The organism is Streptomyces sp. P3, from assembly GCF_003032475.1.
GTDB lineage: Bacteria > Actinomycetota > Actinomycetes > Streptomycetales > Streptomycetaceae > Streptomyces.
Genome location: NZ_CP028369.1, coordinates 7,676,667 through 7,732,284, shown reverse-complemented (window position 1 = coordinate 7,732,284; position 55,618 = coordinate 7,676,667). Strand labels below are relative to the sequence as shown.

At 72.0% G+C, this 55,618-nt stretch carries 58 protein-coding genes (2 of these 58 only partly in view); 31 read left to right on the top strand and 27 right to left on the bottom strand.

The window, feature by feature from the left end:
• The 3 genes in view from C6376_RS34190 to C6376_RS34180 are tightly spaced (at most 11 nt apart) and all read right to left on the bottom strand, a layout consistent with a single transcriptional unit that may run on beyond the window.
• A protein-coding gene (locus C6376_RS34190) for a FadD3 family acyl-CoA ligase (protein ID WP_107446941.1) crosses the window boundary here: on the bottom strand, window positions 1-851 show its 5' portion. It extends 592 nt beyond the left edge of the window; the window shows 851 of its 1,443 coding nt (coding positions 1-851); the start codon lies at window positions 849-851; the stop codon falls past the left edge of the window.
• A complete protein-coding gene (locus C6376_RS34185) occupies window positions 848-2,026 on the bottom strand; it encodes an amidohydrolase family protein (protein ID WP_107446940.1) in 1,179 nt (392 codons plus the stop codon). The genes C6376_RS34190 and C6376_RS34185 overlap by 4 nt, the downstream gene beginning before the upstream one ends.
• Before the next feature lie 11 nt (window positions 2,027-2,037).
• Window positions 2,038-3,624: an AMP-binding protein gene (locus tag C6376_RS34180; protein WP_216825641.1), complete on the bottom strand. Its 1,587-nt coding sequence runs from the start codon at window positions 3,622-3,624 to the stop codon at window positions 2,038-2,040.
• Between the two features lie 64 nt (window positions 3,625-3,688).
• Between C6376_RS34180 and C6376_RS34175 the strand changes: the two genes are divergently transcribed.
• The 3 genes from C6376_RS34175 to C6376_RS34165 are packed head-to-tail and all read left to right on the top strand — an operon-like array spanning window position 3,689 to window position 6,167.
• Window positions 3,689-4,681: a ferredoxin--NADP reductase gene (locus C6376_RS34175; RefSeq protein ID WP_107446939.1), complete on the top strand. Its 993-nt coding sequence runs from the start codon at window positions 3,689-3,691 to the stop codon at window positions 4,679-4,681.
• A 42-nt stretch (window positions 4,682-4,723) separates the two neighbouring features.
• Window positions 4,724-5,443, top strand: coding sequence for an enoyl-CoA hydratase/isomerase family protein (locus tag C6376_RS34170; RefSeq protein ID WP_107446938.1), 720 nt, complete (start codon window positions 4,724-4,726; stop codon window positions 5,441-5,443).
• On the top strand, window positions 5,433-6,167 hold the full coding sequence (locus tag C6376_RS34165; RefSeq protein WP_107446937.1) for an alpha/beta hydrolase fold domain-containing protein: 735 nt from the start codon (window positions 5,433-5,435) through the stop codon (window positions 6,165-6,167). Before C6376_RS34170 ends, C6376_RS34165 begins: the two co-directional genes overlap by 11 nt.
• On the opposite strand, the gene C6376_RS46575 is transcribed toward C6376_RS34165, so the two are convergent.
• From C6376_RS46575 to C6376_RS34145, 4 genes are all read right to left on the bottom strand, one after another.
• Window positions 6,148-6,249, bottom strand: a complete 102-nt coding sequence (locus C6376_RS46575; RefSeq protein ID WP_367881066.1) for a hypothetical protein — start codon at window positions 6,247-6,249, stop codon at window positions 6,148-6,150. The two genes, C6376_RS34165 and C6376_RS46575, sit on opposite strands and share 20 nt — an antisense overlap.
• 350 nt (window positions 6,250-6,599) lie before the next feature.
• Window positions 6,600-7,883 (bottom strand): amidohydrolase family protein, encoded by a 1,284-nt coding sequence (locus C6376_RS34155; RefSeq protein ID WP_107446935.1) that lies wholly within the window; start codon window positions 7,881-7,883, stop codon window positions 6,600-6,602.
• On the bottom strand, window positions 7,883-8,212 hold the full coding sequence (locus C6376_RS34150; protein WP_107446934.1) for a hypothetical protein: 330 nt from the start codon (window positions 8,210-8,212) through the stop codon (window positions 7,883-7,885). Before C6376_RS34150 ends, C6376_RS34155 begins: the two co-directional genes overlap by 1 nt.
• A gap of 50 nt (window positions 8,213-8,262) precedes the next feature.
• Window positions 8,263-9,546: an aromatic ring-hydroxylating dioxygenase subunit alpha gene (locus tag C6376_RS34145; RefSeq protein WP_107446933.1), complete on the bottom strand. Its 1,284-nt coding sequence runs from the start codon at window positions 9,544-9,546 to the stop codon at window positions 8,263-8,265.
• A gap of 235 nt (window positions 9,547-9,781) precedes the next feature.
• On the opposite strand from C6376_RS34145, the gene C6376_RS44840 reads away from it, so the two are divergent.
• Window positions 9,782-10,018: a hypothetical protein gene (locus C6376_RS44840; protein WP_107446932.1), complete on the top strand. Its 237-nt coding sequence runs from the start codon at window positions 9,782-9,784 to the stop codon at window positions 10,016-10,018.
• Window positions 10,011-12,230 (top strand): glycoside hydrolase family 3 protein, encoded by a 2,220-nt coding sequence (locus C6376_RS34135; RefSeq protein ID WP_107446931.1) that lies wholly within the window; start codon window positions 10,011-10,013, stop codon window positions 12,228-12,230. Before C6376_RS44840 ends, C6376_RS34135 begins: the two co-directional genes overlap by 8 nt.
• Before the next feature lie 391 nt (window positions 12,231-12,621).
• On the opposite strand, the gene C6376_RS34130 is transcribed toward C6376_RS34135, so the two are convergent.
• From C6376_RS34130 to C6376_RS34080, 11 genes are all read right to left on the bottom strand, one after another.
• The gene (locus C6376_RS34130; protein WP_254076179.1) at window positions 12,622-13,218 is read right to left on the bottom strand and encodes a TetR/AcrR family transcriptional regulator; all 597 of its coding nucleotides are present in this window, start codon (window positions 13,216-13,218) and stop codon (window positions 12,622-12,624) included.
• Between the two features lie 89 nt (window positions 13,219-13,307).
• A complete protein-coding gene (locus tag C6376_RS34125) occupies window positions 13,308-14,138 on the bottom strand; it encodes an NAD(P)-dependent oxidoreductase (protein WP_107446929.1) in 831 nt (276 codons plus the stop codon).
• Window positions 14,135-14,635: a DoxX family protein gene (locus tag C6376_RS34120; protein WP_107446928.1), complete on the bottom strand. Its 501-nt coding sequence runs from the start codon at window positions 14,633-14,635 to the stop codon at window positions 14,135-14,137. Before C6376_RS34120 ends, C6376_RS34125 begins: the two co-directional genes overlap by 4 nt.
• Window positions 14,628-15,542 (bottom strand): alpha/beta fold hydrolase, encoded by a 915-nt coding sequence (locus C6376_RS34115; protein WP_107446927.1) that lies wholly within the window; start codon window positions 15,540-15,542, stop codon window positions 14,628-14,630. Before C6376_RS34115 ends, C6376_RS34120 begins: the two co-directional genes overlap by 8 nt.
• A 46-nt stretch (window positions 15,543-15,588) precedes the next feature.
• On the bottom strand, window positions 15,589-17,244 hold the full coding sequence (locus C6376_RS34110; RefSeq protein ID WP_107446926.1) for an OB-fold domain-containing protein: 1,656 nt from the start codon (window positions 17,242-17,244) through the stop codon (window positions 15,589-15,591).
• A complete protein-coding gene (locus C6376_RS34105) occupies window positions 17,241-18,608 on the bottom strand; it encodes a cytochrome P450 (protein ID WP_107446925.1) in 1,368 nt (455 codons plus the stop codon). The genes C6376_RS34110 and C6376_RS34105 overlap by 4 nt, the downstream gene beginning before the upstream one ends.
• A 34-nt stretch (window positions 18,609-18,642) precedes the next feature.
• On the bottom strand, window positions 18,643-18,843 hold the full coding sequence (locus C6376_RS34100) for a ferredoxin (RefSeq protein WP_254076178.1): 201 nt from the start codon (window positions 18,841-18,843) through the stop codon (window positions 18,643-18,645).
• 7 nt (window positions 18,844-18,850) lie between these two features.
• Window positions 18,851-20,224 carry an ABC transporter substrate-binding protein gene (locus C6376_RS34095; RefSeq protein ID WP_107446923.1) on the bottom strand — a complete coding sequence of 458 codons (1,374 nt, stop codon included), beginning with the start codon at window positions 20,222-20,224 and terminating at the stop codon, window positions 18,851-18,853.
• 89 nt (window positions 20,225-20,313) lie between these two features.
• Window positions 20,314-21,519: a CaiB/BaiF CoA-transferase family protein gene (locus C6376_RS34090; protein ID WP_107446922.1), complete on the bottom strand. Its 1,206-nt coding sequence runs from the start codon at window positions 21,517-21,519 to the stop codon at window positions 20,314-20,316.
• Complete coding sequence (locus C6376_RS34085) at window positions 21,516-22,982, bottom strand: aldehyde dehydrogenase family protein (protein ID WP_254076177.1); 1,467 nt, start codon at window positions 22,980-22,982, stop codon at window positions 21,516-21,518. Before C6376_RS34085 ends, C6376_RS34090 begins: the two co-directional genes overlap by 4 nt.
• A complete protein-coding gene (locus tag C6376_RS34080; protein ID WP_107446921.1) occupies window positions 22,979-23,710 on the bottom strand; it encodes an SDR family oxidoreductase in 732 nt (243 codons plus the stop codon). Before C6376_RS34080 ends, C6376_RS34085 begins: the two co-directional genes overlap by 4 nt.
• Window positions 23,711-23,891: 181 nt before the next feature.
• Between C6376_RS34080 and C6376_RS34075 the strand changes: the two genes are divergently transcribed.
• The 4 genes from C6376_RS34075 to C6376_RS34060 are packed head-to-tail and all read left to right on the top strand — an operon-like array spanning window position 23,892 to window position 27,023.
• On the top strand, window positions 23,892-24,698 hold the full coding sequence (locus tag C6376_RS34075) for a TauD/TfdA family dioxygenase (protein ID WP_107446920.1): 807 nt from the start codon (window positions 23,892-23,894) through the stop codon (window positions 24,696-24,698).
• Complete coding sequence (locus tag C6376_RS34070) at window positions 24,695-25,414, top strand: SDR family NAD(P)-dependent oxidoreductase (RefSeq protein ID WP_107446919.1); 720 nt, start codon at window positions 24,695-24,697, stop codon at window positions 25,412-25,414. Before C6376_RS34075 ends, C6376_RS34070 begins: the two co-directional genes overlap by 4 nt.
• Window positions 25,411-25,947 (top strand): carboxymuconolactone decarboxylase family protein, encoded by a 537-nt coding sequence (locus C6376_RS34065; protein WP_107446918.1) that lies wholly within the window; start codon window positions 25,411-25,413, stop codon window positions 25,945-25,947. The genes C6376_RS34070 and C6376_RS34065 overlap by 4 nt, the downstream gene beginning before the upstream one ends.
• The gene (locus C6376_RS34060) at window positions 25,944-27,023 is read left to right on the top strand and encodes a dihydrodipicolinate reductase (RefSeq protein ID WP_107446917.1); all 1,080 of its coding nucleotides are present in this window, start codon (window positions 25,944-25,946) and stop codon (window positions 27,021-27,023) included. Before C6376_RS34065 ends, C6376_RS34060 begins: the two co-directional genes overlap by 4 nt.
• A gap of 20 nt (window positions 27,024-27,043) precedes the next feature.
• On the opposite strand, the gene C6376_RS34055 is transcribed toward C6376_RS34060, so the two are convergent.
• From C6376_RS34055 to C6376_RS34045, 3 genes are read right to left on the bottom strand one after another with little or no spacing between them, the layout of a single operon-like run.
• The gene (locus C6376_RS34055) at window positions 27,044-27,835 is read right to left on the bottom strand and encodes an enoyl-CoA hydratase (RefSeq protein WP_107446916.1); all 792 of its coding nucleotides are present in this window, start codon (window positions 27,833-27,835) and stop codon (window positions 27,044-27,046) included.
• 24 nt (window positions 27,836-27,859) lie between these two features.
• On the bottom strand, window positions 27,860-29,017 hold the full coding sequence (locus C6376_RS34050; RefSeq protein WP_107446915.1) for an acyl-CoA dehydrogenase family protein: 1,158 nt from the start codon (window positions 29,015-29,017) through the stop codon (window positions 27,860-27,862).
• On the bottom strand, window positions 29,017-29,868 hold the full coding sequence (locus C6376_RS34045; RefSeq protein ID WP_107446914.1) for an acyl-CoA dehydrogenase family protein: 852 nt from the start codon (window positions 29,866-29,868) through the stop codon (window positions 29,017-29,019). The genes C6376_RS34050 and C6376_RS34045 overlap by 1 nt, the downstream gene beginning before the upstream one ends.
• Before the next feature lie 167 nt (window positions 29,869-30,035).
• On the opposite strand from C6376_RS34045, the gene C6376_RS34040 reads away from it, so the two are divergent.
• The 13 genes from C6376_RS34040 to C6376_RS33980 all read left to right on the top strand — a co-directional run bounded on the left by C6376_RS34040 (window position 30,036) and on the right by C6376_RS33980 (window position 43,544).
• Window positions 30,036-30,950: a TetR/AcrR family transcriptional regulator gene (locus tag C6376_RS34040; protein ID WP_107446913.1), complete on the top strand. Its 915-nt coding sequence runs from the start codon at window positions 30,036-30,038 to the stop codon at window positions 30,948-30,950.
• 153 nt (window positions 30,951-31,103) lie between these two features.
• Window positions 31,104-32,270: an acyl-CoA dehydrogenase family protein gene (locus C6376_RS34035; protein WP_107446912.1), complete on the top strand. Its 1,167-nt coding sequence runs from the start codon at window positions 31,104-31,106 to the stop codon at window positions 32,268-32,270.
• A gap of 9 nt (window positions 32,271-32,279) precedes the next feature.
• Window positions 32,280-33,047, top strand: coding sequence for an SDR family NAD(P)-dependent oxidoreductase (locus C6376_RS34030; RefSeq protein WP_107446911.1), 768 nt, complete (start codon window positions 32,280-32,282; stop codon window positions 33,045-33,047).
• Window positions 33,048-33,109: 62 nt separating this feature from the next.
• The gene (locus C6376_RS34025; RefSeq protein ID WP_254076176.1) at window positions 33,110-33,877 is read left to right on the top strand and encodes a FadR/GntR family transcriptional regulator; all 768 of its coding nucleotides are present in this window, start codon (window positions 33,110-33,112) and stop codon (window positions 33,875-33,877) included.
• A gap of 87 nt (window positions 33,878-33,964) precedes the next feature.
• Window positions 33,965-34,774, top strand: coding sequence for an enoyl-CoA hydratase/isomerase family protein (locus tag C6376_RS34020; RefSeq protein ID WP_107446909.1), 810 nt, complete (start codon window positions 33,965-33,967; stop codon window positions 34,772-34,774).
• 2 nt (window positions 34,775-34,776) lie between these two features.
• Window positions 34,777-35,757, top strand: a complete 981-nt coding sequence (locus C6376_RS34015; RefSeq protein ID WP_107446908.1) for an acyl-CoA dehydrogenase family protein — start codon at window positions 34,777-34,779, stop codon at window positions 35,755-35,757.
• Window positions 35,754-36,911: an acyl-CoA dehydrogenase family protein gene (locus tag C6376_RS34010; RefSeq protein ID WP_107446907.1), complete on the top strand. Its 1,158-nt coding sequence runs from the start codon at window positions 35,754-35,756 to the stop codon at window positions 36,909-36,911. The genes C6376_RS34015 and C6376_RS34010 overlap by 4 nt, the downstream gene beginning before the upstream one ends.
• Window positions 36,912-36,925: 14 nt before the next feature.
• Complete coding sequence (locus C6376_RS34005) at window positions 36,926-38,500, top strand: FadD3 family acyl-CoA ligase (RefSeq protein ID WP_107446906.1); 1,575 nt, start codon at window positions 36,926-36,928, stop codon at window positions 38,498-38,500.
• 3 nt (window positions 38,501-38,503) lie between these two features.
• Window positions 38,504-39,682, top strand: coding sequence for a CaiB/BaiF CoA-transferase family protein (locus tag C6376_RS34000; protein WP_107446905.1), 1,179 nt, complete (start codon window positions 38,504-38,506; stop codon window positions 39,680-39,682).
• Window positions 39,679-40,482: an enoyl-CoA hydratase/isomerase family protein gene (locus tag C6376_RS33995; RefSeq protein WP_254076175.1), complete on the top strand. Its 804-nt coding sequence runs from the start codon at window positions 39,679-39,681 to the stop codon at window positions 40,480-40,482. Before C6376_RS34000 ends, C6376_RS33995 begins: the two co-directional genes overlap by 4 nt.
• Window positions 40,482-41,618: an acetyl-CoA C-acyltransferase gene (locus tag C6376_RS33990; RefSeq protein ID WP_107449350.1), complete on the top strand. Its 1,137-nt coding sequence runs from the start codon at window positions 40,482-40,484 to the stop codon at window positions 41,616-41,618. Before C6376_RS33995 ends, C6376_RS33990 begins: the two co-directional genes overlap by 1 nt.
• Before the next feature lie 15 nt (window positions 41,619-41,633).
• Complete coding sequence (locus tag C6376_RS33985) at window positions 41,634-42,782, top strand: acyl-CoA dehydrogenase family protein (RefSeq protein WP_107446904.1); 1,149 nt, start codon at window positions 41,634-41,636, stop codon at window positions 42,780-42,782.
• 3 nt (window positions 42,783-42,785) lie between these two features.
• The gene (locus tag C6376_RS33980; RefSeq protein ID WP_107446903.1) at window positions 42,786-43,544 is read left to right on the top strand and encodes an SDR family NAD(P)-dependent oxidoreductase; all 759 of its coding nucleotides are present in this window, start codon (window positions 42,786-42,788) and stop codon (window positions 43,542-43,544) included.
• Window positions 43,545-43,644: 100 nt separating this feature from the next.
• Here C6376_RS33980 and C6376_RS33975 read toward each other — a convergent pair whose 3' ends face one another.
• From C6376_RS33975 to C6376_RS33965, 3 genes are read right to left on the bottom strand one after another with little or no spacing between them, the layout of a single operon-like run.
• Window positions 43,645-44,178, bottom strand: a complete 534-nt coding sequence (locus C6376_RS33975) for a hypothetical protein (RefSeq protein ID WP_216825640.1) — start codon at window positions 44,176-44,178, stop codon at window positions 43,645-43,647.
• Window positions 44,175-45,455 (bottom strand): amidohydrolase family protein, encoded by a 1,281-nt coding sequence (locus C6376_RS33970; RefSeq protein ID WP_107446902.1) that lies wholly within the window; start codon window positions 45,453-45,455, stop codon window positions 44,175-44,177. The genes C6376_RS33975 and C6376_RS33970 overlap by 4 nt, the downstream gene beginning before the upstream one ends.
• Complete coding sequence (locus C6376_RS33965) at window positions 45,449-46,618, bottom strand: CoA transferase (protein ID WP_159083343.1); 1,170 nt, start codon at window positions 46,616-46,618, stop codon at window positions 45,449-45,451. The genes C6376_RS33970 and C6376_RS33965 overlap by 7 nt, the downstream gene beginning before the upstream one ends.
• Window positions 46,619-46,670: 52 nt before the next feature.
• Here C6376_RS33965 and C6376_RS33960 point away from each other — a divergent pair, with 52 nt between their 5' ends.
• The 3 genes from C6376_RS33960 (at window position 46,671) to C6376_RS33950 (ending at window position 49,184) form a co-directional block, all read left to right on the top strand.
• The gene (locus C6376_RS33960) at window positions 46,671-47,624 is read left to right on the top strand and encodes an enoyl-CoA hydratase/isomerase family protein (RefSeq protein ID WP_107449349.1); all 954 of its coding nucleotides are present in this window, start codon (window positions 46,671-46,673) and stop codon (window positions 47,622-47,624) included.
• 64 nt (window positions 47,625-47,688) lie between these two features.
• Window positions 47,689-48,999, top strand: coding sequence for a cytochrome P450 (locus C6376_RS33955; RefSeq protein ID WP_107446901.1), 1,311 nt, complete (start codon window positions 47,689-47,691; stop codon window positions 48,997-48,999).
• Complete coding sequence (locus C6376_RS33950; RefSeq protein WP_107446900.1) at window positions 48,996-49,184, top strand: ferredoxin; 189 nt, start codon at window positions 48,996-48,998, stop codon at window positions 49,182-49,184. Before C6376_RS33955 ends, C6376_RS33950 begins: the two co-directional genes overlap by 4 nt.
• A 6-nt stretch (window positions 49,185-49,190) precedes the next feature.
• On the opposite strand, the gene C6376_RS44835 is transcribed toward C6376_RS33950, so the two are convergent.
• Window positions 49,191-49,379, bottom strand: a complete 189-nt coding sequence (locus tag C6376_RS44835) for a DUF1330 domain-containing protein (protein ID WP_216825716.1) — start codon at window positions 49,377-49,379, stop codon at window positions 49,191-49,193.
• On the opposite strand from C6376_RS44835, the gene C6376_RS46570 reads away from it, so the two are divergent.
• Entirely contained in the window at window positions 49,293-49,487 is a 195-nt protein-coding gene (locus C6376_RS46570; RefSeq protein ID WP_216825639.1) for a hypothetical protein, read from the top strand. The two genes, C6376_RS44835 and C6376_RS46570, sit on opposite strands and share 87 nt — an antisense overlap.
• Window positions 49,488-49,595: 108 nt before the next feature.
• Here C6376_RS46570 and C6376_RS33935 read toward each other — a convergent pair whose 3' ends face one another.
• A complete protein-coding gene (locus tag C6376_RS33935; RefSeq protein WP_159083342.1) occupies window positions 49,596-51,158 on the bottom strand; it encodes a hypothetical protein in 1,563 nt (520 codons plus the stop codon).
• Between the two features lie 365 nt (window positions 51,159-51,523).
• Here C6376_RS33935 and C6376_RS33930 point away from each other — a divergent pair, with 365 nt between their 5' ends.
• From C6376_RS33930 to C6376_RS33915, 4 genes are all read left to right on the top strand, one after another.
• Window positions 51,524-51,787 carry a hypothetical protein gene (locus C6376_RS33930; protein ID WP_107446897.1) on the top strand — a complete coding sequence of 88 codons (264 nt, stop codon included), beginning with the start codon at window positions 51,524-51,526 and terminating at the stop codon, window positions 51,785-51,787.
• 140 nt (window positions 51,788-51,927) lie between these two features.
• Entirely contained in the window at window positions 51,928-52,995 is a 1,068-nt protein-coding gene (locus tag C6376_RS33925) for an aromatic ring-hydroxylating dioxygenase subunit alpha (protein WP_107446896.1), read from the top strand.
• Window positions 52,992-53,228: a hypothetical protein gene (locus C6376_RS33920; RefSeq protein WP_107446895.1), complete on the top strand. Its 237-nt coding sequence runs from the start codon at window positions 52,992-52,994 to the stop codon at window positions 53,226-53,228. Before C6376_RS33925 ends, C6376_RS33920 begins: the two co-directional genes overlap by 4 nt.
• Window positions 53,221-54,159 (top strand): PDR/VanB family oxidoreductase, encoded by a 939-nt coding sequence (locus tag C6376_RS33915; protein WP_107446894.1) that lies wholly within the window; start codon window positions 53,221-53,223, stop codon window positions 54,157-54,159. Before C6376_RS33920 ends, C6376_RS33915 begins: the two co-directional genes overlap by 8 nt.
• A gap of 28 nt (window positions 54,160-54,187) precedes the next feature.
• On the opposite strand, the gene C6376_RS33910 is transcribed toward C6376_RS33915, so the two are convergent.
• Window positions 54,188-54,856 carry a hypothetical protein gene (locus C6376_RS33910; RefSeq protein WP_107446893.1) on the bottom strand — a complete coding sequence of 223 codons (669 nt, stop codon included), beginning with the start codon at window positions 54,854-54,856 and terminating at the stop codon, window positions 54,188-54,190.
• 241 nt (window positions 54,857-55,097) lie between these two features.
• Here C6376_RS33910 and C6376_RS33905 point away from each other — a divergent pair, with 241 nt between their 5' ends.
• Window positions 55,098-55,618 carry the 5' portion of a helix-turn-helix transcriptional regulator gene (locus tag C6376_RS33905; RefSeq protein WP_107446892.1) on the top strand. 133 nt of this gene lie beyond the right edge of the window, so only the first 521 of its 654 coding nucleotides appear in the window; it begins with the start codon at window positions 55,098-55,100; its stop codon lies off the right edge, out of view.

Below are 55,618 nucleotides of genomic sequence, written 5' to 3'. Positions count from 1 at the left end.
AGCTCGGTGGTGATGCGCCGGACCAGCTCGACCGGGATGTCCGCCGCCCCGGTCACCGCGACCCGCAGCGAGGACAGGTCACGGTCCGCGCCGGCCTCCAGGAGGGAGTGGTACAGGGTCGGCGGTCCGGGCAGGACGGTCACCCGTTCCTTCTCCACCAGGTCCAGCACCCGGTCCACGTCGAAGACGGCGACCGGGAGGACGGTGGCGCCCCGGATCATCGACGCGACCAGGCCCGCCTTGTAGCCGAAGATGTGGAAGAAGGGGTTGACGATCAGGTACCGGTCGCCCTGCCGGAGCCGGGCCAGGTCGCACCACTCGGTGTACAGGCGCAGCGTCTGGCCGTGCGTGCTCATCACGCCCTTGGGGCGGCCTGTCGTGCCGGAGGTGAAGACGATGTCCGCCAGGTCGTCCTCGCTGCTCCTGGGTTCCGCCGGGTCACCGGAGGCGAGGAAGCCGGAGGTCTTCAGGTCGATGACGCGAACGCCGGGCGGACCGGTGAACTCCCGGTCCAGGAAGCCGTTCTGGACGAGCAGCGCCTTGGCGCCGCTGCGTACCACGATGTCGTGGGCCTCCTCGTCGAGGAAACGGGTGTTCACCGGCACCAGCACCCCGCCTGCCGTGAGCAGGCCGAACGCGGCGACGATCCACTCGGCGGAGTTGGGCGCCCACAGCGCCACCCGGTCGCCCGGGCCGACGCCCGCCGAGGCGAACGCCCCGGCGGTGCGGCGGACCCGGTCGGCCAGGTCGCGGAAGGTGAGGCGCACCTCGCCGTCCACGACGGCCTCGGCGTCGCCGAACCGTTCGGCCGAGCTCAGCACCAGTTCGGGAATGGTGCGGGCGGTGGTCATGCGTCGATCAGCCGGGCCAGATTGCCGCCCATGACCTTGGCCTTGTCCTCCTCGGACAGCTTCGGGAGGTGGTCGACGTAGGTGACGGGGTCGGCGAGGCCCTCGGGGTGGGGGTAGTCGGAGCCGAACAGGACCCGCTCGATGCCGATGAGGTTGCCGAGTTCCGCCATGTCCTCCTCCCAGAACGGGCTGATGTGGATGTGCCGCTTGAAGACGTCCACCGGGTTCTCCCGGAACTCGTGGGGCATCTTCTTGTGGACGTCGGCGAGCCTGCCCAGCAGGGGCTCCACCCACGAGGCGCCGTTCTCGATGACGGCGACCTTCAGCTCGGGGAAGCGGGACAGCGCGCCGTGGCAGATCAGCGAGGAGACGGCGTCCTCGATCGGCCGCCACTCGTTGACCTGCCGGAAGGCGTTGGGCTTGAAGGGCAGGAACTCGCGCCGCCGGCCCTCCCAGTCGTTGGCGTGGTTCGAGTAGCCGCTGTCGGAGGAGTGGAGGGCGACGAGCACGCCGGTCTCCACCACCCGCTTCCAGAACGGGTCGAACTCGGGCAGCGCGAAGGACCGGGTGCCGCCGAAGCCGGGGACCGGCGCGGGGCGGACGAGGATGGCGCGGGCGCCGCGCTCCACGACCCAGTTCAGCTCCTCGATCGCCTTGTCGACGATCGGGAGGGTGACGACGGGGACGGTGAAGATGCGGTCCTTGTAGGTGAAGCCCCACGTGTCGTGCAGCCACTGGTTGAGGGCATGGACGACGACGTGGATCAGCTCCGGGTCGTCCTTCATCCGTTCCTCGACGAGGCTCGCCAGCGTCGGGAACATCAGGCTGCGCTGGATGCCGAGCTCGTCCATCAGCTGCAGGCGCGGGGCCGGTTCGCGGAAGGCCGGGATGGAGCGCATGGGCTCGCCGAAGATCTCCCGGCGGGTCTTGCCGTCGGGATTGCCGATCCGGAAGTACTCCTCCATCGCGCCGGGGCGGGCGACGACCTCGAAGGTGGGGTTCGGGATGTACTCGCTGATCTGCCCGCGTATCGCGATCTTGGTGCGGCCGCCGACGTTCACGTACTGGATGGCGCCCCGGTACTCCTCGGGGAGGTACTTGGTGAGCGCTTCCTGCGTCTCGTAGAGGTGGTTGTCCGCGTCGAACAGCGGATACGCGAGTTCACGAGAGGGCATGAGATTCTCCTTCACCGTTTGCGAGAATCGTATTCTCGTATGGAGGGAGTGGCAATGTTCTCGCGAAGGACGAACTTCTTCACCTTGCCGCTCGGGGTGCGTGGGAAGTCCTCGACCTCGTGGACCGCCTCGGGCCACTTCTGCCGGGCCAGGCCGGCCCGGCCGAAGTGCAGGCGCACCTCGGCGAGACTCGGCGCCGACCGGCCGGGCAGCATGCGCAGGACGGCGGCGGCCCGCTCCCCCAGACGCTGGTCCGGCACGGCCACCACGGCCGCCTCCGCCACGCCGTCCAGTCCCAGCAGGACCTCCTCGACCTCCGGGGCGCTGATGTTCTCCCCGCCCCGGATGATGACGTCGGCCTTGCGGTCGGTGACGGTCAGCCAACCGTCGGCGTCGAGCACGCCGATGTCGCCGGTGCGGTACCAGCCGTCGGCGTCGAAGGCGGCGGCGGTGAGCTCCGGGTCGGTGTAGCCGAGGCAGAGGTCGGGACCGCGAGTGAGGATCTCACCGTCCTCGGCGAGCCGGACCTCCGCACCGGGCAGCGCGAGCCCGTCGGTGTGCAGGCGTTTGGCGGCAGGCCCGTCGTACGGGGTGCAGGTCACCGAAGGGTGCTCGGTGGAGCCGTAGGCCCGGAAGACGGTGACGCCGAGGGACTCCAGCCGGTTCGTCACGGCGGAAGCGATGGAGGCACCGCCCAGGCCGGCGTACTTCAGCCGCGCGACGTGCCCCTCGGTACAGTCCGGGTGGTCGAGCAGACTGGTCATGTAGTACGTCGCACCGCCGCCGACGGTGAGACCCTCGTCCCGCATGAGGGCGAGCGCCCGGGCCGGGTCCCAGGAGTCGCCGAGGTTGACCGGGGTGCCGTCGAGGACCGGGATGAGAAACGCGTTGATCATGCCGATGAAGTGGCCGACCGGCGCCACCGTGAACTGCCGTCCCCGGTCCGGGGGATAGCTCGCGGCCAGCTGCCGGGTCTCGAAGCCGAGGGTGCGGTGACTGTGAATGACCCCTTTGGGGTCGCGGGTGGTGCCCGAGGTGAAGGCGATGAGAGCAGCAGCGCCCGGGTCCACCGGCAGGACGCCGGCCAGCGGTTCGTCGGCGAGCAGCTCCTCGAAGTCCCGTCCGACGACCCCGACGACCGGCACCTCGGCGCACAACTCCGGCCGGAACTCGGCCCGCCCGAACCGCTCGGCGGCGAAGAACGCCTTCGGGCGGATGGCCTCGACGATGTAGCGGACCTCCTTGGGCCCGTAGAAGTGGACCACCGGGACGACGACGGCACCGAGGAAGGCCGAGGCCCAGAACACGGCCGCCGCCTCCATCCAGTTGGGCAGCTGCATGACCACCACGTCGCCCGGACCCACACCACGCGTCCGCAGGCCGGCGGCCAGCCGCCGCGCCGTACGCTCCACGTCGGCGAACGTGCCCCGCCAGGGCCGCACCGCGGAGTGCACGCGGAACTCCACGTCCCCGGACGCGCCCAGCCCGTGCGCCAGCATCTCGCCCAGGGTCTCGCCGGTCCACCAGCCCTCCAACTCGTAGCGCGCCACGAGCCCGGGCGGGATTGACCGCAGGGCACCGGGGGGAATCGTCGTCATGACAGATACTCCTCCCTCGTTTTGAGAATTGCACTCTCCCATAGCGAGAAGGTAAGTTCCACACATGGCACGGGACCATGGCTTCCATCCGGTGCGGATCACCCGGGTCGTCGACGAGACACCGGACACCCGCACCTTCGCCCTCGACGCGCGCTTCCCCTACCGGGCCGGGCAGTTCCTGACCTTCAAGGTGTGCGGGACGCTGCGCAGCTATTCGATGTCGTCCTCGCCCGACACGGACGGGGAGGTGTGCGTCACGGTCAAGCGCGTGCCGGGCGGGCTGGTCTCCGGCTGGTTGCACGAGCGGCTCAGGCCCGGCGACACGCTGGAGGCCACACTGCCCGGCGGTTCGTTCTGCCTGCGTGCGGACGCCGCCGACCGGCCGCTCGTCGCGTACGCCGGCGGCAGCGGCATCACTCCGGTGTTCTCCCTGGTCAAAAGCGCGCTGGCGACGACGCGCCGCGGCGTCAGGCTGCTGGCCGCGCACCGAAGCGCCGACGCCGCCATCTTCCGCGAGGCTCTGGACACGCTCGCCGCGCGCCACCCCGGCCGGCTCGACGTCCGGCACCACCTGGACGACCGGGACGGACTGGTCACGGCCGGGACGATAGAGACATTGGCCGACCCGGACGCGGACCACTACCTCTGCGGGCCGGAGCCGTTCATGGCGTTGGTGGAGGACACCCTGAAGACCCACCGGGTGACCCCCGGGCACCTCTTCGTCGAGCGGTTCACCCCGACGGCACCGCGGGAGTCACCCGCCGCGCCGCCCGGGCCCGTCGCGGGGACCGTCACCGTCGGCCTGCGGGGCGAGCGCCGTACCGTGCCGCAGCGGCCGGGCGAGACCCTGCTGCAGAGCGCCCGCCGGGCCGGCTTCACGCCGCCGTTCTCCTGCGAATCCGGGGACTGCGCCACCTGCATGGCCCGGCTGACCGACGGCGAGGCCAAGATGCGGGTGAACAGCGCCCTGGACTCGAACGAGGTCGCCGAGGGCTACGTGCTCACCTGCCAGGCCGAGCCGACCACCCCGGACGTGACCGTGGAGTACGAGGACTGACCCGCCGGCATCCGCACCCGCCCGACGACCGGAAGGCCACGCATGGTTGAGCTGGAGATTCAGGACGGCCTGGCCGTCGTCACCATCGATCGTCCGCACGCCCGCAACGCCATCGACCCGCACACCATGGGCGAGCTGGAGAAGGCCCTGGACGCGGCCGAGGGCGCGCGGGCCCTGGCGGTGACCGGGTCGGGCGAGAAGGCGTTCGTCTCCGGCGGCGACCTGAAGGAACTCGCACGGCTGCGCACCGAGGGCGAGGCCTCGGAGATGGCGCTGCGGATGCGGGCCCTGTGCGACCGGATCGCCGTGTTCCCCGGGCCGGTGGTGGCCGCTCTCAACGGGCACGCGCTGGGCGGCGGTGCCGAGGTCGCGGTGGCGGCGGACATCCGCGTCGCCGCCGACGACATCCGGATCGGGTTCAACCAGACGAAGCTCGCCATCGTGCCCGCATGGGGCGGCGGGGAGCGGCTGGCACGGCTGGTGGGGCCCGGGCGGGCCCTGCTGCTGGCCGGCACCGGGCAGGTGCTGGAGGCCGCCGAGGCCGAGCGGCTGGGGCTGGTCGACCTGGTCCTGCCACGAGCGCGGTTCGCCGCCGGCTGGCGGGAGCTGGCCCGCTCCCTGGCCACCCCGCAGGCGGGCGAGATCAAGAACCTCACCACCCGGAACCGGCCGGCGCGGGAGGCCGCCGGGGCGTTCGCCCGGCTGTGGGTGTCCGAGGAGCACTGGGAAGCGGCGGAAAGGGTGATGTCCCGTGCCAAGTGACGTACGCGTCGACGAGGGGCCGTTCGGCCCGGAGGTGCGCCCGGAGGGCGGTGCCGTGGCGCAGACGGTGTTGTACCTGCACGGCGACCCGCGGCTCGCGGGCACCCCGCGGGACGCGCTGCCGACCGCCCGGGAACTGGCCCGGCTCACCGGGTACGCGGTCGTCTGCGCCCGCTACCGGCCCCGGTTCCCGCAGGCGTTGGACGAGGTGCAGGCGGCCTGGGAGCACTGCCACGCGGGTGGACCTGCGGCGGTGGCGGGCAAGCGGCTCGGCGGCGCCCTCGCCGCCGGCCTGCTGCTGCGGCTGCGTGACGCGGGCGCGACGCTGCCGACCTGCGCGGTGCTCTCCTCACCGGTGCTGGACTTCACGCTCGACGCGCCCAGCCTGCTCTTCAACGCGGCCGCCGACCGCACCGTGGACGCGGAAGCGCTGCCGCTGCGGGCGGCCACGTACGCGGGGACGACCCCGCGCGATCACCCGCTGCTCAGTCCGCTGCACGGCAATCTCCACGGCCTGCCGCCGCTGCAACTGCACGCGGCCGGCACGGAGGTGCTCCTCGACGACACGCTGTCCTTCGCGACCCGGGCGGCGCACTCCGGGGTCGCGGTGGACATGCGGATCCACGAGGACTCCGCCGCCCAGGGCCTGCGGCAGCTGGCGGCGACGGCGGAGTTCCTGCGGACCTGGTGCCCGAACGGGCTGGTCACTCCCCGTCGCGGATGAACTCCGCGGCGCTCCACGCCGGCGCCGTCACCGGCCTGTTGAGGTTCCCGGACACCGTCGTCGGCAGGACGGAGGCGTCCACCACCCGCAGGGCCGACGCCCCGCACGCGCAGCCGCGCGTCCGTCACGTCGTCCGCTCCGGGGCCCGGCCCTGACGGTGGCCATCGCGTAGCCGATGCGCTCGCCGTCGTCCTCGTTGACGTCCGGCACCGGTCGCAGCCCGAACGCGTCGCCCGTGTCGACGAGTTGATCGAGCACGCGTACCGCCGGTTCGCGCGAGAGCCGTTCGGCCAGGACACAGCCCGCCGATCCGGCACCCGCGATGACGTAGTCGTACATCACGGTCCTCTCCATGGGTGAGAGGCCGCGAGGGCGCCGCGCGCCCCCCCTTGGGTTCCCGCGCGGCGCCGGCCCGGTGGTGACAAACGGGGGTCAGGAACCCGGGGTGTCGTCGCGGTACACCCGGCCGCCCTTCATCACGAAGCACACCCGTCCCGTGACGGACAGGTCGGCGAGCGGGTCGCCGGGGACGGCGATGACGTCCGCCAGCAGTCCGGGGGCGATCCGGCCCCGGTCGCCGGCGTCGATCAACTCGGCCGCGACGGTGGTCGCGGCGCGCAGGGCCTCGACCGGCCGCATGCCCCGGTCGGCGAGGGCGAGGAGTTCCATGACGCCCCTGCCGTGCGGGATGGCGGGGGCGTCGGTGCCGAAGGCGACCTTGACCCCGCGCCGGATCGCGCGGGCGGTGGACTCCCGGGCGAGCGGGAACACCTCGGCGGCCTTCGCCCGGAGCGCCGGGTCCGCGTGCGCCATGTCCATGCCCTCGGTGAGCGAGGTGGTGGCGACCAGGAAGGTGCCTTGTTCGGCCATCAGGTCGAGGGTCGCGTCGCTCGCCAGGAAACCGTGCTCGATGCAGTCGATCCCCGCCTCGACGGCGGCCCGGATCGCCGAGTCGCCCATGCAGTGTGCGGCGACCTTGAGTCCCGCACGGTGCGCCTCGTCGACGGCGGCACGCAGTTCCTCGTCGGAGTACTGCTGCGCGCCGGCGGGGCCGGTGTGTGACATGACCCCGTTGGAGGCGCACACCTTGATGACCCGTGCCCCGTACTTGATCTGGTGGCGGACCGCCTTGCGCACCTCCGCCACCCCGTCGGCGATGCCCTCCTCCACGGTGAGGGGCAGCACACCGGGGGCGAACCCCTGGAACATGGTCGGGTCGAGGTGTCCGCCGGTCGGGGCGATCGCGTGTCCGGCGGGCACCACGCGAGGGCCCTCGACCCACCCGAGGTCGATCGCCTTCTTCAGCGCGACGTCGAGCAGCACTCCCCCGGTCTGCACGAACAGGCCGAGATTGCGCACGGTGGTGTAGCCCCGTCGCAGCGTGCGCCGGGCGTTGGCGACCGCGCGCAGGGTGCGCACGGCCGGGTCCTCCTGGACGGGGATCAGCGGGCTGCGGTGGTCGGGCCCGCCGAGGAAGAGGTTGACCTCCATGTCCATCAGGCCCGGCAGCAGGGTGACGTCGCCGAGGTCGCGGACGACCGTGCCCTGCGGCAGCCGGGCCGGCCGGATCTCGGCGATGTGCTCGCCCGCCACGAGCACCTCGCCGGGCTCGGCGATCTCGCCCTTGTCGATGTCCAGCAGACGCGCCGCCCGCAGCAGCACGGGGGGCTGCGGTGTCCCCTCCCGGGGGGCCCGCCCGGGTTCCTGTGCGGCCATCACACGGCGGGTTCGATGACGGCGTCGATGCTGGAGGGGCCGCTGTCCGGGACCCTCGGCTGGCCCCACGCCTCCACCGGGAAGGCGACGGTCACCAGCGCGCAGAACGCCCACAGCAGATGCTTGTCCTGGTCGCCGATGTCGTCGAGGCTCAGGTTCTCCAGGTACTCGGTGTTCTGCCGGAGCAGCGGGTACGCCACGTCGTAGAAGGCCTGGAGCTCCTCCATGGTGCTGCTGACGCGTTTGGCGTAGCGGGCCCGCTCGCCGCGGACCGCCCAGTCCGCGAACGGTTCCAGCGCGGCGAAGCCGGGGGGAAAGACGTTGCCCATGTCAAAGGTCTCCGTTGTCTGTTCGGCGGGCGTCTTCGGGCGGAGGCCGCTCAGGAGGCGGACGCCGTGGAACCCCGCTGCCGGTGGTCGTGCACATAGCTCTGCGCGGTGGTGTGCAGGTGACGCAGCAGGACCTCCTGGTCGCAGAGCGGGAATTGGTCCACGGTGCGCGACTCGAGCATGGTCTGGGTCGCTTCCAGGGTGTTGCCGTCCTGGAGGCCGTACTCCTTGAACGTCACGGCGGCCAGTTCCTGCTGGAGCCGTTCGAAGCCGTTCTTCGGCGGGACGAAGTAGCAGGTCCCCTCGAAGATGTGGGTGTTGTACGAGGTCGGCCAGTAGTGGTAGGTCAGCACCCAGTTGGGCCGCCAGATCAGCAGCATGAAGTTGGGGAAGAACACGAACGAATCCATCCCCCAGACCTCACTGCGCGTCGGGTTGATCGCCGGCGGCAGCTCCTCGGTCGTCATGCCGATGTCGGGGGCGTCCCACGGGCCGAAGAGTCCGCTGCGCAGGACCCGTTCGATGGGCTTGACCATCGCCTTCTCCTTGGGGGGCGCGATGCCGCCCCAGGACGAGACCATGCTGTGCGGGCCGTCGACGTCGTAGGCCAGCGCCTCGTAGCCGTACTTCTTGATCTTTGCGGCCTCGCCCGCCTCGTACTGCCCGGCGTGCAGGATCGGCGCGTGATAGAACTCGGCGAACGCGTCGATGAACAGCTTCCAGTTGCTGCCGATCTCGGCGCGGTACTTGTGCACCCGGGTGAGCCTGTGGAACGGGTAGCCGTCGATGCCCTGGGCGAACTTGCCGAGATAGGCCTTCAGGGGTGTGGAGTTCTCCGGGTCGAGGTTGACGAAGACGAACCCCTCCCACACCTCGGTCTGCACCTGCATCAGCCCGTACTTCGACTTGTCCATGTCGAAGAACTCGGACTCCTGCTGGACGAAGGTGAGCTTGCCCTCCAGGTCGTACCGCCAGGCGTGGTACTTGCAGGTGAAGGCCCGGCAGGTGCCCTTGGTCTCCTCGCGCGGGTAGTCGTCCCACACCAGCTTGTTGCCCCGGTGGCGGCACACGTTGTGGAAGGCGCGCACCTCGCCGTCCGAGCCGCGGACCACGACGACGGACGCCCGGGCGGCGTCCAGCTCCTTGGTGAAGTAGCTCCCCTTGCGCGGCAGTTGCTCGACCCGCCCGACGTTCAGCCAGGTCCGGCGGAAGATCGCGTCCCGCTCCTGCTCGTAGAACTCCGGTGAGATCGAGTCGGCGTAGGAGACGGGCCCGGTGTCGATCTTGAAGTGCTCGGTCCAACTGCCCTCGGCGGGCTTGGGGAAGTGTGCCATGGGTCGGAACCTCCGCTCGGGGTGACCTCGCTACGATAACAAGAGTCTCGATATTGAGAATAGCGTTTCCGCATCTTGCTCAATGGGCTTCGGTCAAAGCCGTTGAGTTCATTTCCGCATGCCGGTAGCTTCGTGTCACTGGCGTCACAACTCTGCGCACCCAGGAGGGGCGATGGTGACATGCCGCGCGAACCCGACCCGACCGGGCCGTGGGAGAAGGCTCCGGCTCACCGGCATGCTGGTCACCGTGTCCGGTGTCGCGGTGCTGGCGGTCGCTCCCGCAGGCCACTCCGCAGCGCCCGCCGCGCACTCCCCCGGCAGACTCCCGCAGCTGGTCGCGGCGATGACCCTGGACGAGAAACTGACCTTCGTCCAGGGCCGCTGGGACGATCCGCAGCAGAAGGTCATCGGCGAGTCGGGGTACATCCCCGGAGTGGGGCAGGCTCGGGATCCCGCCGCTGCGGATGAGTGACGGTCCGGCCGGTACGCGCGCCGCCCCCTCCTCGACGGCGATGCCGGCGCCGGTCGCCCTGGCCTCATCCTTCGACGACCGGCTGGCGCGTGAGTACGGAAGGGTCCTCGGCCGCGACGGACGCGCCCGGGGCATGGACGTGGTGCTCGCCCCGATGGTCAACACCATCCGCGTGCCGTACGCGGGCCGCAACTTCGAGGCCTACGGCGAGGACCCGCTCGTCAACTCCCGCATGGTGAGCCAGGAGATCCGCGGCATCCAGGACGAAGGTCTGATCGCCACGACCAAGCACTTCGCGGCCAACAACCAGGAGACCGAACGTCAGAGCGTCAACGCGAACGTCGGGGAGCAGGCGCTCCACGAGGTGGAACTCTCCGGGTTCGAAGCGGCCGTCGAGGCCGGTACCGGATCGATCATGTGCTCCTACAACAAGGTCAACGGCGCGCACTCGTGCAGCAACGACACCCTGCTGACCTCCATCCTGCGGGAGCAGTGGGGATTCCGCGGATGGGTCATGTCGGACTGGTCGGGAACACGCGCCACCACGGACATCCTCCGCGGACTCGACCAGGACATGCCCGGTCCGCCCATCGGTCCGGACTACTTCGGCGCGCCGCTCAAGGCCGCGATCCAGAAGGGCTCGATCCCGGTCACGGCTCTGGACCGCTCCGTCGGCCGCATCCTCGGCACCATGCGGAACTTCGGTCTGCTGCGCTGCGCGTCCCCTCAGGGGCCCGTGCCCGGCTGCGCGTTGCCGGCGCGGCCCCGATTCGACGCAACCGCTAGTAACGCCGTCGCCCGGCGGGCAGCCGAGGACGGGGCCGTCCTGTTGCGCAACAAGAACGACGCCCTGCCGCTCACCGGGCGTGCGGCCCGGGACATCGCGGTCATCGGCACCCCGGCCGTCGCGCCCGTGATCGGGGGCGGAGGCAGCTCCTCGGTGATCCCCAGCACCGTGACCGCGCCACGCGAGGAGATCGTCAAGCGCGCCGGAAGCGGCTCGACGGTTTCCTACCGTCCGGGCGTCGACACCATCGGCACGGTGATCCCCGGTTCGGCTCTCTCCGGCGGAGCGATCGACCACACCGGAGACGACGCGCTCACGACCAAGACCTACGAGCAGACGCGCACACTGACGGCACCCGAGGACGGCGACTACCTGATCAGCATCCGCTCGACGGTGAGCAACCGGTCGCTGACCGTCGACGGCCGGCAGGTCGCCGAGGCGAACAGCTACCGCACCGACACGCTCACCGGCACCTCCGCACGAGTCCGCCTCAAGGCGGGGAAGCACGAGATCGGTGTGAAGGTGAAGGGCTACGGCGCCGACCCGACCCTGCAGGTGCAGCTGACCTGGACCCCGCCCCGGGCCGCGCGGGCCGATCTGGCGGCGGCCGTCGCCGCGGCCCGGAAGGCCACGACCGCCGTGGTGTTCGTCCACGACGAGCAGACGGAGGGCAAGGACCGCACCACGCTGGCGCTGCCTCACGACCAGGACGCCCTCGTCTCGGCGGTGGCCGGGGCCAACCGCAACACGATCGTCGTCCTGAACACCGGCGGACCCGTCACGATGCCGTGGCTGAGCTCGGTCGAAAGCGTGCTGCAGATGCACTACCCCGGCCAGATGGGCGGCGCCGCCACCGCGCGGTTGCTCTTCGGCGAGGCGGCACCGGGGGGCAGGCTCACCCAGACGTTCCCGCTGGACGACGCGCACACGATCGTGAGCGGCATGCCTCGACGCTTCCCGGGCGTCGACGGGCAGGAGGAGTACTCCGAGGGCGTCCTGGTAGGCCACCGCTGGTACGACCGGCAGCAGATGAAGACCCTGTTCCCCTTCGGCTACGGCCTGTCCTACACGACGTTCTCCTACAGCGGCCTGACGGTCACCCCAGGGCCCGAAGGGCTGGCCGTCGGCTTCACGATCACTAACACGGGTGAGCGCGCCGGCCAGGAGGTCCCGCAGATCTACCTCGGACCCAGCTCCGAGGTGAGGAACGCGCAGCAGCCCCCGCGGAAGCTGGTGGGGTACCGGAAGGTCCGCCTGGGCCCCGGCGAGTCCCGCCACGTCACGGTCACCGTGCCGAAGCGGCAACTGCAGTACTGGGACAGCACCGCGCACGGCTGGGTCACGGGCACCGGTTCCCGGGACGTCCGGGTGGGCTCGTCCTCGCGGGACCTTCCGCTCCACCGCGACGTCACCGTGCGCCGGTGACCACGTTGATCCCGCGAGACGGAAGGACCGGCGGCCCGGTCGGGTTCGTGGGACCGGGCGCCCTGGGCGGCGCCCCGGCGTCCAACCTGCTCCGGGCCGGGTTCGAGGTGGTGGCGTACGACGCCGCGGGACCGCGCGCACCCCGCTGGGCGCCCGCTGGGTCCCGAGCCCGGCGGACGTGGCGCGGGCGGCCGCGACGGTGGTGCCCAGCATGCCGGACGGGGCCGTCTGCCAGGAAGTGGTGCGGGACCTCGCGGCCGCCCCGGACCGGCAGGTCACCCACGTCGTGGGCACGTCCACGGCTGAGCGGCGCAGGGACCATCGGGGCGGTGACGGGCTCGGTGGGGGAGGCGTTCACCGCGGCGGAACCCGGTGCCGACCTCACCCGCGTCTACCCGTTCGTCGCCGGGCACCGATCCTCCGTGTCCGCGGTGTCGGTGCCGAGGAGGACCGCCACGGTGTCCCGGACGATCTGCGGATAGCGGTCCGCATCCGGGTCCACGAGCCACAGCTGGTGGACGCCCTCGACCAGTGCCAGCACCGCGGCCGCGGCGGTCGGCGCGCTCAGCCCGCTGGGCACCCGCTCCCCGTACCGTTCGACCAGGCTCGCGACGAGGTGGTCCTGGACGGAGCGGCACCGCTGCCGGATGTAGCCAGCGGCGGGTTCCTGGCCGGTGACCGCCTCGGCCAGCACCACGCTGTGCACGGTGGCGAGCGACGGATGACTCTGTTCGAAGGCGACGGCCTCGGCGAAGTCACCCGCCCAGTCCTCGCCGACCCGCCGGCCCGCCAGGTTCTCCCGGGCGAGCTCCTCACGGAAGCGCAGGAGCTCCAGCAGCAGCCGCTTCTTGCTGGGGAAGTAGTGCAGGACGCCCTGACGGGTGAGGCCGGCCCGCTCCGCGACCGCGTCGATCGAGGTGCCCTTGAACCCGCGGGCGGCCAGGACCTCCAGTGCCGCCTCCAGGACCTGCTCACGCCGCTCCGACACCACGTCGTGCCCTTCCGTCGTCTGGAAAGGTGCCCGCACACCGTACGCACGCGAGTCGCCGCGGGTCGAGAGGGCGTACGGGATCCCTCTCAACGTCCCATCGCGGCAAGGGCGGACAGGGCGGCGCCCCGCAGTGGCGCCGCGTCGCGTACGCCCGCCTTGTCCGCGATCTCACCGAACAGACGGACGTCCTTGGCGAGCAGGCCGCCCGCGTGGGCCGCGACGCGCTCCAGGCCGCCGCCCGCGTCGCAGACCCGGTCCAGCGCGAAGCTGGCCGCGCTGCCGCGCGGCAGGACCCGGGCCAGGGCGGTGCGGTCCAGACCGAGAGTGCCTCCCAGCCCGAGGGCGTCTGCGGCGAGCCCCAGGTGGGCGGTGAACAGCAGGTTGTTGAGGATCTTGGCGAGCTGGCCGGAGCCGGTCGGGCCGAGATGGACGACGGGGTCGCCGTAGGTGTCGAACACCGGGCGGCAGAAGGCGAAGGCCTGGGGGTCGCCGCCCGCCATGACGACCAGGGCGCCCTCTTCGGCTGCCCGGCCGCCGCCGCTGACCGGCGCGTCCAGGACGAAGACACCGGACGTACGGGCCAGCGCCTCCAGGCGACGGCAGGTGTCGGGGTGGACGGTGGAGTGGACCACGATCACCCCGCCGCGACGCAGCCCGGCGAGGACACCGTCGGGGCCGGTCACCACCTGCTCGACGTCGGCGTCGTCGACGACGCACAGGCACACCAGATCGCTGGCGGTGGCCAGTTCGGCGGGCGAGCCGGCCGTCCTGGCCCCGCTGTCCGCGAACGGGGCGAGCGTGGTGCGCCTGCGTGCCCACAGGGTCGTCGGGTGTCCCGCCCCGACGATCCGGCGGGCCATGGGCGCGCCCTGGCTGCCCAGTCCGATGAAGCCCACGCGGGTGGACGCCCTGCTCATGTCGTCCTCCTCGGCCGCCAGAACACGGCGAGCAGCCCCGCGGTCGCCGTCACGCCCACCCCGAGCACGACACCGGCGCCCGACCACCCGGTCACCTCGATGCCGGCCGCCGTGTCCACCGCGTACTCCCCCGGTCCCCACGCGCCGAACGCCACGCCGAGCACGCCCAGGACGAGGACGTACTCGTAGCCCTCCTTGAAGACGAAGAAGCCGTGCGTACGGTGGGCGAGCAGTCCGGCGACCAGCATCACCGACAGCACGGCCGCGCAGGCCAGCGAGGTCAGCAGCCCGAGGACGAGCAGGACGCCCGCGCCGATCTCGGTGAGAACGCTCAGCCAGGCCTGGAGCCGCGGCCGGGTCAGGCCGAGACCGGCGAACCAGCCGGCGGTTCCGGTGATGCCGCCTCCGCCACGCCAGTGGTTCCAGCCGTGCGCCACCATGACCGCGCCGAGCACGAGCCGCACCACGAGCGCGGCGGCGTCGAAGGCCTCACCCATCGCCCCTCCCCCGTTCCGTGGGCAGCGCCTGCACGCCGATCGCGCACTCCTCGACGAAGGCGAGGACCCGCAGGTGGTAGGCGAGGGCGGTGCGGCCCACGCTGGTGTTGTGGCCGGCCCCTGCCTGTTCATGGAGGACCACGCGGGGAGAGCCGGTGAACATCGAGGCCAGGTCGGACAGGCCTTCCGGGCCGTTGACCCACACCTGTTCGTGCTCGGCGAGGGTGATGTGGACCGGGACCGCGATGCGCGCCGACAGCCGGGCGAGATCCTCCTGCCAGCCGTCACGGTGTCCCTCGTAGGCGGGCGAAGGAGAACCGATCCGCTGTCCGCCGTGCACATCGGGCGCGTAGGCCTGCGGCGGGTGCCAGAGCGCGTGTCGGAGGCTGGGCCGGGCGCGGGTCGGATCACGTCGCCACTCCTCCATCGCCCTTACGGCCTGGGGGTGGTGCATCCGGCCCATACCCGCCAGCTCGACGCCGAGCAGGTCTGAGACTCGCGGGCCGCTCGCCATGCGCAGAGTGAGTTCGGAGCCCGCCGAGTGCGCCCACAGGAACACACCGAGGCCGCGCTCGCGCTCCTTCAACAGCGCGTCCACGGCCTCGTGCGCGAAGTCCGTGCGCTGTTCGGCCGTGTGCGTACGGTCCTCGTATCCGGCCGAACTGCCGTAGCCGGGGCGGTCCAGGGCGACGGCGGTGAAGCCGGCCGCGGCGGCGGTGCGCAGGAGCGAGAGCCTCGGGTGGCCGGGGTGGTCGAAGTAGGCGGAGGTGGTGGCCCCTCCGTGCAGGGCCACGATCACGGCCTGCGGGCGAGGCACCTCGGCCACCAGCGCGGACGCCGGCACACCGTGCACGTCGACCACCTGCCGGTGTACGGCCGTGGTGAGTTCGGGTTCGAGTGAGGTCATGCCACGGTCCTGATGGTCATGGTCCTGGAAGTCACGGGCCTGGAAGTCATGCGTCCGTCCTGAGCAGGAGTACGCCGCTGGGGGTGAGCCCACCGCTGGAGACCACGGCCGTGCGCGCCCCCGTGACCTGCCGCCGCCCCGCCCGGCCGCGCAGTTGGAGCACGGCCTCGTGGAGCAGGCCCATGCCATGGGTCCGGCCGTGGGAGAGCTGACCGCCGTGCGGGTTCAGGGGCAGCGCGCCGTCGGGGGCGATGTTCTTGCCGCCGTCCAGGAAGTCGCGGGCCTCGCCGATGCCGCAGAAGCCGAGCGCCTCGATCCAGGACAGGCAGTTGAAGGTGAAGCCGTCGTAGAGCAGTGCCACGTCCACGTCGGCGGGGCGCAGGTCGGTGCGCGTCCACAGATGGGCGGACTGGCCGAGGACCTGGGGTTCGTGGGTCAGGGTGGACTGGTCCCATTCGGGGCGTTCGACGATCTGCGTGCCGACGGCCTCGACCCGTACCGGTGGTCCGGGGAGGTCGGGCGCGGTCTCGGCGGCGGAGACGACGACGGCGACGGAGGCGTCACAGGGGACGTCGCAGTCGTAGAGGCCGAAGGGGGTGCTGACGGTGCGTGCCGAGAGGTAGTCGTCCATGGTGAGCGGGTTGCGGTAGATCGCGTCCGGGTGGCGGGCCGCGTTGGCGCGCTGGTTGAGGGCGATCCAGCCGAGGGTCTCGCGGGTGGTGCCGTAGCGGTGCATGTGCCGCTGGGCGTTCATGGCGAGCATGACCGCGGGGGAGACGGCACCGAAGGGCTTGAACCAACCGTCCGCATCGACCCGTTGGGGCACGGAGATCCTGCCCTGCCGGACGAGTGCGCCGTGCGTCGCCTCCCACACCGTGCGGAAGCACAGCACGTGCCGGGCCAGGCCGCCCGCCACCGCGAGCATCGCGGCGATCACCGAGCCGCCCGGTCCGGGGGTCTCCGCCGCCCCGTTGTGCCACACCGGGCGGATGCCGAGCGCGGACTCCACAGCGGTCACACCGCCCTCGGCGAAGCCGCCGTACGCACCGCCGCCGGGATAGGTGGACAGTCCGTCGATGTCGTCGAGGGTCAGGCCCGCGTCGGCGACGGCTCTCTCGCAGGCCTCGACGGTGAGGTCGAGGGGCGGGACCATCAGGCGGCGGCCGATGCGCGAGGCGCCCGCGCCGCTGATGACCGCGCGGTCCTCGAACCGGGGCCCGGGCAGCACCGGGCGGAGTCGTCCGGTGACCGGGGGGTCCTCGGGCAGGGGCGCGGGCGGGGGCTGCCGCGCACACGGCCGGAACAGGGGCAGCCAGGCGTCACCGGCCTGCTCGAAGACCACTTCCATGCGCATGCCGATCCGCAGGTCCTTGGGCGCGCAGCCGACCACGTTGGTCGTCAGCCTGACGCGCGGGTCCTCCTCGATCGCCACCTGGGCGACGACGAACGGGCAGGGCAGACCCGGGAGCGGGAAACGGTGGTTGACGGTGAAGCCGATCAGGGTGGCGAAACCCGAGACCTCCCCGGCCTCGGTCTCGTGTCCCCGGCAGTGGCGGCAGACGGGCTGCGGCGGGTGGATGAGTGCCCGGCACGCGGTGCAGGTCTGGAAGCGGAGCCGTCCGTCCCGGCCGGAGGTCCAGAAGAACTCGGTCTCCTGGCGGATCTCCGGCTGCGGGCGGACCGTGCCCCCGGCCCGGCTCAACGGATCTTCGCCTCCGCCTTGCGGACCGTGACCGGCTCGGCCAGTCCCTGTTCGTCGCAGGCCTGCTGGAGGTTCTCCAGGGTTTCCGCCAGGCCGGGTCCGAGGCGGGCGCCCGGGGTGAAGGTCGCCGGGAGGTGCCGCATGCCCTGGATGACGCCGATGGTCTCGTAGTGGACCGTGCCCTCGGGGTCGCACTCGAAGTCCGGAATGCGGTCGAGGACCTGGAGCAGCATCCGCTTGAAGACCGTGCGGGCGACGTTGGAGCCGATGCAGCGATGGATGCCCAGGCCGAAGGCGGTGTGGCGGTTGCCCCCGCGCGCGAGGTCCACCTGGTCGGGGTCGGGGAAGACCTGCGGGTCCCGGTTGGCCATCGCCCAGGACAGCCACAGCCGGTCGCCCTCCTTGAACTCGGCGCCCGCGATCTCGCAGTCCTCGGCGACGGTGCGTCCGTCGCCGGGTGCCGGGGTGAAGTAGCGCAGGAACTCCTCGGTGGCCGTGTCCAGCAGGGTGTCCCGCTCCCCGCTCAGCCGGGCCCGTTCACCGGGGTGCCGGGAGAGCCACTCCAGGGCGTGCGCGGTCAGGGCGGTGGTGGTGTCGAAGCCGCCGCCGATGAGCAGGGCCAGCGCGCCGACCAGGTCCTCCTCGCGCGGCGCCGCGCCGTCGATCTCCAGGTGAACGAGAGCGTCGACGAGGCCGGGGCGGGGGTGCGCGCGGACCTCCTGCAGCGTGGCGGCGATGTCACCGATCATCGCCATGTGAGCCTCCACCACCCGGGCCATCTCCGGCGAGTGCGGCGGGGTGTAGACACCGGCGTGGGCGGGCTCGTTGTACAGCTCCCACTTCTTCAGCGGGATGCCCATCATCGCGAGCGTGAACACGGCCGGGACGATGTTGGCGAGGTCGTCGACGAAGTCGATCCGGCCCGTCTCGATCCTCTCGTCGACGCAGGCCCACGCCACGTCGTCGATGAACGGGATCCACCGCTGCACGGCGGCCGGGGAGAGGTAGGGGTTGAGGGCGGTGCGGTAGGCACGCTGCTCGGGCGGGTCCATCTCCAGGAAGCCGCCGCGCAGGCCTCTGCCACGGGGCGGGCCGGGGATGCTGATGCCGCGGTAGCCGCGCCGCTCGCCGTGGATGTCGTGGTCGTTGGACAGCTTGTCGCCGGCCCGGGCGAAGGCGAGCAGCTCTCGGTTGCCGGCGGCCACCCAGTGACCGTCGTAGGTGTCGGTCCAGGCGAGCGGGCAGCCGCCGTGGAACGCGCGGGTCTGCTCCTCGAACCGGTCGCGGTACTCCGGGGCGTGCCGGTCGAAGTGGACGCGGGGCTGTTTGCGGGCGTCGTCGCCGGTGGTGTCCGGTGCGGTCATGGGCTGTGCTTCCTCTCGGTCCGCCGGGTACGGCTCAGAACACGCCGATCGCGCGTTCGGGGCAGGAGCGGACGGCCTCGACCACCGCGCTCTCCTGGTCGGTGGGGACGTCCTCGGCGACGGGCGAGGAGTGTCCGTCGATCTCGCTCAGCTCGAAGACCTTGGGGGCGCGCATGGCGCACAGGGTGTGCCCCTGGCAGCGCTCGGGGTCGACGCGTACCTTCACGTCTCTCATCTCCGGTTCAGGTCAGGTCGGACAGGGACTTGCCGACGCCGGCGAGTGTGGCCGGCGCACCGTAGTCGCCCTTGTACTTGTAGGCGGGTGCGTCACAGCGGTAGGCGCCCTGGTCGGGCTTGAAGTCGGCCGCCTGCCAGCCCTTTGCGGTCGCCTCGACGATGGAGTGGCACGTGGGCGGCTGCTTCGAGGTGAGGTCGAAGGGGGCCTGCAGGCCGCCCGCGGTGAAGCCGGTGTTCTTCATGGCGTTCTCGTACACACACTTCCGCGTGATCTCGGCGCAGTCGCGGGCCGCGGTGGCGAACAGCAGCCAGGCGGAGAAGGCGCGCAGGGCCGGGTAGGTGACCTGTCTGCCGGGGGCGTACTTCTCGAACAGGTCGGTCAGCTGCCGCACGGCCGGGTTGTCGGCGGCGCTCTCGAGCGGGGCGGTGGCGAAGAGTTCGGCGTAGTTGTGCTGCTTGCCCAGGGCGGCTCCGGCCAGTTGCGGGAAGGCGGGGCCGTAGGCGTTGCTGTTGGCGTCGATCCAGTCGGGGCTGTAGCCGATGCCGGTGAGGGCCTGCTCCAGTTTGGCCAGGCTCGCGAAGTCGCCCAGGAAGACCAGGCCCCGGACGCCGGACTTCTTGATCGACTGGGCGTAGGGCGTCCAGTCGGAGACGCCGGCCGCCGGGTACAGGTCGCTGTAGGAGATCCTGCCGCCGAGACCGGCGACCGCTTCCTTGAACTGGGCGGCCATGACCTTGGTGACGGGGGAGTCACCGGCGATCATGCCGACCTTCTGCGCCGAGTCCGGGTACTTCTCCTTCAGCAGCCAGGAGTAGTAGCCGGCGTACTGGAAGTACCCGGCGGTCGGGCCGGAGGCCAGTGCCTGGAGGTCGGAGCCGATGGCGCCGATCTGACTGGACTGGGAGGGGAAGTTGGGCAGCAGGCACTTCAGCCGGTCCTGGACGCCGAGGCTGTCCAGGGCGGAGCCGCCGCCCACGAGCGCGAAGTCCGCCTTGCATGCCTCAAGGACCCGCTGGCGGACCTCCGTCAGCTTCGCGTCGCGGGTGACGGGGACGAGGTCGCGGCCGTTGATGCCGCCCACGTCGTTGCACCAGGACGTGAACACCTTCGCGGCGTCCACGAATTCGGACCTCTTGGTGAAACCGATGTCGGACAGGACACCGACCTGGATCGTGTCGTCGGTGACGCCCTGGACGGTGGAGGGCCTGGCGGTGCCGGGACCGCAGACGTTCTTCAGGGTGCCGAAGTCCGGACTCGCCTCGGCGGCGGGGCTCGTCCTGCGGGCGGGGTCGGTGCCGGGGTCGTCGCCGGAGCGGGTGGAGCAGCCGGCCAGCAGCACCGCGGCCACGGTGACCGCGCCGATCAGCGCCTTGCGCATGGTGCCTCCTCGGGGAGCTCGGACGCCGTCGTCCGAGGGAGGTGAGGGAGTGCGTGGGGTGGCGTGGGCCGGGTGCTGCGCCGACGCCGTCAGGTGATCGCGCCGCTCGCCTTGAGGGCGAGGATGCGGTCCCAGTCGTAGCCGAGTTCGGTGAGGATCTCCTCGGTCTGGGCGGCGAACTCGGGGGCGGCTCCCGGGCGGGTGTCCTCGACGTCGAACTGGACGGGGCTGGAAACCAGTTCGAGGTCGCCGGCCCGCCCGATGTAGCCGTTGGCGCGGACCTGCTGGTCGGCGGCGGCCTGGAGGGTGTCCTGGACGGGTGCCCAGGGGCCGTCGAGCGCGGCGAGGTCCTCGGACCACTCGGTCAGGGTGCGGCTCGCGATCACCTCGCGGAGGATCTTCACCGCGTCCGGCGTGTGCTCGGCGATGCCCTCGGAGGTGGCGAACCGGGGGTCGTCGGCGAGTTCCGGCCGGCCGATGCAGCGGCACACCCCGGGCCAGAACTTGGCCGGCTGGAGCATGACGAAGGCGATGAACCGGCCGTCGGCGGTGCGGTAGAGCCCCGAGAGCGGGTTGGTGGGCGAGCCGTGCGCGCTGGGCGTGACGCCCTCCCAGGGACGGTCGAGGTGGACGGACAGGGCGATGGAGTGGCCGAGTGCCCACAGGCCGCTGCCGAGCAGCGAGACGTCCACGACGGAGGCCTCGCCGGTGCGTTCGCGGCGCAGCAGGGCGGCCGCTATGCCGCCGGCGAGGTTGGTGCCGGAGACGGTGTCGCCGTAGGCGGGTCCGGGTGGGCTGATCATGCCGTCGCTGCCGGGCGGGGTGATGCTGGCGGCGGTCCCGGCGCGGGCCCAGAAGGCGGTCATGTCGTAGCCGCCCTTGTCCGCCTCGGGACCGCGCGGGCCGAGGGCGCTGCCGCGGGCGTAGACGATGCGCGGGTTGACGGCGCGGATGTCGTCGACGTCGATGCCGAGCCGTGTGCGGGAGGCGGGCATGAAGCTGGTGAGGAAGACGTCGGAGTCCTTCACCAGTTCGTACAGCACCTCGCGGCCCTCGGGGCGGGACATGTCCAGGCCGAGGGAGCGCTTGCCGCGGTTGGCGTGGGCGACGTTGGGGTTGGGGTCGCCCTCCACCCGGAACGGGCCGGTCTGGCGCAGCCCGCGCTGCGGGTCGCCGGTGACGGCGTGCTCGATCTTGACGACGTCGGCGCCCCAGTCGGCGAGCACGGCCCCGGCCGAGGGGACGAAACCGTACATGGCGACTTCGAGGACACGGATCCCTTCGAGTGGTTTCACGCCCCCTCCCCGGGCGGCACGACGCGGCCGAACGCCTTCTCCTCCAGGAACTCCTCGAACCCGGCGCGCCCGCTCTCCCGGCCGATGCCGGACTGCTTGTACCCGCCGAACGGCACGTCGGCGGAGAAGTAGTTGCCGCCGTTGATCGAGAAGGTGCCGGTGCGGATGCGGCGGGCCAGGCGGATCGCGCGCTCGTCGTCGGCGCTGTGCACGGCGCCGGACAGGCCGTACCTGGAGTGGTTGGCGATGCGGACGGCGTCGTCCTCGTCGTCGTAGGGGATGACCGCGAGAACGGGTCCGAACACCTCCTCCTGGGCGATCTCGCTGTCGGGGTCCACGTCGGCGAGGAGGGTGGGTTCGTAGAACCAGCCGGGGTCGACGCGGGTGCCGCCGCGGACGAGCGTCGCCCCGGCCTCGACGGCGCGCCGCACCATGGCGTCGACCTTGTCGCGCTGCTGCTCGCTGATGAGCGGGCCCATGGCGGTCTCCGGGGCCTTCGGGTCGCCGACGCGGACGCGTTCCATGCCCGCCGCGACGAGTTGCACGATCCGGTCGTGGTCGGCGCGCGGGACGAGGAGGCGGGAGGTGAGGGCGCAGCCCTGTCCGGAGTGGGAGCAGATGGTGAAGGCGGCGAACATGGCGGCCCTGGTGTAGTCCGCGTCGTCCAGGACGATCATGGCGGACTTGCCGCCGAGTTCGAGGAAGACCCGCTTCACGGTGCCGGCCGCGGCGGCCATGATGGCCCGCCCGGTGGTGGTGGCGCCGGTGAAGGTGACCAGGTCCACGTCGGGGTGCGTGGTGAGCAGTTGGCCGACCTCGGTGCGCGAGGAGCTCAGGACGCTCACGACACCGGGCGGGATGTCGGTGTGCTCCGCGATGAGTTCGCCGAGCGCGAGGGTGGTCAGCGGGGTCTGCGGGGCGCCCTTGAGGACGACGGTGCAGCCCGCCGCGAGCGCGGGGGCGAGCTTGGCCAGGGCGAGCTGGTTGGGGAAGTTGTACGGCAGGATGGCGGCGACGACCCCGGCCGCCTCCTTCTCCACCCAGCGGTGGTGGCGCCGGCCGCGGCTCTCCTTCTCTCCGAGGTCCTCGGTGAACTCGTAGGCCTGAAGGAGGTCCGCGTAGTACGTCACGAGGCCGATCGGCTCGTCGAGCTGGGGGCCGTGGGTGAGCTGGCGTGGCGCGCCGACCTCGGCGATGGTCAGCTCGCGCAGCTCCTCGCGGTGGTCGTCGAGGGCCTGGTGGAGCCGGCGCAGACAGCGCAGCCTCAGGTCCCTGTCCGTGGCCCAGTCGGTGGTGTCGAAGGCGCGGCGGGCGGCGGCGATCGCGGCCTCGGCGTCGGCCTTCGTGGCGTTGGGAGCGTGGCCGAGCAGGTCACCGGTGGCGGGGTTGTACGAGGGGAAGGTGCTGTCCGCGCTCACCAGTTTGCCGTCGATCAGCTGGGACTTGGCGACGAGGGCGCTCACAGCCGCACCACCGATCCGCCGTCGACGGCGATGACCTGTCCGGTGACCCAGGCGGCCTCGTCGGAGAGCAGGAACATGAGGGCACCCGCCTGGTCGGCGGCGGTACCCATGCGCTTGAGGGCGAAGGACTGCACCATCGCCGCGCGGTACTCCTCGGGGATGATGCTGCGGGCCGCCTCGGTGTCCGTCGGGCCCGGCGCGATCGCGTTGACTCGGATGCCGCGCGGGCCGAGTTCGGCGGCGAGGGAGGCGGTGAGGTGGTTGATGCCGGCCTTGGCGAGCCCGTAGAAGCCGGTGGCCTGCCAGGCCGCGGTGGAGGACTGGTTGACGACGGCCGCGCCCTCCTGAAGGTGCGGCAGGGCGGCGCGGGTGACGTGCAGTGCGCCGAGCAGGTTCACCTTCAGGAAGCGGTCGAGGTAGTCGTAGTCGACGGTGACGATGCCCTCGCGGCGCATGCCGTGGAAGATCGCGGCGTTGTTGACCAGGTGGTCGATCCGCCCGGACTCGCGCATCACGGTCTCGATGAGCGCTTCGGCGGAAGCGGGGTCGGCCACGTCGGTCCGTACGAACAGGGCGTCGCCGATCTCCTTGGCGACCCGCTGGCCCTGCTCCTCGTTCAGCTCCGCGACCACCACGCGCGCGCCCTCGGCCGCCAGCGCCCGGGCATACCCCTCGCCGATGCCCTGGCCGGCTCCGGTGACGATGATCACCTTGTCCTTGAACCGCATCCCAGCCTCCTCGCTCGGTTGCTCGGAAACTACATTCTCTTTTTGCGCGAGGCAAGGATTCGCACACGAGAATCACACTGTCAGTCAGGTACGACCCCCCTCCCAACGCCCCGGCACACGCAGGGGTTTCCGCCCCGCGGCGCATGAGAATAAGATTCTCCCATTCGGAAGGGGCATTTCCATGATCGATTCGAAAGCGCTGAGCCCGGCACTCGGTGTCGAGTTCACCGGGGTCAACGACCCCCTCGACGATTCCTTCGTCCACCGCTGTGCGGAGGCCCTCAAGTGGCGGGGCGTCCTGCTGGTGCGCGGGCTGCATCTCGACGACGAGCGGCAACTGGCGTTCAGCCGGCGGCTGGGCGACGTGGTCGCGCTGAACGGCCGGGAGATCTTCCCGATCTCCATCGACCCGGAGAAGAGCAGGACCGCCAAGTACCTCAGGGGCGCCTTCTTCTGGCATCTCGACGGCACCACCGACGACGTGCCGGTGAAGGCCACCACCCTGACCGCCCGCCAGATCGCCATGACCGGCGGCGGCACGGACTTCGCCAGCACCTACGCGGCGTACGAGAACCTGCCGGAGAAGGACCGCGAGCGCTTGGATGCCCTGCGCGTGGTGCACAGCTTCGAGGCCGCCCAGCGGCTGGTGAACCCCGGCCCCGGTGAGAAGGAGCTGGCAGCCTGGCGTGCCCGGCCCACCCACGAGGTGTCCCTGGTGTGGCGGCGCCGCGACGGCCGCCGCTCCCTGGTCACCGGTGCCACCGCCGACCATGTCGTCGGCATGGACCCCGCCGAGAGCCGCGCCCTGCTGGACGAACTGCTCGACCGGACCACCCAGGAGCGTTTCCGCTACACCCACGAGTGGGAGGTCGGCGATCTGGTGGTCTGGGACAACACCGGCATCCTGCACCGGGCACTTCCCTACGCCGAGGACTCCGAGCGGCTGCTGCACCGCACGACCGTCGTCGGCGACGAGGCGTTCGCGTGAGCGCCGCGACGGCCCCGACCGCCGTCGTGACGGGAGGTGCCTCCGGCATCGGCCGGGCGATCGCGCAGCGGCTCACCGCCGACGGCCTGAACGTGGCCGTGCTCGACCTCTCCCCCGTCGAGGAGGGCTTCGGGCTGACGGTGGACGTCACGGACCGTGCCCAGGTCGACAAGGCGATGGACGCGGTGCGCGAGCGGTTCGGGCCCGTGCGTGTCCTGGTCAACGCGGCCGGCAAGGACGGCTTCACCCGCTTCTCGGACCTGCCCTTCACCGACTGGCAGCGCGTGGTCGACATCAACCTCAACGGCGTCTTCCACTGCGTGCAGTCGGTCCTGCCGGACATGCTCCGGGCCCGCTGGGGCCGCATCGTGAACATCTCGTCCTCCAGCGCCCACTCGGGACAGCCGTTCATGGCGCACTACGTCGCCGCCAAGTCCGCCGTCAACGGGCTCACCAAGGCCCTCGCCCTCGAACTCGGCCCCAAGGGCATCACGGTGAACGCCATCCCGCCGGGTTTCGTCGACACCCCCATGCTGCGCACCGCCGAACAGAACCAGCGGCTCGGCGGCACCATCGAGGACCACATCGCCCATACACCGGTACGCCGCGTCGGCCGCCCGGAGGACATCGCCGCGACCTGCGCCTTCCTGGTCGGCGAGGAGGCCGGGTACATCACCGGGCAGATCATCGGCGTGAACGGGGGCCGCAACACATGACGAGGGTGCCACCCGTCCCGTACGAGGAGTGGGACACCGAGGTGCTGCGGCCGCTGACCGGCGGGCGTACCGTTCCGCCGTCGAACGTGCTCGGCCTGCTGCTGAACCACCCGGAGCTGGCCAAGGCGTTCCTCACCTTCGGCACCCACCTGCTGTACCGCAGCACCCTGCCCGCGCGGACGCGGGAGCTGACGATCCTCCGGGTCGCCTGGCGGCACCGGTGCCGGTACGAGTGGTCCCACCACGTGTCGCTGGCGCGTGCGGCGGGTGTCACCGAGACGGAGCTGGAGGAGGTGCGCCGGGGCGCCCCCACCCTGCTGAACCGGGCCGTGGACGAACTCGAGACCACCTCCTCCCTCTCCGACGAGGTGTACGGGGAACTGGCGAAGGACATGGACGAACGCCGGCTGATGGACTTCGTGTTCACCGTCGGGGCGTACGGAATGCAGGCCATGGCCTACAACACCTTCGGCGTGGAGCCCGACCCGGGGACGGACGACGGCGGCACGGGCGGTCAGGGGGCCGCCGCGTGACCGGGAGGGATGGTGACACGCGGCGTTCCGCAGCAGGGCATGACGAGCCGCTTCGCGTCGTCCAGTGGGCCACGGGAACCATCGGCGCGCAGTCGCTGCGCGCCGTCCTCGGCCATCCCGGCATGACACTGGCCGGAGTTCACGTCCACGCGCCGGGCAAGGCCGGGCGGGACGCCGGCGACCTGTGCGGCGCGGGCCCCACCGGCGTCACCACCACCCACCGTCTCGACGACGTCCTCGCCCTGGGCGCCGACTGCGTGCTGTACATGCCCCGCACGACCGGCCTGGACGACCTGTGCGCCCTGCTCGCGTCCGGCGCGAACGTCGTGGCCACGACCGGCGGGTTCCACCACCCGGACGGCATGGATCCGGCGGTCCGCGGACGCGTCGAGGCGGCCTGCGAGCAGGGCGGCACCTCGCTCCACGACACCGGCAGCAGCCCGGGCTTCATCACCGAGGCCGTTCCGCTCGTGCTGGCCTCCGTCCAGCGGCGGCTGGAGCGGCTGGCCGTCCACGAGTACGCGGATCTGTCCCTGCGGAACTCACCGGAACTGCTGTTCGACATCATGGGCTTCGGCCGGGCGCCTGCCGCGGAGTACGACGAGGGGCGCCTCGCGCACCTCCAAAGGAGCTTCGGGCCGTCGTTGCGTCTGGTGGCCGACGCCCTCGGGGTGCCGCTCGACTCCGTACAGGCCAGTGGGGGGTTCGCCACCGCGGCACGCACGACCGGCATCGCCGCCGGCGTCCTGCCCGCCGGCACGGTGGCGGCGCAGCGTACGACCCTGTCCGGCCTGCGCGACGGCCGCACGCTGCTGGAGTTCGACGCGACCTGGTACTGCACCACGGACCTGGAGCCGGCCTGGGACCTGCGACCCACGGGATGGCATCTGACGGTCGACGGCGACGCGCCCCTCGACGTCGAGATGCGGTTCCCCGTGCCGCTGGAGCGGCTGGGGGCGGTCTCCCCCCGCTACACCGCGCACCGGGCCGTCAACGCGGTACCCGCCGTCTGTGCGGCGGCCCCGGGCATCCGGACCACGGTGGACCTCCCCCCGTTCACCGCGGCCCTCGGCTGAGCCCGGGGGCGGCCCCGGGCTCAGCCCTGCTTCAGTCGCTGTTTCATCTCGTCCAGGCGGGTCAGGATCGGGAAGCCGTCCACGCTCAGCGCGTTGCCGTGCCCCGTCTGATGGACGTCGAAGACCGACTGGAGGGCGGCGTGGAAGCCCTGGACGTCGAGGGTCTGGTTGACGGCCCGTTTGGCCTGGCGCAGCCCGAAGGGCGGCATCGCGGCTATCCGCTCGGCCAACTCGTGCGTCGTGGAGCCGAGTTCGTCGAGGGGCACGACCTTGTTCACCATGCCGGCCTGCTCGGCCTCGCGGGCGGTCAGCGGCCGTCCGGTGAAGAGGATCTCCTTGGCCTTGCGCGGGCCCAGCTCCCAGGTGTGGCCGTGGTACTCGACACCGCCGATGCCCATGTGCACCACCGGGTCGGAGAACTCGGCGTTCTCCGCCGCGACGATCAGGTCGCACGGCCAGCACAGCATCAGCCCGGCCGCGATGCACTTGCCCTGGACGGCCGCGATGGTCGGCTTGGGGATGTTGCGCCACTTCAGCGCGTACTCCAGATAGTGGCGGGTCTCGGTGTCGTAGATCCACTCCAGGGTGATCTCGCCGGGGCCGGGCCAGCGGTCCTTCAGGTCGTGCCCGGCGGAGAAGTGCTGCCCGTTCGCCCTGAGGACGACGACCCGGACGTCCCGGTCGCGCGCGGCCCGGGTGTAGGCCGCGTCCAGGTCGTCGAGGAGCGCCATGGTCTGGGCGTTGGCCGCCTCGGGCCGGTTGAGGGTGATCGTGGCGATGCCGTCCTCGGCCTCGTACAGGATCTGGTCCATGTGGCGTGTCCTCCTGTCCCTCGTCTATCGCGGCAGGCCGAGGATGCGCTCGGCGATGATGTTGCGCTGGATCTCGCTGGTGCCGCCCGCGATGGTGCCGGCGAAGCTGCGCGCGTACCGCTCGAACCAGCTGGAGATGAAGTGCTCGTGGTGCATGTGGTGGTACGGGCCCGTGCGTGCCGGATGCTCCAGCCCCTCGACGCCGTGCGCCTCCAGCGCGTACAGGGAGGCGGACTGGACGGCCTCGGAGCCGAGCAGTTTGAGCACCGAGATCTCCGCCGGGTCCCGGTCCTGGCCGAGCTGGCGGTGGCCGAGCAGGCGCAGCGCCGTCAGGTCCATGCGGAGCGTGGCGTACCACTCCTGGCCGGCTCCCGCGTCGGCCGCGTCGCGGAGCAGGTCCTCGAGGCGTTCGGCGTACGACAGCCACAGCAGCGTGCGTTCGTGGCCGAGGGAGCCGTTCGCCACCCGCCAGCCCTCGTTCAGGGGGCCGAGGAGGTTCTCTCGGGGTACGCGCACGTCGGTGAGGAACACCTCGTTGAAGTCCAGGTCGTCCTCGGCGGCGATCGACCCGAACGGGCGGCGCACGACGCCTTCGGCGCCGGTCGGGACCAGCAGGGCGCTGATGCCCTGGTGCTTGGGCGCGTCCGGGTCGGTGCGGACGAAGGCGAGCAGGACGTCTGCGTCGTGCGCGCCGGAGGTCCAGACCTTCTGCCCGTTGACCACGAACCCGTCCCGGTCCGGTACGGCCCTGGTGCGCAGGGAGGCCAGGTCGGAGCCGGCCTCGGGTTCGCTCATGCCGAGCGCGGCGGTGATCTCGGCGCGCAGGATCGGCACCGCCCAGCGGCGCTTCTGCTCCTCGGTGCCGAAGGTGAGCAGGGAGGCGGCGATGATGCCGAGGCCCTGGGGGTTGAAGCTGTGGTAGACCCGACGGCGGGCCAGCTCCTCCAGGTGGGCGAGTTGCTGGGGCAGGGTGGCGTCCCGGCCGCCGTACTCGGGCGGCTGGCCCGGCAGCAGCCAGCCCGCGTCGAACAGGGTGCGCTGCCAGCGGCGTGCCCAGCGGGGGACGTGGGCGCTGGAGCCGGCGCGTTCGCGGGCCCCGGCCTCGTCGGGCAGGTGGGCGTCGAGGAAGGCGGCGAACTCCGCGCGGAACGCCTCCACCTCGGGGTCGTCGGCCAGCTTCATCACGCGAGCAATGCCTTCCTGTGGACGGATGCGACGCCGAGGAGCAGGTCGCAGGCCTGGGCGCGCTTGAGGTGGTACTGCAGTTCGTTCTCCCAGGTGAAGCCCATGGCGCCGAACAGTTGCAGACCGTGCCGGAAGACCAGGCGCTGACACTCGCCCGCCGCCGCCTTGGCCATGTGCGCGGCGTCGGTCCGGCGCGGGTCGTTCTCCGCGAGGGTCAGGGCGCCGAAGTGGGTGAGGGCACGGGCCCGTTCGATGGCCACGTGCATGTCGGCCGCCTTGTGCTTGACGGCCTGGAAGGAGCCGAGCGGCCGGCCGAACTGTGCCCGCTGCCTCACGTGGTCCAGGACGAGGTCGAGGACGCGCCGGCAGGCGCCGACACAGGTGGCCGCCAGCCCCAGCAGGGCCGGCTCGGGCACCGCGGCGACCAGGCCGTCGGCGTCGACGTGGGCGGCGTGCAGGTGCGGATCGAGCACCGGGACCCGTGGTGCGGCCAGCTCCGCACCCGGGACGACGATGACCCCCCGGCCGGTGAGCAGTGCGACCTCGTCGGCCCGGTCGGCGTCGAGGACGTAGCGCCCGGCGCCGTCGAACACGGCGGTGCCGCTGCCCTCGGGGAGGCGGCCGGTGAGCGGTGCGAACCAGGTGGCGGTGGCCAGGAACGGGGTGGGGTCGGCGGCGTACCCCAGCTCTTCGAGGATGAGGGCGAGCTCGAGCGGGGGCGCCTCCAGCCAGCCGAGGCGGAGGTAGGTGTCCCATTGCTGGTCCTCGGGGCGGCCGCGCATCTTGGCCACCGTCTCGCGCACGGTGCGCCGCAGCAGCCGCTGTTCCTCGTCGAGTTCGAACTCCACGCCCGGCCTCCTCCGCCGTACCACCGGCTGCCCCCCGGGCACGGGCCCGGACCGAGGGTGAGAATACCATTCTCGCCCTGCGCGAGTAAGGCTCTTGCACTGCGCAGAGCGCAATTCGGTAGGGCTCCGGCCTCCTCTTTCCGCATGCGTGGAGTACCGTTCTTCCCATGAGTGTCGTCCCCGCCGAATCCGCCGAGTCCCCCGAGCCCGCCTGGCGGCAGCGCGCCGTCGAGCGCTCCACCCGGGCGGCGAAGCTGCGCGCCGAGCAGCGCGTGCAGCGCTTCCTGGACGCCGCCCAGGAACTCATCGCCGACAAGGGCACCACCGACTTCACCGTGCAGGAGGTCGTGGAGCGCTCCCGCCAGTCGCTGCGCAGCTTCTACCAGCACTTCGACGGCAAGCACGAACTGCTGCTCGCACTGTTCGAGGACGCGCTGGCGAGGTCGGCCGCCGACATCCGCGAGAAGACCGCCACGGGACAGGGCCCGCTGGCGCGACTGAAGACCGCGGTCGAGTTGCTCTACGACGCCTCCAAGCCCCGCCCGGGCCGGCAGTCGCCGCTCTTCACCGACTTCGCCGTCCAGCTGCTGGTGTCCCACCCGGACCAGGTGGCCACCGCGCACCTCCCCCTGCTCGGCCTCTTCACCGAGCTGGTGGAGGAGGCCGTCCAGGCGGGGCAGGCCACCTCCCCGAAGGCCCGGCGCACCGCCTCCCTGATCATGCAGACGGCCATGTTCACGGCCCAGGCCCCCGCCGCCCCGGTCGGAGCCCACCCGTCTCCGATCACCGTCGAGGAGGTGTGGGCGTTCTGCCTCGGCGGGATCACGGGCGGAGCGGCGGCCGGCACCCAGGAGCCGACGACCGGGCCGGCCGCGAGGAAGACGGGCGCGGCGAAGAAGACGACTGCCGCGAAGAAGGCGACCTCGGACACCACGGCGACGAGGGCAGCCTCGGGCACCGCCGCCAAGAAGACAGCCTCGGGCACCAGCGCCAAGAAGACGGCATCGGGCACCGCCGCGAGGAAGTCCACCACCCCGGCCAGATCCGTCACCGGTAAGACGACTTCCCGGCCCCGGACCTGATCCGACCGCCCTCAGGCTCGGGCCCCCGCGGCGCACCCGCGGGGGCCCGCTCACGTCGGAAACATCCCTCCGGGCTCTTGACCGACCACTTTGGTCTGACCTTTGATATGTTTCGCACTTTCCATCCGCCGCCCGGCAGAGGGGTTCCCCACTGTGGACTTCGAGCTGACCGAGGATCAGGAGACGATTCGCAAGGCCGTGGCCGGTCTCCTGCGTGACTTCGACGACCGGTACTGGATGGAGAAGGACCGGGACCACGCGTTCCCGGAGGAGTTCTACGCCGTGGTCGCGGACGGCGGCTGGCTCGGCATCACGATCCCCGAGGAGTACGGTGGCCACGGACTCGGCATCACGGAGGCCACGCTGCTGCTGGAGGAGGTCGCGCGCTCCGGCGGTGGCATGAACGCCGCCAGCGCGATCCACATGTCGATCTTCGGCATGCATCCGGTGGTGGTGCACGGCTCCGAGGAGCTGAAGCGGCGCACCCTGCCCCGGATCGCGCGCGGTGATCTGCACGTGTGCTTCGGAGTGACGGAGCCGGGCGCCGGCCTGGACACGACGAGCATCACGACGTACGCCCGCCGGGACGGCGACCACTACGTCGTCAGTGGACGCAAGGTGTGGATCTCCAAGGCCCTGGAGTCGGAGAAGATCCTGCTGCTGACCCGCACGGCCCGGCGCGACGAGGTCGACAGGCCGACGGACGGCATGACCCTGTTCCTGACCGACCTGGACCGCGACCGGGTGGACATCCGCCCGATCCCGAAGATGGGCCGCAACGCCGTCTCCTCCAACGAGCTGTTCATCGACGAACTCAGAGTGCCCGTCGAGGACCGGGTCGGCGAGGAGGGCCAGGGCTTCCGCCATCTGCTCGACGGTCTCAACCCGGAGCGGATGCTGATCGCCGCCGAGGCGCTCGGCATCGGCCGGGTCGCCCTGGAGCGGGCCGTGCGTTACGGCCGCGAGCGGGAGGTGTTCGGCCGGCCCATCGGCATGAATCAGGGCGTCCAGTTCCCGCTCGCCGACGCGCTCACCCGCCTCGACGCGGCGGAGCTCGTACTGCGCAAGGCGACCTGGCTGTACGACCAGGGCCGGCCGTGCGGGCGGGAGGCCAACACCGCCAAGTACCTGTGCGCGGACGCCGGGTTCACCGCCGCCGACCGGGCCCTGCAGACGCACGGCGGCATGGGCTACTCCGAGGAGTATCCGGTGGCCCGCCTCTTCCGGGAGGCCCGCCTGATGCGGATCGCGCCGGTCAGCCAGGAGATGGTCCTGAACTATCTGGGGTCCCACACGCTGGGGCTTCCGAGGAGCTACTGAGGAGCCGTGATGGCCGAAGGAACGGGACTGTTCGCCCTGACGGGACGTTCGGCGCTGGTGACCGGCGCCGGCGGCGGCATCGGCTCGGCCGTGGCCGAGGCGCTGGCACGGGCCGGGGCCGCGGTGCTCGTCACCGATGTCGACGGGGCCGCGGCCGCGGACGTGGCCGCGAGGCTGACCGCGCGGGGCCTGCGCGCCGAGGGAGCGGCCCTGGACGTCGTGGACCGGGAAGCGGCCGACGCCGCGGTGTCCCGGGCCGCCGCGCTCACCGGCGGGACGCTGCACATCCTCGTCAACAACGCCGGGGTCACCGCTCCCGCGATGTTCGAGAAGCTGGAGAAGGAGTCGGTACGGCGACTGATCGAGGTCCATGTGCTGGGAGCGTTCCAGTGCGCCCAGGCCGCGTTGCCCTTCCTCCCGACGGACGGCACCGGGCGGATCATCAACGTCACGTCGTCGGCCGGCCTGACCGGCACCCTGGGCCAGGTGAACTACTCGGCGGCCAAGGCCGCCGTCATCGGGTTCACCAAGTCGCTGGCCCGCGAGCTGGCCAGGAAGAACATCCTGGTCAACGCGCTGGCACCGCTGGCGGCGACCTCGATGACCGAGACCATCCGCACCGACCCGAAGTTCGCGGACCGGATGCTCGCCCGGATCCCGCTGGGCCGGTGGGCGGAGCCGGCCGAGGTCGCGGGCGCGTTCGTCTTCCTCGCCTCCGACGCGGCGTCCTTCGTCACCGGACAGGTGCTGCCGGTGGACGGCGGGCTGGTCATCTGACGGACGGCACGCGGTGTTGAATGGTTCAGCCGAAACGGACGCCCGACGAGAGGCCTGAACCCGTGCCCAGCGCCCATTCCACCTCCCGCACCCCGCGCTTCGACACGCTCACCGTCCCCAAGGCCTCGGACGTCCTGGCCGCCGAGGTGCGTGAGCGCATCCTGACCGGGCAGCTGACGGAGGGCACGGCACTGCCTCCCGAGCGGCAGCTGGTGGAGCAGACGGGGCTGAGCCGGGCGACCGTCCGGGAGGCGCTGCGCATCCTGGAGGTCGAGCGGCTGGTGGAGATCCGGCCGGGACGCGGGGGCGGGGCCTTCGTGCGCCGGCCGGGCCGGGAGTCCCTGGCGAACACGGTCCGGTTGGTGATCCGGGGCCAGCAGATCCGGCTGGAGGCGCTGCACGAGACCCGCGAGGCGATCGAACCGGCGTGCGCGGCTCTCGCGGCCGGCCGGCGCTCCGAGCAGGACCTGGCCGACCTGGACGCCGCCCACGCCGAGCTGGTCGGGGCCGGTGAGGACATCCGGCGCTTCCTGCGGGCCAACGTCCGCTGGCACAACGGGGTGGCGAGGGCCGGCGGCAACGAGCTGCTCATCGGGTTCCTCAGCGCTCTCTCGGAGTCGATCTACGCCGCCACGAACCTGGAACGGTTCATGGACGCCCGGATCCGCGAGGTCACCGCCCGGGCGCACGCGAAGATCACCGAGGCCATCAGGGCGGGTGACGCGGCGGCCGCCCGGCGGCGGATGAGCCGCCATGTGTGCGGGTTCGCACGGGCCGCCGCGGAGGTGGACCGCCGGGATCGGGTGGAACTGACCGAGCCCGAGGCCTGATCCGCCCGGCACCGGTTGAGAATATGATTCTCTATTTCACGCAACACCATTGACACATTCGGTCTGACCTTTAATAACATCGGCGGCATGACCGATGTGAGCCCCGTCCTGACCGTGGCCGACGACGGAGACGTCCGCATCGTCACGCTGAACCGCCCCGACCGCCTCAACGGTGTCTCCGCGGAGCTCCACCTCCGGCTGTCCCAGGTGTGGCGGGAGCTCGCCGAGGACCCCGGAGCGCGGGCTGTCGTCCTCACCGGGGCAGGACGGGCGTTCAGCGCGGGCGGCGACTTCGACCATCTGCTCCGCCACCACGACGACCCGGGGCTGCGGGAGCGGTCCATCCGGCTCGACCGCACCATCCAGACGGACATGATCCGCTTTCCGCTGCCGGTCGTCGCCGCCGTCAACGGCCCTGCCGTGGGCCTCGGCTGCTCCCTCGCACTGGGGTGCGACCTCGTCCTCATGGCCGAGGACGCCTACCTCGCCGACCCCCACGTCTCGGTGGGCCTGGTGGCGGGCGACGGCGGGGTGACCCTGTGGCCGCTGCTGACCAGCCTGTTGCGCGTGAAGGAGTACCTGTTCACCGGGGACCGCATCCCGGCCGCCACCGCCGTCGAACTCGGCCTGGCCAACCGGACCGTTCCGGGGGCCGACCTGATGGGTGCGGCCCTGGCCCTGGCCCACCGGCTCGCGGCCCAGCCCCCGGAGGCGCTGCGGGCCACGAAGGCGGCCCTCGCGGCGGTGGTCGAACAGGTCTCGCGCGGCGGCATGGAAGCGGCGCTGCTGGCCGAGCGCTCCACCATGACCAGCCCCGACCACATCCGCATCGTGGGCGACCTCGCCTCCCGCGCGAACCGCCGCGCCGCCACCGCCCTCACCGCCGAGGAGGACTGAGCGTGGAACGCGAGGAGTTCACGCTGGTCCGGGACATGCTGCGGGCGTTCGCGTCCCGCTTCCGCGCGGACGGCGCCGACGGCGCCGGGCCGCCGGCCCGCGCGGCCGCGCAGCGGGCACTGGACGAACTCGGCCTGACGGACCTGCGCCGCACCTCCCCGCCGGCCGCCACCGTGCAGGAATGCGCCCTGCTCGCCGAGGAGCACGGCCGGCAACCGCTGACCACGTCCCTGCTCGGCACCGCGCTGCTCGCCCCCGAGCTGCGGCGTCTTCTCGACGGGGGCGAGCTCCCCGACACCGTCCACGGCTCCCGCCCCACCGTCGTACTCGCCCATGACCTGCGCTTCCCCGGCCCCGAAGCGACGGGGCTCGTCGCCTGGGACTGCGAAGGAGCCGACACCGCCCTGTCCGTCGACGCCGCAGGACGCGTCACCGAACACGAGATGGGGGCGCCGGCACCGACCGCGGACCTGCTGCGGAGCGTGCGGCACGCCTCAGCCCAAGGGCGGCCCGTCGGCCGGCTCACCGCCGGGGCACACCAGCGCTGGCAGGCGTACGCCCTGGTCGTCGTGGCGAGCGAACTCGTGGGCGCGGCCCGCTCGTTCGCCGAGCAGAGCACGGACTACGCCCGCGAACGCCACCAGTACGGACAGCCGATCGGCTCCTTCCAGGCCGTGCAGCACCTGCTCGCCGACGCAACCGTCCTGGTGGAGGCCGGCACCAGCGCCACTCGCCACGCCGCCTGGTGCCTGGACCACGAAGCGTCCGGACCGGCTCTGACCGCGGCCCGGGTGGCCAAGGCTGAGGTGGACGTCTCGGCCGTCGAGGCGGTGTACGCCGGGATGCAGGTCTTCGGCGGGATCGCCCAGACCTGGGAGCACGTGGCCCACCTGTACCTGCGCCGGGTCCTGGCCGGAACCACGCTGCTGGCGACCACGGCCGATCTGCTGCCCGCGCTGGCCGCACCGGAGGCGACACCATGACCGGCACGACCGACCTGCCCCTGGACTTCGGCGACCCGGCGGACCTGCACCGTCTGCGCCGGGACTTCCGCGCCTGGCTGACCCGCCATCCGCTGCCCGAGCGGCCGCCGGACGAACCGCTTCCCGTCTTCCTGCACCGCTGGCACCGCCGGCTGCACTCCGGCGGCTGGGTGGGTCTCGACGTCCCGGAGGAGTACGGCGGCCGGGGCCTGACCGCACTGCACCAGGTGGCCGTCAGCGACGAACTGGGAGCGTGGGGCGCGCCCGGCGTCCCCCGCATCGGCTACCTCGCCCACGCCCTGCTGGAGTTCGGCTCCGAGGAGCAGCGCCGCCGTCTGCTGCCGCGCATGCTCTCCGGCGACGACGTGTGGTGCCAGGGCTTCAGTGAGCCCGGTGCCGGCTCGGACCTGGCCGGCATGAGCACCTGCGCCGAGCGCCGGCCCGAGGGCCACTACGTGGTCAACGGCCAGAAACTGTGGACGAGTTACGCCCAGTATTCCGGCCTCTGCCTGCTGCTGGCCCGCACCGACCGCACCGCGCCCTCCCACGCCTGTCTCTCGGCCTTCGTCCTGCCTCTGGACCGCCCCGGCGTGACCGTGCGCCCCCTGCGCGCTGCCAACGGCGACGACGAGTTCTGCGAGCTGTTCCTCGACGACGTACGCCTGGAGGAGACCGAGCGGATCGGCGCCGAGGGGGACGGCTGGCCACTGGCGATGACGACGGTGGCGTACGAGCGCAACGCCCTGGACACCGGTCACCTCTCGAAGTACGGGCTGCTGGTCGAACGGCTGCGCCGCGCCGCGCACGAGCGCCGCGGCACACTCCCGGACGGACTGCTGTCGGACATCGGCCGCTGCGTGGTCGACTACCGGGTCCTGGTCGCCCACGCCCGGCGCCGCACCGCCGAACGGCTCGCCGGGCAGCCCGCGGGACCGGAGTCGTCGGTGGACAAGCTGCTGATGACCCGCGCCGAACAGCGCCTGTACGAGACGGCGTTGAAGGTCTTCCCCGAGGAACTGTACGGGGCGGGCGGCGAGGTCCTTAGCGACTACTTCTACTCGCGGGCCGCTTCCGTGTACGGCGGCACGTCCCAGATCCAGCGGAACATCATCGCCAAGCGGCTGCTGCGCCTGCCGGCCGACCGCCGTGCCTGATCGGAGCCCCCGTCATGCGACACGACCTGGAATTCCTCAGCATTCCGAACGTGGTGAGGGCCGCCGCCCGGCGGTTCGGTGACGCCCCGGCCCTCGTCGACGGCGCACTGCGCCTCACCTTCCGGGAACTGGAGGCCCGGATGATCCACGCGGTGCGTTCGGCGATCGCGCTCGGCATCGGGCCGGGTGACCGCGTCGGCCTGTGCGCACCGAACTCGGCGGAGTGGATCGTCACGGCTCTCGGCATCCAGGGCGCAGGAGGCGTCGTCGTACCGCTCAACACCCGCTTCAAGGCGACCGAGATCTCCTACATCCTGCGGAAGTCGGGCGCCAGGGCGCTGTTCGCCGCGGCGTCGTTCCTCGGCACCGACTACATCGCCGAGCTGAGACGCACCGACCCGGAACTGCCCGCGCTGCGCACCGCGGTGCCGATGCCGGGCGGAGCGGAGGGCCTGTACGGCAGCCCGTTCCTCGCGCGGGGCGAGGAGTGCCCCGAGACGGCCGCCCGCGAGTCCGTCGACCGGCTCACCCCGGATCACGTCTCCGACGTGATGTTCACCTCCGGCACCACCGGCCACCCCAAGGGCGTGATCCTCACCCACGGGCAGACGCTGCGGGCGTACGGCTGGATGTCCACCGAGTACACCTTCGACGCCTCCGACACCTTCCTGGTCATCCCGCCGTTCTTCCACTGCTTCGGCTACAAGGCGGGCTGGCTCGCCTCCCTGATGCACGGCGTGACCGTGATCCCCATGGCCGTGTTCGACGCGGGGCGCGCCCTGGAGGTCGTTCAGGCGGAACGGGTGAGCATCGTCCTCGGCCCGCCGACCGTCTTCCACGACCTGCTGAACCATCCGCGGCGCTCCTCCTACGACCTGTCGTCCCTGCGGGTGTCCATGACGGGCGGCACCACGGTTGCGGAGTCGCTGATCCGGGCGATGAAGAAGGACCTGTCCTTCGACATCGTGCTGAGCGCCTACGGCCTGACCGAGTCGACGGCCCTCGTCACCTCGACCCGGGTCGGCGACGCCGAGGAGACGGTGGCCCGTACCACCGGACGTCCGATCCCCGACGTCGAGGTCCGTATCGCCGACGACACCGGCAAGGACGTGCCGGCCGGCGAGGAGGGCGAGGTCCTGGTCCGCGGCTACAACGTCACGCGCGGCTACTTGGACGACCCCACGGCCACCGCCCAGACGATCGACCGCGACGGCTGGCTGCACACCGGCGACATCGGCCGCCTGGACCCGGACGGCAACCTGGCGATCGTCGACCGGAAGAAGGAGATGTTCATCGTCGGCGGCTTCAACGCCTATCCGGCCGAGATCGAGAAGCTGCTCCTCGGTTACGAGCCGATAGCGCAGGCGGCGGTGATCGGGGTTCCGGACGAGCGGCTCGGGGAGGTCGGCTGCGCCTTCGTCGTGCCGCGGCCGGGCGCGGACGTCACACCGCAGGACGTGATCGCCTGGGCCCGGGAGCACATGGCCAACTTCAAGGTCCCCCGCCGGGTGCGCCTGGTGGACCAACTGCCGCGCAACGCCGGCCAGAAGGTGCTCAAGGACGAGCTGCGCGCACGGCTGGGGAGCTGAACCGTGACGGACGGCGGCCCCCTGGCGGGGATCACGGTGGTGGCGCTGGAACAGGCCGTGTCGGCCCCGATGTGCACCCGGACGCTCGGCGACTTCGGTGCCCGGGTGATCAAGGTGGAGAATCCGGCGGGCGGCGACTTCGCCCGCCGCTACGACGACGTGGTGGGCGGACTCGCGGCGCACTTCGTGTGGGCCAACCGGGGCAAGGAGTCGGTGGCCCTGGACCTGAAGTCGGACGCCGGGCAGACGGTCCTGCACCGGCTGCTGGAGCGCGCCGACGTCCTGGTCTCCAACCTGACCCCCGGCACCACGGCCAAGCTGGGCTTCTCCCCCGCCGACCTGGAGGTACGCCACCCGCAGCTGATCGCCGTGGAGATCGACGGGTACGGCGCCGGCGGGCCCCTCTCCCACAAACGCGCCTACGACCTGCTGGTCCAGGCGGAGTCCGGGGCCTGCTCGGTGACCGGCCTGGAGGGCGCTCCCGCCAAGCCCGGCCCGCCCGTCGCGGACGTGTGCAGCGGGCTGTACGCGGCGCTGTCGGTGCTGGCGCTGCTGTACGCGCGGCGGCCGGGGCAGGTCGCGGTGAGCCTGTTCGACACCATGGCGGAGCTGATGGGCTACCCGCTGACGTACACCCGGCACTCGGGGGTCGAGCAGCAGCCGCTCGGCATGAGTTCACCCGCGGTGTCCCCCTACGGCGCCTATCGCACGGCCGACGGGCAGACCGTCGTGCTCGGCACCACGAACGACCGTGAATGGCGACGGCTGGCCACCGAGCTGATCGGCCGACCGGACCTGGCGGACGACGCGCGGTTCCGCACGAACGCCGGCCGTGTGGAGCACCGCGCGATCCTCGACGCCGCGATCGGCGACTGGTGCGCGCGGCACGACCTGGGGCACGTCCAGGAGCGGGCCGACGCGGCCGGGATCGGCAACTCCCGCTACAACACGGTCACCGACGTGCTCGCGCATCCGCAGCTGGCCGCCCGCGACCGCTGGCGGCAGGTCGGCACGCCCTCGGGGCCGGTGCCCGCACTGCTGCCGCCGCCCGTGGTCGCCGGGTACGAGCCGCCGATGGGCGCGGTCCCCGGGCTGGGTGAGCACACGAACGCCGTGCTGGCCGAACTGGGCTACGCACCAGGGGAGATCACCACCCTGCGGGCACAGGGAGCGGTCCGGTGAGCGTGCTGCTGACCGGCGACGCAGGCGGGGTGCGGACGCTGACCCTGAACCGGCCGCACCGCCGGAACGCCATCGACGCCGAGCTGTGGGAGGCACTGCGGGAGGCCCTCGCGGCGGCGGGCGGCGACCGGTCGGTGCGCGCCCTCGTCCTGACCGGTGCGGGCGGTGCCTTCTGCTCCGGCGCGGACATCCCCGAACAGGTCAGCGGTGCCCATCCCGTCTACCGGATGCGGCCCCTGACCGAGGTGACGCTGCTGCTGCACGAACTGCCCGTGCCCACGGTCGCGAAGGTGACCGGGCCGGCGGTGGGGGCCGGCTGGAACCTGGCGCTCGGCTGCGATCTGGTGGTCGCCACGCCCGAGGCACGGTTCTCGCAGATCTTCGCGCGGCGGGGGCTGTCCCCGGACTGCGGCGGCAGTTGGCTGCTGCCGAGACTGGTCGGCCTGCAGCAGGCCAAACGGCTCGCGCTGCTCGCGGAGACGATCGACGCGGCCGAGGCGCAGGCTCTGGGCCTGGTGACCTGGGTGGCGGACGCCGACACGGTGGACGCGTTCACCGAGGAGGTCACCGCCCGGCTGGCGGCGGGTCCACCGGTGGCCCTCGCCCAGACCAAGGCGCTGCTCAACGAGGGCGCCGACCGTACCCTGCGCGACGCGCTGGCGAACGAGGCACGGGCGCAGGCGGTGAACTTCGCGGGCGCGGACGTCCGGGAGGCCTACGCCGCCTTCGCCGCGCGGCGCGAACCACTCTTCACGGGCCGCTGGGCCGTGCCGAGCCGATCGGAGGACGACGACACGTGATACGGGAAGCGGTGATCGCGGCAGCGGTCCGTACCGCCGTGGGCAGACGGAACGGCGGGCTGGCGGGTGTCCATCCGGCCGATCTGTCCGGCGTGGTGCTGAGCGCGCTCGTCGAACGGGCCGGGGTGGACCCGGAGAGCGTCGACGACGTGATCTGGGGCTGTGTCTCCCAGGTCGGCGACCAGTCGAGCAACATCGGCCGGTACGCGGTGCTGGCGGCGGGCTGGCCCGAGAGCATCCCCGGGACCACGGTCAACCGGGCCTGCGGATCGAGCCAGCAGGCCGTGGAGTTCGCCGTGCAGGCGGTGCTGTCGGGGCAGCAGGACGTGGTCGTGGCGGGCGGCGTCGAGGTGATGAGCCGGGTGCCACTGGGCTCGGCCAGGGCGAGCGGAATGCCGTACGGACCTCAAGTCCGCGGCCGTTACCAGGACTTCTCCTTCAACCAGGGTGTCTCGGCGGAGCGGATCGCCCAGAAGTGGGGCCTCACGCGGGCACGGCTGGACGCCTACGCGGCGCTGTCGCACGAGCGGGCGGCCGGCGCGCAGGACGGCGGCGCCTTCGAGGAGCAGATCGTGCCGGTGGCGGGAGTGAGGGCCGACGAAGGCATCCGCCGGGGCACCACGGTGGACACGCTCGCCGGGCTCAAGCCCTCCTTCCTGGAGGACGACGGCGTGATCCACGCCGGCAACGCCTCCCAGATCTCCGACGGCGCCGCGGCGCTCCTGGTCACCAGCCCCGAGCGGGCACGGGAGCTGGGACTGGCGCCGATCGTGCGCTTCCGGGCGGGCGCGGTGCTCGGCTCGGATCCGGTGCTGATGCTCAGCGGGCCGATCCCGGCCACCGCGAAGGTGCTGCGCAAGGCCGGCGTGGCGCTCTCGCAGGTCGGCGTCTTCGAGGTGAACGAGGCCTTCGCGTCGGTGCCGCTCGCCTGGCTGGCCGAGACGGGTGCCGACCCGGAGCTGGTCAACCCGCTCGGCGGGGCCATAGCGCTCGGTCATCCGCTCGGCGCCTCGGGAGCCGTCCTGATGACCCGCATGATCCATCACATGCGGGACCACGGCATCCGCTACGGCCTTCAGACCATGTGCGAGGGCGGCGGTACCGCCAACGCCACGCTCGTCGAACTCGTGGACTGACGAAGGGGAGTCGTCGTGCGCCGTGATGTCTTCACCGCCGACCACGAGGCGTTCCGGGAACTGGTCCGGGACGTCGTTGCCAAGGAGGTGGTGCCGCACCACGCCGAGTGGGAGAGGGCCGGGCGGGTGCCCCGGTCGTTCTTCGAGCGGCTCGGGTCGCTCGGACTGCTGGGCATGGCCGTCCCCGAGGAGTACGGCGGGGGCGGGCGGCCCGACTACCGCTACAACGTCGTCCTCCAGGAGGAGGCGGCCCGCGCCCTGGTCACCCTCGGCACGGTCCGTACCCAACTCGACGTCGTCCTGCCGTACTTCCTCGCCTACGCCGACGAGGAGCAGCGTCGGCGCTGGTTCCCCGGGCTGGCCTCCGGCTCGCTGCTGACCGCCATCGCGATGACCGAGCCCGGCACCGGCTCCGACCTCGCGGGGATCCGGACGACCGCCGTGCGCGACGGCGACCACTACGTGGTGAACGGGGCCAAGACCTTCATCACCGGGGGGCTCCTCGCCGACCTGGTGATCGTGGTGGCGCGCACCTCGGCCGACCCCGGCGACCGTCGGGCGGGACTCACCCTGCTGGTGGTGGAGGACGGGATGCCGGGCTTCACGCGCGGCCGGGTGCTGGACAAAATGGGCATCAAGGTGCAGGACACCGTCGAGCTGGGCTTCGACGAGGTCCGGGTGCCCGTCGCCAACCGGCTCGGCGAGGAGGGCAGGGCCTTTGCGTACCTGGGGCACAACCTCCCCCAGGAGCGGATGACCGTCGCGGTCGGCTCGGTCGCGCAGGCCCGCGCCGCGCTCGACACGACGATCGCGTACGTCAAAGAGCGCACGGTCTTCGGGTCGCCGGTCGCGTCCTTCCAGAACACCAAGTTCGAACTCGCCGCCGTCGACGCGGAGATCGAGGCGGCGCAGGCCGTGCTCGACCGGGCCGTACGGGAACTAGTCGACGGGCGGCTCTCCGGCGCGGACGCCGCCAGGGTCAAGCTGTTCTGCACCGAGATGCAGGCCCGAGCGGTCGACCGCTGTCTTCAACTCTTCGGCGGTTACGGCTACATGCTGGAGTACCCGATCGCCCGGCTGTACGCGGACGCCCGCATCACCCGCATCTACGCCGGGACGAGCGAGGTCATGAAGGTCATCATCGCCAAGTCCCTGGGGTTGTGAGACATGAACGACTTCACCGCTCGGCCGGGCGCGGCCTTCGTCGCGGGCGGTACCGGCGGCATCGGCGCCGCGATCGTCCGGACGCTGGCCGAACGCGGCAGCGACGTCACCTTCACCTATCGCACCAGCCGTGGGGCGGCGGACGACCTCGTGCGGGAGGTGAGGGCCCACGGCCGCCGGGTCACCGCCCTGCCGCTGGATCTGACCGACGAGGCGGAGACGGCGCGAGCCGTGCGCGGATGCGGCGCCGTGCACACGCTGGTCTACGCGGCCGGACCGCACGTGCCCATGACCCACCTGAGCAGGGTCACGCCGAGCCGGTACCGCGCCCAGCTGGAGGCCGACGCGGTGGCGTTCTTCAACCTCGTCCACCCGGCGCTGCCGCTGCTGCGGGACAGCGGCGGCAGCATCGTCGCCGTCACCACCGTCGCCACGCGCCGCTACCCGGTGCGCGACGGGCTCTCCTCGGGCGCCAAGGGGGCCGTGGAGGCGGTGGCCCGCGCCCTGGCGGCCGAGGAGGGCCGCTACGGCGTACGCGTCAACTGTGTCGCCCCGGGGATGCTCACGGACGGCATCGCGGGCCGGCTGATCGACACGGGCGAACTCGACGAGACGGCCCTGGCCGTCACCCGCCGCAACATCCCCCTGCGCCGGTTCGGACGGGCCCAGGACATCGCGGAGGCGGTCGCGTTCCTCGCCTCGGACCGGGCCGGGTTCGTCACGGGCCAGGCGCTGGGGGTGGACGGCGGGTACAGCGTCTGACCCCGTCAGCCGGCGACGACCACCCGGACCCGGGCGATGTCGTCCACGCGTGTGAACAGGGCCGTGGCGTCGCCGTCGCGCTCGCAGCGCACGCGCACGGTCACGAATCGGGTGCCCGGTGAGGAGAAGGCGTCGCCATGGGGCTGCCGATGACGTACGGCACCACCCCGTCCCAGACGTCCTCGGTGTTCTCGGCGCCGGCGATGGTCCGGTACCCGCCGCCGCTGCCGCCGTAGGCGTATCCGTGAACCCGGTGCGGTCCATGGATCCGCTGGGCGACGACGCGGGAGTGGCGGGCCGCCGCCGCGTTGGCGCGGAAGCCGCCGATGGTCGGGTCGCCCGGGTCCGCCCCGCCGCCGTTGGTCTCCAGGAAGTACGCGCCGCTGGACAGGGCGAAGGAGATCCTGTCCTCCTGCCCCCGGGCGTCCTGGGCCTGGTTCTCGCTGCCGGGTACGGGGGTGATGTGCTGGAAGAAGCGCCCCCGGTAGGCGTCGTCGGGCGGGAAGTACAGCGAGAACCGTGTGCCGTTGTCGAGGAAGCCACCGTGGACGTAGCGGTGGCGCACCGGGGTGTCGCGCCATTCGTCCACGTCCGTGCAGGGCTCGCGGAAGTCCCGGTCCTGTGTCTCGTTCACTGCGCTCCCTCGGAGTCGGGTGCGGGGCCCGGCGCGGTGATCGGCCGGCCCCCTGCGTACGCGGCCCGTACCGCGTCGGCGGTGAGGACGTCGAGTGCCTCCCGCAGGGGCACATGGAGCAGGCAGAGGTCGGCCGGTACGCCGGCCGTCACCCGGCGTGGGCGTCCAGGTCGGCGCGGAGCGCCCAGGAAGAGGCCCAGCGCCGCACGCGGTGCGAGGCTCTCCCGCTCGCCGCGCGCTACGGCGGCCCGCATGACGGCCCACGGGTCGTGGGTGCCGTACGGCGCGTCGGTGCCGGCGGCGACCGGGACGCCGGCCTCGGCGAGGCTGCGGCAGCGGTAGAGGTGCGGCCGGTCGTCGGGGTGCACCTCGGTGGCGTACGCCTCGGCCCGTTCGGCCGGGAAGTGCGGCTGGGTCACCACGGTCACGCCGAGCCGCCGCAGCCGGGGGAGGGTCTCCACCGGGATCACGGACCCGTGCTCGATGCGGTCGCCGTCCAACGGGCCCGCGTCCTCCAGGGCGAGGAGCGTCACGAGCAACTGCACGCGGGTGACGCAGTGCACGGCGACCGGGCGGGGCCGTATCGCCCTCACCGTGCCGGCGAGGCCGGCGGGGGTGGGCAGGGTCAGGTCGTCGAGGACGAGCTTCACCGGCGGGTCGACGCCCATGACGAGGAGCCGCTGGGGCAGGACGGACAGCGTGCGCGCCAGGCCGTCGGCGGGGCGCGGGTCCGCGTTGGTGAAGCCGGTGACGCCGAGCCGTGCGGCCCTCAGGCCGACACCGGTCAGGTCCAGCCGTACCGGAGGGAGCAGGGCGCGCAGGCGTTCGTCCTCCCGCCACAGCCGCCCGTCGGCGCTCTGCAGTCCGGCCGTCCGCAGCGCGGCGCTGTTCAGGATCCACAGGGCGCCGCTGCGGTGCTGCACCCGGACCGGCCGGTCCGGGGCGAGGGCGTCCAGAGCCGGCCGGTCCAGGTCCCCGGCGACGCTCTCGTGGTAGCCGACGGCCCGCACCCACTCCCCCGGTGCCCCGGCACGAAGGGCCGCCGCCAGCCCGGCGGGTCCGCGCACGTCACCGGGGCCGACACGCACCGACGCAGCCTCGGCCGCCAGCGCGGTGAGGTGGATGTGGTGGTCGTGGAGACCGGGGAGCAGCGCTCCGCCGCGTCCGTCGACGTCGGCGGCCCCGGGCAGCCGGTGCCCGATCGCGGCGATCCTGCCGCGCTCGACCCGCACGTCCACCCGGCCCCGGCCCTCGACCTCCACGTCCCTGATCAGCACGTCGCCGCCGGAGCCCTCCGCCGTGCGGCTCCGGTGGGTGCCGGAGCCGCTGCACCGGGGGCCGCCGCATCCGCTGACCGGGCGGCCTCCGGGTCTGCCGGCCGGGTGACCGCCGGGTCAGCTCCCCACGCGCCCTTTGGACCTGCCGCCCCGGTGACCGCCGAGGCGTGTGTCTGCGCGGCCGTGCAGGCCGACATGGAGACGCTCAGCAGCTCGCCACCGCCCCGCTCCAGGGAGCGGGCCGCGGCGTGGGCCGCGTACACACCCGTGACGGGGTCGCCGAGCGCGTCGCCGAGGAACACCGGGTCGCCGTGCCGGTCCAGACCCGTCAGGCCGCCGGAGACCGCCGCGTCGTCGCCGAAGGCGATCCGGTCGTCGTCGCGGCCGTACCCGGTGATGCTCACCCACACCCGGCCCGGGCGGCCGGCGAGGAACTCCTCGGCGCGTACCCCGAGCCGCCTGAGCGCGCGCGGCCGGGAGGCCTCGACTACCAGGTCGGCCTCCGCGACCACCTCGGCGAGCGCACCCGAGGCGAAGTCGAGCACCAGGCTCTCGTGCCCTTGGTGCAGACGGTGGTAGAAGTCCGCAGGGCCGAAGCGGGCCCCGTCCGGCCGGGAGTGGCTCTCCACCTTCACGACGCGGGCCCCGGCGAGCCCCAGCAGTCGTGCGCACAAGGGCCCCGCCCAGAGCGCGGACAGGTCGACGACTCGCAGGCCGGCGAGTTCGCGCCGACGGTCCGGACCGTACCGTTTCGCGCGTACCGGAGGTCGCTCGCCGCGATCCGCTCCGAGTTCCGCGGCGGCAATGCCCAACGTCTGTGCGAATGTGACCAGTTCAGCCGCGCTGGTCCCGCGCGCGGCGGTCCGCAGGTCGGCCCGGGGGGCGCCGAGGAGTCCGAGGAGGGCCGGGAGGGCGGCGTGGTCGTCGGGACGGGCCAGGTTGACCGCGGCCCAGCCGTCGGAGGTGGCGAGGAGGTGACAGGAGCCGCCCGCCGAGGCACCGCCGGGAAGACGGAACCCGGCCGCAAGGGCCCGCTCGAAGAGGGTCGGGCCCAGCTCTACGGGGACACCGGTCAAGGCGGTGAAGTCGTCCGCGACGGCGGCCAGCGGCCCGAGCCTGCCCTCCACCGTGGCCGCCCAGCGGGCGAGAGTGGCATTCTTCATCACACGAACGCCCTTCTCGTAAGAGGTGAAGCAAGATTACACTGCGATGGTCATGGAATCACCCTTCCAGCTGATCGACCTCGACCGCGCGGCCCCGAACTCCCCGCAGGGGACGCCGGGTGTGCGCGTCGCCGTCGCGGCGCGCCCCTGGGAAGCGGCCGCGGGGTTCGACGTACTGCTGACCGCGTCGCCCGACCCGCCCCGGCCCTGGGTGGGGTGCGCCGACCCGCACGTCACCGCACGGCGGCTGCGGGACATCGTCGCAGCCCGGCCGGATGCGTGCCTCGCCCTCGTGCAGGTGCTCCGCATGGGACCGGCACTGCCGCCGGCCGACCGGCTGATCGCGGAGTCCCTGGCCTACTCCACACTCCAGTCCGGCGCGGATTTCCGGGCCTGGCTGGCCGCGAAGCGCCCGCACACCGCCCGCCCTGCCACCGAGCCCGTCCGGCTCGACCGGGAGGGGGACCGCCTGACCATCACCCTGAACCGCCCCTCGGTGCGCAACGCCTTCGACGCGGCCACCCGGGACGCCCTGTGCGAGGCCCTCGATGTCGCCGTGACGGACCCGACCGTCACCCGCGTCGATCTGCGCGGCGACGGCCCCGCGTTCTGCAGCGGCGGCGACCTCGCCGAGTTCGGCTCCTCGCGCGACCCGGCGCGGGCCCACCACGTGCGTGTGCACCGCAGCCCGGCCGCGTTGCTCCAACGGTGCGCGGCGAAGGTGAGCGCCCATCTGCACGGGGCGTGCGTCGGCGCGGGCATCGAACTGGCCGCCTTCGCCGGCCGGGTGGTCGCGGCGCCGGACACGGTGGTCCGGTTGCCCGAGATCGGTATGGGGCTGATCCCCGGGGCGGGCGGCACGGCGAGCCTGCCGGCGCGGATCGGCCGGGAACGCACCGCCTATCTGGCGTTGACCGGCGACGCGCTGAGCGTGCCGGAGGCCCGGCGCTGGGGCCTTGTCGACGAAACCGCAGCCGCCGTCCGCCCCTGGCAATCCGCACGTTAGAGAATTAAGTTCTCCAAAACGAGAAGCCTCCTCACGCATCCCCGCACCAGAAGGAGACCGGCCAGTGGCGCACGACGAGCCGTCCGAGGACATCGACACGATCGACTTCTTCCGGGACGACACCACGGTGGCGGACCCGTACCCCTACTTCGACGCCCTGCGCGCACGCTGCCCCGTCACCCGGGAGCCCCACCACGGCGTGATGATGGTGACCGGGTACGACGAGGCGGTCCAGGTGGCCCAGGACGCGCAGACCTTCTCGTCGTGCCTGTCGGTGACGGGACCCTTCCCGGGCTTCCCGGTCCCACTGGAAGGCGACGACGTCAGCGAGCTCATCGAGCGACACCGGGACGGGCTGCCGATGAGCGACCAGTTGCCGACCCTCGATCCGCCCGTGCACACCGCGCACCGCGGGCTGCTGATGCGACTGATCACCCCGAAACGGCTCAAGGAGAACGAGGCGGCCTTGCGGGAGATCGCCGACCGCCTGCTGGACACCTTCCTGGATCGCCCGGCGGGCGAGTTCATCAGCGAGTTCGCCGGCCCGTTCACCCTGCTCGTCATCGCGGACCTGCTCGGCGTGCCCGAGGAGGACCGGGAGGAGTTCCTCGACGCGCTCCAGCGCCGGCCGCGGGCCGGTGGCGGCATCGGCAGGACGGACGAGGACACCCTCGCCCACTCGCCGCTGGAGTTCCTCTACGGGCGGTTCACGGCCTACATCGCGGACCGGCGGCGGGAACCACGCGAGGACGTCCTGACCGGCCTCGCCACCGCCACGTTCCCCGACGGCTCCCTTCCCGAGGTCGCCGACGCGGTCCGGGTGGCCGCCAACCTGTTCTCGGCCGGGCAGGAGACCACCGTCCGCCTGCTCAGCTCGGCGTTGCGGGTGATCGCCGAACGCCCCGACATCCAGGCGCTGTTGCGCTCGGAACCCGGGCGCGTCCCGAACTTCGTCGAGGAGACGCTGCGCATCGAGAGCCCCGTGAAGGGGGACTTCCGGCTCTCCAGGGTCCCGGCCACGGTCGGCGGCGTCGACATCCCGGCGGGCACCACGCTGATGGTGGTCAACGGAGCCGCCAACCGCGACCCGCGCCGCTTCGAGGACCCGGCGGCGTTCGACCCCGCCCGTCCGAACGCCCGCCACCACATCTCCTTCGGCCGGGGCGTCCACACCTGCCCCGGCGCACCGCTCGCGCGGGCCGAGGCACGGGTCGGTATCGAGCGCCTGCTGGCCCGCACGAGCGACATCCGGATCTCCGAGCGCGTGCACGGGCCGGCGGACGCGCGCCGGTACCGGTACCTGCCGACGTACATCCTGCGCGGCCTGACCGATCTCAACCTGGAGTTCACGCCCACCGAAGGGACCACCCGATGAAGATCACCATCGACGAGGACCGCTGCCGCGGGCACGGCGTCTGCTGCACCGTCAGCCCCGGGGTGTTCGACCTCGGTGACGACGGCTACGCCGTGGCCGAACAGCCCGACGTGCCAGAGGAGTTCGAGCAGGCCACGCGCACCGCCGCGCTGAGCTGCCCCGAGCGCGCCATCTCCTGCCACTGACGCGACTCAGGCCCGCCGCGGCGGCATCCCGAACCCGGCGACCAGCACGGCGTTCGTCTCCGCCGCGGTCTGCCGCAGCGGCTTGGCCCGCGCGTACGCGGCCGAGCCGTGGAGTACCTGGAAGACCACCGGCTGGTGTTGCAGGCCATCGGGCAGCGCGATGCGCGGCGCGCCCGCCGGTTGATGGCGATGCACACGAGTGACGTGGAGACGGCACTGGTCCTGGAGCTGGAACACCGTGGCGGCAGCGGTTTGATCCTGGGGACGGAGGGCGGGGCGGACGGCGGCCCCCCTTCGGCCTGAGGCAGGCGTGCCGGAACAGGCGTGCCGGAAGCGGACGAGGCCCTGCCCCGCGAGTGTCCCCACGGAGCAGGGCCCCGGTGACGGGTCCGTTCGGCCCGCCGGGGTGCGTCAGGCTCGTTCCAGCACGATCAGGTAGATCGCGTCGGGCTCGAGATCGACGGTGGCGCTGTGGGTCCTGCCGGGCCGGACGATCCGGCTGTCGACCAGTTGGAGGCCGGCCTTGGCCGGGTCGGCGAAGTAGTTGCTGGTGTTCTGGTCGATCCGGTACATGAGCCGGCGGACCGGACGGTTCCTGAGCTCGGACGGCATCCGGGACATGTCGATCGTCGCCCGGTATCCGCGGTCGCCCACGTGCTGCCAGTTCCACACCATCAGCGACGCGCCGGTCCGGTCCTTCGACGCCGTCGCGTAGACGCCGTTGTCCCCTTCCAGGGGGCCGTCCACGACGGCGGACACCCGGGTGTCCTTCATCCTGGACTGCATCAGCATCATGTTGCCGTAGGGGGTGAAGGTGTTCTCGCGCGGCCCGTCCGGAGCACGGGTCACCAGCTGGTCCTTGCGCTCCTCGACCCGGTGCCGCACGCACCAGTTGAACATGTAGGTGTCCGGCTGGTTCGCGAAGTAGTAGGAGTAGGTGGCCATGCCGGCCGCCTGGCGGACGTAGTCCTTGTGGGGGGCGGCGTCGTCGAAGGCCGGGCCGGGGTAGACGCCCGTCTCGGTGACGTAGCTGGGGATGCGCTCATGGATGCGGCGTTCCTTGAACCAGCCGAGCAGGGTCTCCCGTTGTTTCGCCACCACCCTCAGGTCACCCTTGTACATCGACGGCGCCTGGTAGTCGTCGTCCCAGGCCAGATAGGCGTGATACGCCAGGAAGTCGAGACGCTTGCGCGGGTCCCGGTCGGCGGCGTAGTCGTCGAGAAAGGGCTTCATCCACTTCGGGTCCAGCCACGACAGCGCCGGTCCGCCCAGCTCGATGCGGTCCGCGCGGCGAAGACCCTTGTTGACCTTGTCGACGGCCCTGTAGTAGGGCGCGTAGAAGCGGTACAGGTCTCCCGGCTGGAGTGTCGTCCTGTCCGCGGGGATTCCCTGTTTGCGCTGCAGGCCGTGGAACTGCCAGTCCGGCTCGTTGAAGGCCTCCACGTAGGTCACGCGGGGGTACGCGGACTTGACGCTCCGCAGGATCAGTTCGAGCATCGGCTCGAGATCCTTCATGGGCCGCTCGCCCTCGACGAAGTCCGTCGGGTTGAGATTGATCAGCACCGAGTCGGACACGGTGCTCGCCTCGGTGAGGTAGTCGTCCAGCTCGGACAGGTCGCACCGCCGGGTCTTCAGGTCGCACGTGTCGAACACGTTCATGTCGTCCGGGGCGTTGGGGCTGCTCAGCCAGATCCGGTAGACGTCACCGTGCAGGCCCTGCCGGTTCAGGAACTTCACGTCACCGGCGCGCTGGTCGGGCCATGCCGTCACGTTGCCGAAGTTGTTCAGCCGTTCCGAACGCGGAAGGCTGCCCTCGCGCACGCCGAAGTCGACGTGGACCGTGGTCGGGGTGAGCGACGCGGAGGGTTCGGCCGCCCGAGCCGCGACGGACTGGACGGACGTCACGGCCAGCAGCATGGCGGCCGCTCCGGCCAGCATCCCTCGCCGGGTGGAAAGTCTCGTACTCGTGCGCATGGGGGAAGAACCTCGCTTCCATGAAGCAATGGCGGCCGCTCGCCGTTTGTGTGGGGAGGGAATGGCCGACGGCGGGTTCAGCATAGGGGCCCTCACACTGTCTGAGAACCTTCCTCACGCTTTGCGAGAATGTCATTCTGACCGGCCGGGAAAAGGGCACGCGCTCGGGTGTGCGCTCGTCCCCGGCTCGGGCCTTCCGGTCGCGCAGATGTCGCGCGCCCGGGGGCATCGCGTGCGGTAGGGGCAGCCCCGCGCCGTGCCGGCCGGGCCCGGCGACTCGCCCGCGGCGGCTCCGGGCAGCATGTCCCCGTCGAGGTCCACGGCCGTGGCGCGACCGGGCGACGCGCCGTCCGTTGCCGGCCCGGGTGGCCTACCACGACGCCTGTCACCTGGCCAACGCGCAGCGCATCACGGCCGAGCCCCGGCGGCTCCTCGGAACCATCCCCGGCCTGACCCTGGCCGACGTGGCGGAGCCGGAGACCCACGGCGTGGACCCTGTCCGTCGGCGGACGATGTTCGACCTGGTCATGGCCCGGATCGCGGGCCGGTTCGCGCGGGTGGAGCCCCGGGCGACCGCCCGCGCCCACCTGCTCGGGCCGCTGTCGAGTGTCGAGCGGCAAGACACGTGACAGCGCCCCGACCAGCCGTTTCACAGAGAGGCTTCCGTCTGGCGGAAGCGGCCTTGCGCAGTGGACGCGGCCCTCACGACCCTGTTCCCAACCACGGCACGCGGGGCGAGGACGCCCCGCCGACAGGGACGGGAACCGCCATGCCGCACACAACCGCGTTCGCCAGGAACCAGTGGTACGTCGCCGCCTACAGTCACGAGGTCGGTCGCGAGGAGCTGCTCGGGCGGACGGTCCTCGGGGAGCCGCTGGTCTTCTACCGGACCGAGGAGGACGGTACGCCGGTGGCACTGCACGACCGGTGTGTGCACCGCCGGTTCCCGCTCTCCGAGAGCCGGCTGGACGGCGACCGGATCGTGTGCGGCTACCACGGGTTCACCTACGACACGACCGGCGCCTGTGTGTACGTGCCGGGTCAGAAGCGCATCCCGCGCACCGCCCGGGTCACCGCCTATCCGGTCGTCGAGCAGGACTCCCTGGTGTGGGTGTGGATCGGCGATCCGACGCTCGCCGACCCGCAGGCCGTGCCGCGCGCCCGGCACCTGGACTCCCCCGGCTGGACGACCGTGCGCGGCATGGAGCCGATCGACGCGGACTACGGGCTGCTCGTCGACAACCTCCTCGACCTGTCCCACGAGACGTATCTGCACGGCGGATACATCGGCACCCCCGAGGTCGCCGAGACGCCGATCACCACCGAGGTCGACGAGGGCGCCGGGATCGTGCGGGTGAGCCGCCACATGGACGACGCCGAGTGCCCGCCCTTCTACGCCCGTTCGACCGGGATCGAGGGGCGGATCACCCGGTGGCAGGACATCGAGTACCACGCGCCGTGCCTGTATCTGCTGCACAGCCGCATCGCGCCGGTGGGCGTGCTGCCGGAGGCCGACGGGAGCGACCCGAACGGGTTCCACACCGAGATCACGTACGCGATCACCCCGTCCGCCGACGGCAAGGTGTACGACTTCTGGATGGTCTCGCGGGACTGGGCGACGGACGACGAGGAGGTCACCGAGTTCCTGCGCGGCAACAACCACACGGTGGTCATGCAGGACGTCGACGCCCTCAACCTCCTGCAGCGGACGCTGGGTTCGGAGCGGTCCGGCTACCAGGAGCTGAGCATCAACATCGACACCGGCGGGCTCGCCGCCCGCCGCATCCTCGCCCGGCTGGTGGAGGAGGGCGACAAGCCGGCGGAGCCGGTCCTGTGAGCAGCCCCACCGGCGAGGTCTACCGCATCGACTGGCTGCCGGGCACCGACGTCCTGCACGGCACCTGCCACTGCGGGGCCGAGCACACCGCGCAGGACCCGGTGCAGATGTGGGAGTGGATGCTCGCCCACCCCGAAGGTCATGAGCCGCACCCACCCGCCCCCCACGGGCACGAGACGCACGGACACGCGCCGCACGGACACGAGCCGCGGAAGGGAGCACCTCATGAGTGACGTCCGGGAAGTCGAACTCGTCGTGGAACGGCGCGAGTTCGCAGCCGACGGCGTGCTCGCGCTCACCCTGCGCCATCCCCTGGGCGAGCCGCTCGCGGCCTGGGAACCCGGCGCCCACGTCGACGTGGTCCTCGGGCCGGAGCTGGAGCGGCAGTACTCGCTGTGCGGCGACCCGGCCGACCGGAGCTCCTGGCGGATCGCGGTGCTGCGCGAGCCGGCCGGGCGGGGCGGTTCGGTCCATGTGCACGACGAGCTGAGGCAGGGCGACAAGGTCCGGGTCCGCGGTCCGCGCAACCACTTCGCCCTGCGCCCGGCGGCCCGTTACCGGTTCATCGCGGGCGGCATCGGGATCACACCCGTCCTGCCGATGCTGGCGGCGGCCGAGGCGGCGGGCGCCGACTGGCGTCTGCTGTACGGGGGCCGCACCCGCGACTCCATGGCGTTCACGCAGGAGTTGGCGCGGTACGGCGATCGGGTCACGGTCGCGCCGCAGGACGAGACCGGTCTGCTGGACCTCGCCTCGGTGCTCGACGAGCTGCCCGAGGACGCCCTCGTCTACTGCTGCGGTCCCGGTCCGCTGCTGGACGCGGTGGAGGAGCGCTGCCCGGCCGGGGCGCTGCACGTCGAGCGGTTCCAGGCCAAGGAGCAACCCACGGGCACCGACGTGGAGTTCGAGGTCGAGCTCGCGCAGAGCGGTCGTACGGTGACGGTCGCGCCGGGTGTCTCCGTACTGGACACGGTGCGTGCGGCCGGCGTCGAAGTGCTCTTCTCCTGCACCGAGGGCACCTGCGGCACCTGTGAGACCGATGTGCTGGACGGCGTACCGGAGCACCGCGACTCGGTGCTCACCGCCGAGGAGCGGGAGGCAGGGGAGACCATGATGATCTGTGTGTCCCGGTGCCGGGGCGGCAAGCTGGTCCTCGACCTGTGATCCGCGGGACGCCGGTGCCGCGGGGGCCTCAGGCCTCCGTGGCCGGTACCACGCTGAGGTGACTCGCGGCGCGGCGCACGGCGCGGGTCCTGCGCGTGGCGGGGGCGGGACGCGCCTCGCGCAGGACCATCGTCAGCCGCGTGTACCCCATGTCCCGCAGGGCCCCCGGGGTGTCCTCGACGATGCGGCAGTCCGTGGCGCCCCAGCGCGGGTCGGGATGCACCAGCGGGCGGACCGCCCCGTCGTGCTCCGCGGCCCCCTCGCCGACCGCGCGGATCCAGTGCGGCAGGCCGTAACGGTAGGCGGCCTCCATGATCGGGTCCTGGGCGATCTCACGGCGGATCGCCAGCAGCCCGTGGTCGTGGCCGTGCCGCTCCACGGCCGCCGCGAAACCGGCGAGCATCGGCAGGCACCAGCCGGCCTCGTGGTCGCCGAGCACCGAGGGCGCGTCGGGGTGGAAGAGGACGAAGCGCAGGAAGTTGTCGCCGGGCTGGGCCGTCGGATGCGGGCTCACCGCCCGGAAAAGTGACGCGAAAGCAGCGTTGGACTGCACCACGTCCCAGCGGTGGTCGACCACGACGGACGGGAAGGGGACGGCCTCCAGGTAGACGGCGCAGTCCTGCAGGTACGCCTGGGCCTCGGGTCCTTCGGGGACGGGACGCGGTACGGACCGCTGCCCACCTGCCTGATATGCCATCGGGAGGTCACCCCTCTTGCCTATGCGGCCTTCACGCGGCGCCCCGATCCTGCTGCCGAGGCACAGTCATGTCAACTATCGTGGCATTCCATGCTCGTTGACGGCTGAAATTGGCCACAGTTGTGGCGAGACCTGGATGTGAGTTCGAAACACCCGCTACTCTCCACAAGTTCACGGCGACCGTCTGCGCCGAGGAGCGTGCCCCGGTGAGAGGGACGTGAGAGACCTAGGAGACCTGTCGGTGGCGGAGGATGGCTTCGAGGTTCCGGGCGCCACGGCGACGGTGCTGCTGTCGGCCGTCGTCGCCCGTGTCGCCGCGCTCGCCGACCGGCTCGGCGTGGCGCACGCGGAGGTCTTCGGCACCGGGCGGCTGTCCGTCGCCTCCGGTGTCCCCGAGCCCGTGGTCAGGGCCCTGCTGAGCGGGCGGCCCGCGGGCGAGCCCGATGTGCAGGCCCGTTTCCTTCAGCGCCTGGACCTGCTGCGCCGTACGCGGCTCAAGCCGAACGGCCGCCGGTACACCCAGCAGGAGATCGCCGACGGCGCGGGCATGTCGCGTCAGCAGGCGGGCGCCCTCATCAACGGCGACAGACGCCCCACGATGGAGCACTGCGACGCTCTTCAGCGCTTCTTCCGCGTGCACGCGGGCTTCCTCACGGCGGAGGACCCGGAGGCGCTCGCGGGGGCGTTGCAGCACACCGAGCAGGATCTGCTGCAAAAGCTCGCCGCGCGGGAGGCGGCCGCGGCCGCCGAGGACCCGCTGGA

Excerpts from the sequence above, each read along its gene's own strand:
- C6376_RS34120 (WP_107446928.1), bottom strand. The coding sequence starts at position 14,635 with ATGGGTGAGGCCTTCGACGCCGCCGCGCTCGTGGTGCGGCTCGTGCTC.
- C6376_RS34065 (WP_107446918.1), top strand. The coding sequence starts at position 25,411 with ATGACGAGGGTGCCACCCGTCCCGTACGAGGAGTGGGACACCGAGGTG.
- C6376_RS34005 (WP_107446906.1), top strand. The coding sequence starts at position 36,926 with ATGCGACACGACCTGGAATTCCTCAGCATTCCGAACGTGGTGAGGGCC.
- C6376_RS34155 (WP_107446935.1), bottom strand. The coding sequence starts at position 7,883 with ATGGCCGCACAGGAACCCGGGCGGGCCCCCCGGGAGGGGACACCGCAG.
- C6376_RS34010 (WP_107446907.1), top strand. The coding sequence starts at position 35,754 with ATGACCGGCACGACCGACCTGCCCCTGGACTTCGGCGACCCGGCGGAC.
- C6376_RS34170 (WP_107446938.1), top strand. The coding sequence starts at position 4,724 with ATGGTTGAGCTGGAGATTCAGGACGGCCTGGCCGTCGTCACCATCGAT.
- C6376_RS34145 (WP_107446933.1), bottom strand. The coding sequence starts at position 9,546 with ATGGCACACTTCCCCAAGCCCGCCGAGGGCAGTTGGACCGAGCACTTC.
- C6376_RS34095 (WP_107446923.1), bottom strand. The coding sequence starts at position 20,224 with ATGCGCAAGGCGCTGATCGGCGCGGTCACCGTGGCCGCGGTGCTGCTG.
- C6376_RS33960 (WP_107449349.1), top strand. The coding sequence starts at position 46,671 with ATGGAATCACCCTTCCAGCTGATCGACCTCGACCGCGCGGCCCCGAAC.
- C6376_RS34175 (WP_107446939.1), top strand. The coding sequence starts at position 3,689 with ATGGCACGGGACCATGGCTTCCATCCGGTGCGGATCACCCGGGTCGTC.
- C6376_RS34115 (WP_107446927.1), bottom strand. The coding sequence starts at position 15,542 with ATGACCTCACTCGAACCCGAACTCACCACGGCCGTACACCGGCAGGTG.
- C6376_RS34150 (WP_107446934.1), bottom strand. The coding sequence starts at position 8,212 with ATGGGCAACGTCTTTCCCCCCGGCTTCGCCGCGCTGGAACCGTTCGCG.
- C6376_RS34100 (WP_254076178.1), bottom strand. The coding sequence starts at position 18,843 with ATGAGAGACGTGAAGGTACGCGTCGACCCCGAGCGCTGCCAGGGGCAC.
- C6376_RS34030 (WP_107446911.1), top strand. The coding sequence starts at position 32,280 with ATGGCCGAAGGAACGGGACTGTTCGCCCTGACGGGACGTTCGGCGCTG.
- C6376_RS33950 (WP_107446900.1), top strand. The coding sequence starts at position 48,996 with ATGAAGATCACCATCGACGAGGACCGCTGCCGCGGGCACGGCGTCTGC.
- C6376_RS34185 (WP_107446940.1), bottom strand. The coding sequence starts at position 2,026 with ATGCCCTCTCGTGAACTCGCGTATCCGCTGTTCGACGCGGACAACCAC.
- C6376_RS34105 (WP_107446925.1), bottom strand. The coding sequence starts at position 18,608 with ATGACCGCACCGGACACCACCGGCGACGACGCCCGCAAACAGCCCCGC.
- C6376_RS34135 (WP_107446931.1), top strand. The coding sequence starts at position 10,011 with ATGAGTGACGGTCCGGCCGGTACGCGCGCCGCCCCCTCCTCGACGGCG.
- C6376_RS44840 (WP_107446932.1), top strand. The coding sequence starts at position 9,782 with ATGCTGGTCACCGTGTCCGGTGTCGCGGTGCTGGCGGTCGCTCCCGCA.
- C6376_RS34180 (WP_216825641.1), bottom strand. The coding sequence starts at position 3,624 with ATGACGACGATTCCCCCCGGTGCCCTGCGGTCAATCCCGCCCGGGCTC.
- C6376_RS34050 (WP_107446915.1), bottom strand. The coding sequence starts at position 29,017 with ATGAAGCTGGCCGACGACCCCGAGGTGGAGGCGTTCCGCGCGGAGTTC.
- C6376_RS33915 (WP_107446894.1), top strand. The coding sequence starts at position 53,221 with ATGAGTGACGTCCGGGAAGTCGAACTCGTCGTGGAACGGCGCGAGTTC.
- C6376_RS33935 (WP_159083342.1), bottom strand. The coding sequence starts at position 51,158 with ATGCGCACGAGTACGAGACTTTCCACCCGGCGAGGGATGCTGGCCGGA.
- C6376_RS33980 (WP_107446903.1), top strand. The coding sequence starts at position 42,786 with ATGAACGACTTCACCGCTCGGCCGGGCGCGGCCTTCGTCGCGGGCGGT.
- C6376_RS34020 (WP_107446909.1), top strand. The coding sequence starts at position 33,965 with ATGACCGATGTGAGCCCCGTCCTGACCGTGGCCGACGACGGAGACGTC.
- C6376_RS34055 (WP_107446916.1), bottom strand. The coding sequence starts at position 27,835 with ATGGACCAGATCCTGTACGAGGCCGAGGACGGCATCGCCACGATCACC.
- C6376_RS34040 (WP_107446913.1), top strand. The coding sequence starts at position 30,036 with ATGAGTGTCGTCCCCGCCGAATCCGCCGAGTCCCCCGAGCCCGCCTGG.
- C6376_RS33965 (WP_159083343.1), bottom strand. The coding sequence starts at position 46,618 with ATGAAGAATGCCACTCTCGCCCGCTGGGCGGCCACGGTGGAGGGCAGG.
- C6376_RS33925 (WP_107446896.1), top strand. The coding sequence starts at position 51,928 with ATGCCGCACACAACCGCGTTCGCCAGGAACCAGTGGTACGTCGCCGCC.
- C6376_RS34125 (WP_107446929.1), bottom strand. The coding sequence starts at position 14,138 with ATGAGCAGGGCGTCCACCCGCGTGGGCTTCATCGGACTGGGCAGCCAG.
- C6376_RS33910 (WP_107446893.1), bottom strand. The coding sequence starts at position 54,856 with ATGGCATATCAGGCAGGTGGGCAGCGGTCCGTACCGCGTCCCGTCCCC.
- C6376_RS34080 (WP_107446921.1), bottom strand. The coding sequence starts at position 23,710 with ATGCGGTTCAAGGACAAGGTGATCATCGTCACCGGAGCCGGCCAGGGC.
- C6376_RS34075 (WP_107446920.1), top strand. The coding sequence starts at position 23,892 with ATGATCGATTCGAAAGCGCTGAGCCCGGCACTCGGTGTCGAGTTCACC.